The following is a 55,899-nucleotide window of genomic DNA, read 5'->3' as shown; positions in this document are numbered from 1 at the left end:
ACTGGACGAGTTCGCGGAACGCCTTGTAGAGCGCGGAGGTGTTGCCCGCGTTGCCGACGGGGAGGACGATGCGGTCCGGGTAGGTGCCGTAGTCCTCGTGGAACTCTTCGAGGATTTCGAGGCCGATGGTCTTCTGGCCCTCCAGTCGGAAGGGGTTCAGCGAGTTGAGGAGGTACGCCTCGCCGCGGGCGGCGAGGTCCTGTACGATGTCGAGACAGGAGTCGAAGTTGCCGTCGACTTCGAGGATGCGCGCGTCGTGGAGCGACGCCTGCGCGATTTTCCCGGCGGCGACCTTGCCGGCGGGGAGCAACACGAGCGTCTCCATCCCGCCGCGCGCGCCGTAGGCGGCGAGCGCCGCGGAGGTGTTCCCGGTCGAGGCGCAGGCGAGGCGGCCGACGCCGAGTTCCTTCGCCACGCGGACGCCGACGGTCATGCCGCGGTCCTTGAACGAGCCGGTGGGGTTCATCCCCTCGTGTTTGACGCGGAGGGTCTCGACGCCCACGTCGGCTTCGAGGCGCGGGACCTCGTGGAGCGGCGTCGCGCCCTCGGGGAGCGAGACGCCCTCCTCGAAGGGGAGCGCGGCGTTGTAGCGCCAGACGCCGCGGCCCTCGAAGTCGTCCCACGTCGGCGGGGACGCGTAGCGGACTTCGAGGAGGCCGTCGCAGTCGTCGCAGGTGTACCGAACGTCCTCGAACGGCGCGAACTGCGCGCCGCACGCGATACATTCGAGCCAGGTGCCGTCGTCGGCGACGGATGGCTCCTCGGGGGCGGGTGCCGTGAGTTCGAGGCTCATTGCTCGGGCGGTGGCACCAGAGGGACAAAAGCGGGCGGGTTTGGGCGGCACCTGCCGGGCGACGGACTCGCCGGGAGCGCGGTCGACCGGGGGCCTACGACTCGCCGAACGCGTCGATACGGGCGTGCACGTCTTCGGCCCACTCGTCGAGTGCGGCGTGCATCATCTCCTTGGCCTCCGGGAGCGGCGTCGCCGTGTACTGGTAGACGTAGCCGCCGGGGTCGAGCAGGCGGCGCTTGCGCTCGGTGAGACCCTTGTCGAGGAGCGTCGTCAGAGAGCGGTTGACGTTGCTCCGGTCGCGGTCGAGCACCTCCGCCAGTTCGGCGACGGTGCTTCCGGGGTTGTCGAGTAGTGCGAGATACGTCCGGCTCTCGTGGCTCTGGATGCCGAAGACGCACGCGAGGACCTGTCCGAAGTTCGGGTCCTCGCTCTCCATCAGTTCGCCCATGTCCGGTGCGTCGGCCATGCACACCTGTTCGCCGTGCGTCGGATTAAACCCTCACCTACAGGCGAGCGGGCGGCCGCCGCGGCCGGGACGCCGCACCGACGCTACTCCGCTTTCGCGTAGCCCATCTTCAGCACGCAGGCTCGCATCCCGTCTTCGTCCTCGTGTTTGTGGAGCGTCGTCGGCGTGTCGCAGTAGAATACCGTCCCGTCGTGGCGGAGCGTCACCTCGTGGACGCCGCCGAGCAGTTCCGCTCGAACGACGACGCGGCGGCCATCGCGGAGCGCGTCGAGGATTTCGTCTGCGGTCAGTTCGCCGGACTCGACTCGGAGCGGCTCGGGCATACCGGAGGGTCGCGGGCGAGCGCCATCAGTATTGTCGATGGCGGTGGGTGCCGTCAAAAGCGCGTTCCGGCGGCGGGCGACGAGCCGAGCCGAAACAGAAGCCGGCTCAGTTCGTCGTCCAGTTAGACCGGTGTTCCTCGTCCGTCGTCGGCACCTCCACGCCCTCTACGGCCTCCGCGACCTCGGTCTCCTTCGGCGTGTCGATGTGCCAGCGGTCGATTTCGTCCTCGAAGCCCCGCAACGTCTCCGACACCATCGACTTCAGCTCGTCGTCGTTGACGTTCACCTCGAAGACGAACCGCTCGTCGCCGGTGCCGCGGCCGACCCGCTGGATGTTCGCGCTCACGAGTTCGTTGTCGAAGTAGTACGGGGCCAACTGGGTCATCACGTTGCGGTAGACCGTGTCCTCGACCTTCCGGAGCGCCTTCCGGCCGGCGGAGTCGGCCGCGCGAGCGACGTAGTTGATGGAGTCCTGCCATGACTCGACGGCCCCCTCGTTGTCGCCCTCCTCGACCCGCTCGTAGGAGCGAGAGAGCTTCTCTCCCGCCGTCTTGAGGTCGTCGTTGGGGGTCTTGCCCGCCTTCTCGCCTTCGCCCTCGCCGACGCTGGCCTGCTGGGCCGTCTTCTCGTTTACGTCCTCGCCGAGCCGCTCGTGGGACTTCGGCCGCCACTCGTCCCAGTCGTCGAAGGCGGTGCCGTCGACGTCGGCGTCGCGGAGCGCTCGGGTGATTCGCTCCCCGTGTTCGACGACCTCGTCCCAGGTGCCGCGGCGTTTGAACCCGGAGATGCTCTCTTCCATTGTCGTTGACGGGAATACGCGCCAGACGGTATAAACTCTACGAGGGGACAGGTTCGCACACGGGTGAGAACGTCTAGCGCTCCCCGTAGACGAAGCGCTCGGCGGCCGCGTCGAGGCGGGCCGACACCCGGCCGAGCCACGCCGCCGGCGACGCGGCCCGGAGCGCCGACGCGTCGAGCTCGATTCGGTCGTCGCCGAACGGGTCGCGGTCCTCGCTCGCGGCGGCGTCCACGACGGTCGTCATCGAACACCGGCCGCACGCCTCGCGGGGCGAGTCTGCCATGCGCCGCGCTTCGGAACCATCACGAATAAACCTTGGTTTCCGGGCGGGTCGCGACGGTCTTATACGCTCGAACGTGTTGCTCCGTCTCATGGGATATCGCGTCGTGGACGCCACCGCCGTCGAACCCGCCGAGGACCGCCCGTGCGAACTCCGCCGCATCGGCGGGGAGAGGGGCTTAGAGACCGTCGCGCTCAACCGCTTCCGGGCCGCACCCGGCGAGCAGGTGCCGCTTTCCTATCACTACCACACCGAACAGGAAGAGGCGTTCTACGTCCTCTCGGGCACGCTGTTCGTCGAGACGCCGGACGAGACGTTCGAAGTCGGCGCCGACGGCCTGTTCGTCGCCGACCCCGAGAGCCCACACCGGGCGTACAACCCCGAGGACGCGGACGAGGCCGTCGAACTGCTCGCGCTCGGCTCGCCGGCCGTGTCGGGCGACGCCGTGCCCTACGACCCCGACGAGGAATGAGGAGCGTCGAACCCGAGGACGCTGGGGGAGCAGGAGACCCGGACGGGGCGGACGGGGCGAGCGACCCGGACGCATCGACAGCCAGTCCCGCCCTCGACCGCCCCGAGTGGGACGACGAGTACCTCGACCGAGCGGCCGAGCGGCTCATGTACAACTACGACTTGGAGCGGGAGTACGCCGTCCGCGGCGAGCGGTTCGACCTGTTCGGCTCGATGCGGATGGAGAGCCAAAAGCAGTTCCTCCACCGGTCTATCAACTACGCCAACCACCACGCGATGGAGTACATGTTCGCGCGGCGGGTCGAGTCGGCGACGGTCGCCGAACTCGAACGGCTCGTCGAACTGGGCCACGCGCTCGCCGACGAGTGGATAGCACCCGACGAGAAGCACTACGGGACTGACTTCACCTTCGTGCTCGTCGCCGACGCGGTACCGGAGGAAGTCCGGGCGTTCGTGTCCGACTTCTCCGACCGGACGCTCCTGAAGTTCGGCTACTACGGCCACTACGAGGTGAACCTCGCCGTCGTCGCGCCGGCCGACGAGGACGCCGTGGCGAGCCGCAACGCCGACTCGGTCGCCGCGTTCACGCTCTGGAGCGACGGCTCGCCGGCGGTCTCAGACGGGCTGTTAGACCGGCTCCTCGGGAAGTTGCGTCGGTGAGAAAAAACGGAGGTCGGAGGTCGAACGGCGAACGACCGCGCGTCAGTCGTCGCTCGGTCGCGGGCGACCGCCGCTACCGCCGCCGCCCGAACTCCGGGCGTCTCTGATGTTGCCGTAGCCGATTTTCGCCAGTGACAGCGCCAGATAGACGAGCACCAGCGCGAGGACGATTTGGACGACCGCCGACACCATCGCGAAGGTGCCCGCCGAGTCCAGCCAGTCGGGGTTCATGAACTTCGCGTAGATGTTGTCGTGGAACGCGAGCCAAAGCAGGCCCAGCGAGGTGATGGTCGTCATGAGCGCCATCGGCAGGCCCGTGCTGAGAAGCTGTTTGGAGTCGTCCCAGTTGGCCAGCCAGACGGTCGCGGTCAGGAGCGCCAGCGCGGCGAGAAGCTGGTTCGCGCCGCCGAACAACTGCCAGAGCGTCAGCCACGAGCCGCTGGTGATGAGGATGTACGCCGGGAGCGACTGCACGAACGCGTTGCCGTAGCGGTTGGTCGCGAACTCCTCGACCGGCGTCTCGGGCGTCCCGACGATTTCCTCCATCATGTAGCGACCGAGGCGAACCGCGGTGTCGGTCGACGTGAGGAGGAAGCTGACCAGCACGAGGGCCATGAACGGCCCGCCGAAGGAGGTCGGGATACCGAAGCTCGACAGGATGACGCCGCCGCCCGCCGCGAACGTCGGCAGGGCGAGGCCGATACCGCCGCCCACGTCGGGCGCGATGATGGCGACCGTCGCCAGCGCGACGGTGGCGAGGAGGCCCTCGCCGAGCATGCCGCCGTAGCCGATGACGCGCGCGTCGGACTCCTTGTTCAACTGCTTCGAGGTCGTGCCCGACGAGACGAGCGAGTGGAACCCGCTGATGGTCCCGCAGGCGATGGTGATGAACAGAAGCGGGAACAGCGGCGCGCCGGAGCGGCCGATAAAGCCGTAGTACGGTTCGAGGTTCGTCACGAGCGGCTGAGACGGGGTCGTGAAGAGCGTGCCCACGACGATGGCGACGAGCGCGCCGCCGACGCCCGCGTACAGCAGGAACGACGAGAGGTAGTCGCGCGGTTGCAGGAGCACCCACACCGGGAGGGCGCTCGCAATCGCCCCGTAGACGAGGATGAGCGGCACCCACGCCGCGGTGTTCCCGTTGAACGAACTCGCGCCGGGGAGCCACGCGCCGGAGCCGGAGAACAGGACGAACGTCTCGGCGGGCGCGCGGGCCGCGGGTTCGAACAGCGCAACCGGGAACTGAATCCCCGCGTAGACGCCGACGAACATCGCGATGACGAACGCGGCGGTCCCCGGCAGGAACGGGAGGTTCAGCTGGTAGAGGTAGACGCCGAACAGCACCGCGAGGACGATGTACACCAGACTCGCCGTGGCCGCCTCGGGATAGGCGTTGAACACGATGGCCACCACGAGGGCGAACACCGCGACGACGAGGACGATGGTGAGAAACGCGAACCACAACAGCATGTTTTTGCCGCGCTCGCCGACGTACTCGCCGATGATGTAGCCGATGGACTTCCCGTCGTGTCGCAGACTGCTCGACAGCGACACGAAGTCGTGGACGCTCCCGAGAAGCGGATTCCCGATTGCAATCCACGCGAGCGCGGGGGCCCAGCCCCACACCACGCCCGCCGTAATCGGCCCGACAATCGGCGCGCCGCCCGCGATGCTCGAATAGTGATGCCCCAGTAACACCGGCTTTTTCGCCGGAACGTATTCTTGACCGTCTTCGTACTTGTGCGCTGGCGTCTCACGACTGTCGTCGAGTTCGACGAACTGCGCGAGATATCGGGAGTAACCGAGATACCCGATCGTAAACAACGCAAATACCGTGACGACCATCCAAATGACTTGTACCATGGTACGCTGCCCCATTGGAAGACACGAAAATGCCTACCTTAACGGTAACGATAGATAGGTATCTATCGTGTTCGAACGACAGGTTCGTTCGGAGGGTACGTCGAAAACTCCCGCCGTACGGCTCGTTGTGACAGCTTACTGGGTATTCGGCGCGGTGTCGATGTCGAGTTCGGACGCGACCTCGCCGAGGAAGTCGCCTTTGACCTCGGAGACCCGCGTCTCGACGGCGGCGACGAGCGGCGGTGAAAAATCCTCGCGGAGGTCGGCGAGTCGCTCGCGCTCTGTCTTGACCCGCTCGCGCAAGAACGTCGCGCCCCGCCCCGACTCGTCGGGGTCGGGTTCGGGCGTGAGGCGGTTGACCGCGAGGCCGCGCACGTCGAGGCCGTAGGAGTCGAGTTGGTCGATGGCGCGCTCCGTCTCGCGGAGCGACAGTTCGTCGGGGTTCACGACGAGGAAGAAGGCGGCGTCGTCCCGAAGCGTCGCCTTGGCGAACGAGAAGTCGTCGCGGCGCTGTTCGAGGCGGGCGATGATGGGGTCGCCGTCCATCATGCGCCGGGGTTCGTTGTTGCCGATGGCGGCGCGTTCGAACAGTTTGACCGACTCCTTTCGCTTGTGAAGGAGCCGCTGAATCCAGCCGTCGAGGTACTCCGGCAGGGAGAGCAGTCGGAGCGTCCCGCCGGTCGGCGAGGTGTCGAAGACGACGCGGTCGTACTCGTCAGCGGAGCGCATCACGTCGATAAAGCGGTCGAACAGCGCCGACTCGTACGCGCCGGGCGTCTGGTGGGCCATCTCTATCTGCCGGTCTATCTCGTTGACCATCGCGGGGCTGACCTGGTCGCCCATCGCCCGCTTGGTCTCCATGAGATGGTCGCGCACCTCGGTCTCGGGGTCGATCTCCATCGCGTCGAGGTTCGGTTCGTCCGCGACGGCCGCCGGCTCGTCGGTAAAGGACTGGTCGAACACGTCGCTCGTGCTGTGAGCCGGGTCGGTCGAGACGAGGAGCGTCCGGACGCCGTCGCGGGCGCACTTGACCGCGTAAGCGCTGGACATCGTGGTCTTGCCGACGCCGCCTTTGCCGCCGAAGAAAACGAATTTGCGCATGTTAGAAGTGATACTGGTGGCCCTTGCGTTCGAGGAGCGACCCGCGGTCCCACATCCGCCGCTCCCACGCCTCGAACTCGTCTTCGAGGTACGGGAGCAGTTCGGCGGTGTAGTACGAGATGGGCGAGGGGATGCCGAACGCGTCGGGGAAGCACGCGAGCATGAACGCGTCCTCGTCGTCCTCGGCCTGCTTTTCTATCTTCTCGTAGGCGGGGTGCGAAATCATCCCGTGGTAGAGACCGCGGAGCCACTCTTCGACGAGTTCGCGGAAGGATTCGATGCGCGCGGCGAGCGTCATCAGTTTACACACTCACCCGTTTTCGGACAAAAGGGTATCGTTCACGAACGTCCGCGCTGGATACCTGCGATTTCATATGTGCGGACCCGGTAGGCCCGCTCATGAACGCGGGGGAGACGATTCCGGTGACGGTGCTCGGCGGGAGTCTCGGGGCGGGCAAGACGACGCTTCTCAACCACCTGTTGACGAACGCCGGCGACCGCGACATCGCCGTGCTCGTCAACGACATGGGCTCCGTGAACGTCGACGCCGAACTCGTCGCCGAGGAGTCCGACCTCGCGGTCGGCGACGGCGTGACCGAGCTCTCGAACGGCTGTATCTGCTGTGAGCTACAGGACGATCTCGAAACCGCGGTCGTCCGCCTCGCGCGCGAGCGGTCGTTCGACCACCTCGTCGTGGAGGCGTCGGGCGTCTCGGAGCCGGGTCCGGTCGCCCGGCTGTTCGTCACCTCGCGGGCGGCCGCCCGCTACGACGTGGCCGGTCTCGTCACGGTCGTCGACGCCAGACTCTTCGCCGACACCTTCGGCGGCGGCGACCCCGACCGAACCGTCGCCGAGGAGGGAGACGGATCGGTGCGCCCCCTCTCTGACCTCCTCGTCGAGCAGGTCGAGAGCGCCGACCTCGTCGTCCTCAACAAGCGCGACCTCGTCTCCGACGCGGAGCTCGCGGCAGTCCGCGACGCGGTCGAGGCGCTCCGCCCCGGCGCGACCGTGGTGGAGACGACCCACGGCGACGTGGACGTTGACCTGCTCCTGTCTGACCTCCACGACCCCGACGCGCCCGTCGGCTGGCGGGCCGCGTTGGAGAGTGACGCGGACGGAAGCGAGGGCGACCGAGACGGCCACGGCGACCACGAGCAGGACCACGGCCACGACCACGGCGACGCAGACCACGACCACAGCCGCGGCGACACCCCCCACGCCGAGGCGACCTACGGCGTCACCTCGTTCGTCTACCGCCGCCGGGCACCGCTCGACCCCGACGGCGCGGCGGCGGTGCTGGGCGACCTCCCGGACTCGGTCGTCCGCGCGAAAGGGTCGCTGTGGGTCGCCGGAGCCGAGGACGTCCACTACACCTACAGTCAGGCCGGCCCGTCGGCGTACGTCGCCGCCGCCGGCCCGTGGGTCGCCTCCCGGCCCGAGTTCGAACAGGACACCTACCGCCGCAACCACCCCGAACTCGACTGGCACGACGACCACGGCGACCGGCGGACCGAACTGGTGTTCATCGGCCGCGGGATGGACGAAGCCGCGCTCGCGGGCGCGCTCGACGCCCACCTGCTCGACCCCGGCGCGTCCGCGGACGCCGGCGGCTACCCGACCGAACCCGGCGCGGAAGTCGCGCTCGCGGAGCCGACCCGGGAGCGCGAGTCGGTCCCGACCGCGGGCGCGGCCTCGGAGAGCGGACGATGAGCGGCGAGTCTGAGCGGGCCGGCGACGACAGGGGCCGCGGAAGCGACGACGAGGAACGGGGAGAGGAGATAGAGTGGGGCGAGGGCGACCCGCGGGTGCTTTTCGCGATGAACCTCGTCCTCTCGACGGCGTTCGCGGCGGTGGTCGTCTACGGCCTGTCGTACCTCGACCTCGCGGCCTTCTCGGTCGTCAACGTCGCGTCGGCGGCGCTGGTGCTCACGGCGATTACGTACCTCGTGACGAACTGAAACCGCCGGATGAGTCACCGACCCATTCTACGCGTGAACTACCCGCAGGGCACCGCTTGCGGCCGATAGCCGCATTTATGTCCTTCGGGAAACCGCCTTCTCAGTAAGATGCCCATCGAAGACCGAGACGACGCGTACCTCATCACGCACGCGCTGGCGAAGGACACGCTCTCGCGCCTCCGGGACGTGGAGACGACGCAGGTCGCCTTCCGGAAAGGCCTCGTCAAACTCGGCCGCATCTGTGGCTACGAGATAATCGACGGCGCGATGGAGACCGAGTACGTCACCATCCAGACCCCGCTGGCCGAGACGACCGGCGAGCGCGTGAAGGGCCTCGACAACGTCGTCATCATCAACGTGCTCCGCGCCGCGACGCCGTTCGTGGAGGGACTGCTCAAGGCGTTCCCGCGGGCGAAACAGGGCGTCATCTCCGCCGGCCGCGACGAGGAGGCGGGGATGGACGACGACGGCGGCTTCCCCATCACCATCGACTACGTGAAGCTCCCCGAAATCACGGAGAAGGACACCGTCATCGTGGCCGACCCGATGCTCGCCACCGGCTCGACGATGTGTTCGGTCCTCGACCACATCCTCGAAAACGCGGGCGTCGACCCCGAGAAGCTGTTCGTCCTCTCGGCGGTCTCCGCGCCCGACGGCCTGCTCCGCGTCGACAACGAGTTCCCCGAGGTCGACCTGCTGACGGTCGCCATCGACGACTACCTCGACGACGACGGCTACATCGTCCCCGGACTGGGCGACGCCGGCGACCGCGCGTTCCGCACGACGTAACTCGGTCTCGTCCCGTCGCGCCTCGCCTCGCTTCGACGCGCGGGAGTCGCCGACGGCCGCCTCGGCCGCCGACCCGGATTCGGGTAACGACTAAGTTACCGCCCGCGCACCTCCGACGCATGGACGAACCTCGCGCCGCCGGAGGGTGCCGACGATGAGCGATCCGTGCGACGGCTGTGGGCGGGCGGTCGAAGACGCCCTCGCCCGCGCGGTCCAGTTGCAGGTCGACGGCTCGACCGTGGACGACCAGCGGCTCTGTCCGACCTGTTTCGCCGACTGGATAACCAAGTACGAAGACCAGATGTCGCCCAAGCAGTCGTCGGGCGACTCGACGGACTCCGAGATAATCGTCGACTGACGGCACCGATTCGGGGTCGCGTCCCCGACGCCCGACGGCCGGGGACCGACGAACCGCCGTCCGAACCCCCTCCCTTCGGGTCGAAAACAGGCTTCCGGCGGCCGGTTTTTCGTTCGAGTCGAACGTCCCGAACCGCACCCCCGTAGACTACTGTGAGAGGCTGTTACAAGGGGTGCGGCGGGGTCGACACCCGACTCGCCGAACCCCTTCGTTTCGGGTCGAATCCCCCGAGAACGGGGCGAATTCGAAGGCGAACGCGGAGAGACCGTCGCGTCGAGACCCGACCGAATCGGACCGACAGCCCGAGACTTCGGTTCCCTTTCGACCGACCGGTTCAGGGATGCACCCCGTTATCGAATTACTATTCAAAAACCGGTAATCATCTGGCAGTATCGACGGAAAATTCGGGATATACTGGCCGTTGACATGAACAGCCATAAGTACGTATCGCCTCGAATGGGACTGTATGACTCGGAAGCTTGACCGCCGACAGTTTATCGCCGCGACAGGTGCCGTTGGCCTCGCCGGCCTCGCCGGCTGTTCCGGCGGCGGCGGCGAAGAGACGACGACAACGACCGAATCCGGTGGCGAGGAGACGACCACCGCCGCCGAGGAGACGACGACCGAATCCGGCGGTAACGGTGGCACGGAGACCCGGCTCTCGTGGCACGCCGGCGGTACGGGCGGCACGTACTACCCCCTCTCGAACGAGTTCAAGTCGGTCGTCGAGGCGCAGACCGACTTCACGCTTCAGGTGCAGTCCACCGGCGCGTCCGTCGAGAACGTCGGGAGCCTCGCCCGCGGCGACGCGGACTTCGCGCTGATTCAGAACGACGTGGCCTACTTCGCCCGCAACGGCGAGGGCATCGAAGCGTTCCAGGGCAACGCCGTCGAGAACCTCCGCGGCGTCGCCACGCTCTACCCCGAGACGATTCACCTCGTCACGCTCGCCGACACGGGCATCGAGACGCCGTCGGACCTCTCCGGTGCGACCATCAACACCGGTGACCTCGGCTCCGGGACGCAGGTCAACGCCAACCAGATTCTGGAGGCGCTCGGCGTCTCCGACTACAGCGAGCAGAACACCGGCTTCTCGCAGGCCTCCGACCAGCTGAAGAACGGCGACATCGACGCCGCGTTCGTCGTCGGCGGCTGGCCGGTCGGCGCTATCGAGGAACTCGCCGCGACCGAGGACGTCCGCATCGTCCCCATCGAGGGCGACAACCGGCAGGCCGTCAAGGACGCCGCGCCGTTCTACGCCGACGACGAGGTCCCGTCGGGCACCTACGGTCTGGAGAACCCCGCCCCGACCGTCTCGGTCAAGGCCATGATTGCGACGAACGCCGAACAGCCCGAGTCGACCGTCGAAGCGGTCACGAGCGCCATCTTCGAGAACGTCGACGACCTCACCATCAAGACGGACTTCATCTCCAAGGAGAGCGCGCAAGAGGGCATGTCCATCGAGCTTCACCCCGGCGCGCAGGCCTACTTCGGCTAAGCCCGGGCGCTTCGCTTCACTTTCGAACAGCGGATTCCTACCCACCTTTCGATGCTTAATTCGACTCCCACACGTCTCCTCGTCGTAGTCGCGGTGCTGGCGGTCGCCGTCGGCGGGAGCGCCGCCGTCCCGGCCGGACAGGCGCTCGTCGTCGAAGACGCCGAGACCGGCGAGCGACTACAGACGATTCCGGTCGAAGAGAACACGACCGTCGCGCTCGAATACACCCACAGCGTCGAGAAGACGCGCGTCCTCGACGCCTACGCTGTGCAGGACGGCGAACTCGTCATGACCAGAATGGAGTTCAAGTCCTACGGCGCGGGCCTCCCCGCTCGGGCGAACGTGACGACCGAGAACGGCTCGTTCGTCTTCGACCCCGAGGGGAGCTACGAGGACCTGTACGTCAAACCCGGCCGCATCGCCGGCCACAAGCTACACGTCGGTGACCAGACCTACGACCTCGTGGCGCTGTCCGACGCGCGCTCGGTCCGCCTGTACGTCACGCACCGCTCCGTCCTCGACGCCGCCCTCCACTGACCAACGATGAACCGAACACACGACGAGGGTCGACCCGACGGCCCCGACGACGAAGACGCCTCCCGGTCCGCACCGGAGTCCGACGCGGCACCGGCCGACCAGCCGGTTCGAACCGACGGCGGCGAGCCGCCCGCGGACGACGACCGCGAGGCCGCGAGTACCGACGAAGAACTATCCGAAGAAGAGGCACAGGAGATGCTGGAGGGCATCGACCGGAAGCGGACGCTCTCGGGGTGGGCGGCGATTCTCACGTCGTTCGTGGCCATCGCGTTTTCCGTCTTCCAGTCGTGGCTGGCCGCCCGCGGCTTCGAGTTCGCCGCGACGCTCCCGCTCGTCGGCGAGGTGTCGCTCGGCGCGCTCCAACTCCTGCAGGTGAACTCGATTCACGTCGCCTTCGCGCTCGTGTTGGCGTTCGTCCTCTTCCCGCCGACGACCGGCCACGGCAGGTTCGCCACGGCGCTCGGTCGCGTGGTCCCGAGCCTCGCGTCGAGCCTCGGCGAGGACCACCCGCTCACCCGCGGTGCCGCGGGGGTCCGCCGGTTCGTCCGGTGGCTCGCGGTCGACCCCGGCCGCGAGCGCGTGACGCCGCTCGACGCGTTCTGCATCGTGCTCGCCGTCGCCACGGCGGCCTACATGGTGTTCGAGTGGGGCGAGATTCAGCAACTCCGCGTGTTCGGCCTCGAAGCCGGTCGGACGGTCGCCGAGTACCTCGGCGCACCGTTCGTCTGGTTGGGCGACGTGCTCGGCCCGCTCGGCTTCCTCGCCGACGCGGTCGTCGCGGTCATCGGCGTGCTCCCCTTCGCGGACGTGTCCTACCCGTTCTTCCTCGGCGCGGTCGGCGTCCTCCTCGTCCTGGAGGCGACCCGCCGCTCTCTCGGGTTCTACCTGATGGTCATCGTCGCCTCGTTCATCGTCTACGCGAAGTTCGGCTACCTCATCTCGCCGTCGACGCCGCTGGTCGGCGTCCTCTCTATCCCCGAGGGGTCGTGGGCGAACATCATCCAGAACCTCTGGTACAACACCGAAAACGGCGTCTTCGGCATTCCGGTCACCGTCTCCGTGCAGTTCATCTACATCTTCATCCTGTTCGGGGCGTTCCTGGAGATGTCCGGGGCCGGCCAGTGGTTCATCGACCTCGCGTACGCCGCGACCGGGACCCGAAAGGGCGGCCCGGCGAAGGCGTCCATCCTCGCGTCCGGCTTCATGGGGACCATCTCCGGCTCCTCCATCGCCAACACGGTGACGACCGGCGCGTTCACCATCCCGCTGATGAAGCGCTCTGGCTACCGCTCGGAGTTCGCCGGGGCCGTCGAGGCCTCCGCCTCCTCCGGCGGGCAGATTCTCCCGCCGGTGATGGGCGCGGCGGCGTTCCTCATGATCGAGTTCATCGGCGTCCCCTTCTCCGACATCATCATCGCGGCGGCCATCCCCGCCGTGGTGTTCTTCTTCGGCGTGTGGGTGATGGTCCACCTCGAAGCGACCCGGGCCGGCATCGGCGGCCTCGACCGCTCCGAGGTCGTCGACCTCGGCAAGCACCTCACCCGCGGGTGGTTCTACCTCATCCCGCTCGTGTTGCTCATGTACTACCTGCTCGTCGAGCGCCTGACCGTCGCGCGCTCGGCGTGGTTCACGCTCATCGCCATCATGGCGCTTCTGTCCGTCGTCGCGGCGTACAGCGAACGGACCCGCGTCCCCCTCTTGGGCGCTATCGCGGCGGCGTTCGTCGCGCAACTCGGCTCGTACGTCACCACCGGCGTCGGCGTCGTCGACGCGGTCACTGGCGGGAGCGGCGAACCGCTCGGCGCGACCGCCGCGCTCTTCGCCGCGGCCGGCGACCTCGGCATCATCGCCATCTTCGTCAGCCTCGTCGTGATGCTCGTCCGGCCGGCGCTCGACTCGCCGCTTTTGGAGTTCGACGACGCGGTCGACGAGGCGGCCGACAACGTCGCCACCGCGGTCTCGCGGCCGTCGCTGTCGGACCTGAACGTCTTCCGCTACGTGACGTTCATCGGGAAGTCGATGGACTCCGGCGCGCGCACCTCGACCGAGGTCGTCGTCGCCGTCGCCGCCGCGGGCATCATCCCCGGCGTCGTCAGCGCGACCGGCCTCGGCCCGAACCTGACCGCGCTCATCAAGGCGGTCGCAGGCGGCTCTATCGTCCTCTTACTGCTTTTCACCGCCATCGCCTCCATCATCCTCGGGATGGGGATGCCGACGACGGTGACGTACATCATCCTCGTCTCACTGCTCGGCCCCGCCATCGCGCAGTCCTCGGACATCCCACTGCTCGCGGCCCACCTGTTCATCCTCTACTTCGGGGTGATAGCGGACATCACACCGCCGGTGGCGGTCGCGGCGTACGCCGCCTCCGGCATCGCCCGGTCCAATCCGTTCCGGACCGGGACGAAGGCGTTCTCGCTGTCGCTCAACAAGGCAATCGTGCCGTTCGCGTTCGCCCTCACGCCGGGCATCCTGCTCCTCCGCGGGCGCGGTGAGTCCGCCGCAGTCATCACCCTCGCCGACGTGGCCGACATCGGCTACTTCGTCCCCGAGGTGGTCATCCCGGTCGCGGGCGTCTTCGTCGGCGTCATCGGACTCGGCGCGACCGTCATCGGCTACCTCTACAGCCGCGTGTCGAAGACCGAACGCGCCCTGTTCGCCCTCTCGGCGTTCCTCCTCATGGCCCCGATGTTGCTTTTGAACGCCGCGTTCGACTTCGGGGGCTTCCTCGGGCTCGTCGGCGAGGTTCCCAACACGGTCGCCGTCGACCTCGCCATGCGCGCGGTCGGCGGGGCGCTGTTCGGCGCGCTGGCCGTGAAGAACCGCCGCGAGGCGGGCGACAGGGCCGCGCCGACCGTCGCGGAACAGGCCGAACCGACCGACTGACCGCCGACTGGCCGTCGAAAACAGAACTTCGCGGCCGCGCTACTCGATGTCCGCGCGGCCGCTTGTCGCGCTCCGGATGCGGTCGCGGAGGTCCGGGCCGTCCTCGACGGGGACGCGGACCTCGAAGGACACGTCGGCCTCGTAGGCGGCGTCGAACTCGACGCCCGCGCTCTCTAAGAGCCCGCGGACGCTCCCCGAGTCGTCGTACTCGACGGTCGCGGTGAACCACTCGTGGGGTATCTCCTCGACGACGCCCGCCGCGTCGAGCGCCTCCTTGACGGCCCGGGAGTACGCGCGGGCGAGGCCGCCGACGCCGAGGTTGGTGCCGCCGTAGTAGCGCGTCACGACGGCGGCGACGTTGCGCACGTCCTGCTGAACGAGGACGTTGAGCGCCGGTTTGCCCGACGAGCCGCTCGGCTCGCCGTCGTCGCTCTGGTACTCGCGGAGCATGACGCTCCCCCCGCCGGGGACCGACGACGAGGCCGACCCCGCGGGCACCCGGTAGGCGGGGACGTTGTGGGTGGCGTCGGGGTGGCGCTCCTCGATTTCGGCGACGAACGCCTCCGCCTCCTCGACCGTCTCCGCGGGGGAGACGTAGCCGATGAACTCCGATCCGTTCACCTCGAAGCGGGTGTCGGCCCGGCCGGCGACGGTTCGATAGGCGTCGGTCATGCTCCCGAGTTGGCGGCGCGGCGTGGAAAAGCGTTCGCACCGTGTCGGCGGCGCGCCGACGAGGGAAACAGGCGGTATGGAGTCGCCGGGGGACGGCGGCGGACGGCGAAGGAACGGGGACGCAGACCGAACGGCGACGCGCTACTGACCGCAGGCGTCCGCGTACGAGGTACACCCGTTTTGGATGCAGACGCCGCAGAGGTGGCGCGTCTCGGAAATCGGCTCACCACAGCACATGCAACTGCGCATGGAACCCATGCGAACACCTACCGCAGGAGGTGACAAGAATCTTATTGCCCCGTTGACAGAATATTCGCGGAGCCGACGGGCCGGCTCAGGCGATGGTGATGCGGCGGACGAAATCGAGGTTCGACAGGTCGTTGAGCAGGTCGCCGGGAATCGGCTCGTCGGTGATGATGTAGAGCTTCGGGTCGTCGGTGAACTCGGGGTCTTCGCTTATCGTCTGGCGAATCGAGATGTCCGCGTCGGCGAGTTTCGAGGTGACGGTGGCGACGATGCCGGGCTCGTCGGCGTCGGCGACCTCGACGGTGAGCACGGAGAGGTCGAGGACGGGCGCGAGGTCCATCAGGCTCGGAATCGACGAGATGTTCTGGAAGATTCGCCGAAGCTCCTCGTCGTCGAGGATGGCGTCGGTCGTCGAGTCGACGACCCGCCGGTCGACGTCGGCCTCGCGGGCGATGCCGGTGTTCGGTATCTCGATGCCGCCCGAGACGACCCGTCCCTGGTCGTTGACGGAAAAGCCCCGTTCCAAGAGGAGCCGAATGACAGCCTGCTGGCTCGGACTGCCCTCGAACTTCTCCATAATCTCGTCGAACATTCGTTGGTCGGGGGATTTGCGGGCGGGTACATTAAGTGGTCCGTCACCGGCGACGCCGCGGCGGAGGGGTTCGGAGGCGACCCCGCGAGCAGGCCACCGACCCCGCGACCGGGGAGTGGGTTTAACCGTCGGCGCGGAGACCCGTCGTCCATGCGCGAACTACGCACCTGCGACTTCTGTGGGGCCGACGCCGTCGGCGTGTTCGAGGTACTGCCACCGGCGTTGACGCCGGCCGACGACCAGCGCCGCGTCGTCCTCTGCGAGCACTGCGAAGAGACGCTGAGCGAGGTCATCGCGCCGCTTCTCTCCCGGCTCGGCGTCGACGCCGACGTGGACGTGGCCGACGACGCGCGGGCCGAGACGGGCGCGTCCGCGGCACCGGAACGGACCGCGAGCGGGTCGGTCGGCGAGGCCGCCTCGGTCGACGTGAACGCGGTCGAGCCCGCGCCGACGCCGCCGGAGCCGGCGAATCACGACTCGCCGGACGAGACCGACGACTCCGACGAAACAGAACAGACCGACGAAACAGAGCCCACCGACGAAACAGAACAGACCGACGAAGCCGACGACGAAGCGGAGCCGATCGACGACGACTCCGCGTCGGCCGCCGCCGAGGAGACGCAATCGACCGCCGGGTCGTCCGGCCGGGGCGGAGAGCCGCCGAAGTTCCGGAAGGTCATCCGCATCCTCCAGAACCGGGAGTTCCCCGTCGAGCGGGCTGAGGTCGAGGCGCTGGCGTCCGGCGCGTACGACCTCGACGACGACGAGGTCGCCGACATCTTCGACTACGCTATCGAACGCGGCCTACTCGTCGACGACTCGGGGACGCTCCGGCGGCCCTGAGCGGTCGAACGTGCGGAAACAGGGGAGAAAAAGCGGGCTACAGTTTCCCTTTCGTGCTCGGCGTGTCGGAGCGCCGCGGGTCAACGCGGGTCGCGTCGTCGAGCGAGCGCGCGAGCGCCTTGAACAGCGCCTCGACCTCGTGGTGGGCGTTGTCGCCCTCGACGCCCGCGTGGAGCGTGAGGCCGGCGTTCATGGCGAGCGACATGGCGAAGTGCTCGGCCATGTGGCTGGTGAACTGGCCGATAGAGGGCTGGGAGAAGTCGCCCGAGAACTCGAAGAAGGGCCGGCCCGACACGTCCACGACGACCGAGGCGACGGCCTCGTCGAGCGGGACCTTCCGGTCGGCGTAGCGGACGATGCCGCGCTTGTCGCCGAGCGCCTCGGTGAACGCCTCGCCGAGGACGATGGCCACGTCCTCGACGGTGTGGTGGTCGTCGATGTGGAGGTCGCCGTCGCACTGGACGGTCAGGTCGAACAGGCCGTGTTTGGCGAAGGCCTCCAGCATGTGGTCGAAGAATCCGATACCGGTGTCGACGACCGCGTCGCCGTCGCCGTCGATTGACAGCGTCACGTCGATGGTCGTCTCGGACGTCTCGCGGGAGACGGCCGCGCGTCGGTCGGCGTCGCTCATGTCGCGTTCGAGGCGGGCCGCGCATATAGGGATTCTCGTCGCCGCGCGGGGCGATTCTCGATGCCGACGCGTCAGACGCTCGTCTGACGGACGTTCATGGTTTTGGACGCGTAGGGTGGGGTATGCATCGAAAGGGAGCGCTGGTGGTGGGGTACACTATCTGCGTCGGGGGGCTCCTGCTTACCGCGCGGTCCGGGGTCGCTGTCGCGCTCGGCGTCGCGCTGGTGACGCTCGCGGTCGCGGCGGCGGTGATCGGCGGGGGCGTCTGAAATGACGGGGAGCGAATCGACGCGGTGGGAGCCGAGCCGTCCGGGGGCGAGCGAATGATGCGTCGCGGAGCGACCGCCAGCCCGAAGCGGGACGTCGTGACGGTCAGCATGCTCGTCCTCGCCGGTCCCTTCCTCGCGACCTCGCGCCCCGTGACCGTGGTAATCGGCGCGCTGTTCGTCGCCGTCGGCGTCTACGGAACCGTCGAGAGCCTCGTTGCCGCCGCGAGCGCGTATCTCGACGCGTAGCGGTCGCGGCGTCTCGGACTATCTCGACGCGTAGCGGTCGCGGCGTCTCGGACTGTCTCGGCGCGCCGGCGACGCGGCTACGCCTCCATGGCTTCTTCGAGCGTGAACCGACCCTCGTAGAGCGCGGTCCCGACGACGGTCGCCGCCGCGCCCGCCTCGCGGAGCGCGCGGACGTCGTCGAGCGAGGCGACGCCGCCGGAGGCGACGACCGGGATGTCGACCGCGTCGACGACCGCCGAGGTCGTCTCGAGGTGGACGCCTTCGAGCTGTCCCTCCACGTCGACGTCGGTAAAGAGGATGGCCGCCGCGCCGAGTTCCTCGTACCGGGCGGCCGCCTCGGCGGGGTCGAGGCCGGTGCCCTCGGTCCAGCCGGAGACGACGACCTCGCCGTCTTTCGCGTCGAGGCTGACCATCACGCCGTCGGGGTAGTCGGCGGCGAGTTCGGCGACGATGTCGGGGTTCTCGACGGCCGCGGTGCCGAGGATAACGCGGTCGACGCCGCGGTCCAAGAGGTCGCGGGCGTCGTCTGCGGTGCGGATGCCGCCGCCGAGTTGGAGCGGCACGTCGACCGCGTCGAGGACGGCGTCGACCGCCGGGGCGTTCTTCCGCTCGCCCTCGAACGCGCCGTCGAGGTCGACGAGGTGGAGCGTCTCCGCGCCGGCGTCGACCCAGCGGCGGGCGGCCTCGACCGGGTCGCCGTAGGTCTTCTCGGTGCCGCGTTCGCCCTGCACCAGCTGGACGACTTCGCCGTCTTGCATATCGACCGCGGGGACGACTTCGAACTCCGGGAACATACGTCACCGTGGGCGAGCGGCGTGCGTAAACGCACCGGATACGGCGACAGGGTGGCCGGATACAGCGCCCCGAGACCGGAGACGGCGACTCGGATGCGACACCCCGAATACGGCACCCCGGAGTGGGCGACGCCAATCGGGCGACGAACGTAACAAGCGAACCAACAGTTCGGAACGGCTTTGTCGCGCCGGGGTTCACACACACTCAATGAAACTCTTCGGTTCCAGCGGCACCCGCGGCGTGGTGGGTGAGAGCCTCACCCCGGAGTTCGTCCTCCGCGTCGCCAAGGCCGCCGGCACGGTCTGGAACGCGGACCGGGTCGCCATCGCACGGGACACCCGAACGACGGGCGAGATGTTCGTCAACGCCGCCGAGTCCGGGCTGGCGAGCGTCGGCGTCGACGTGGACGACCTCGGCGTCGTCCCCACCCCCGCGGCGGTCCGCTACTGCGAGAACCAGTCCGTTCCGGGCGTCGTCATCACGGCCTCGCACAACCCGCCGGAGTTCAACGGCGTCAAGCTCGTCGGCGACGACGGCGTCGAACTCGCCGTCGAGGAGCTAGAGCGCATCGAAGACCACATCCTCGCCGAGGAGTTCGACGTGGCCGAGTGGGACGGCGTCGGGAGCGTCCGGTCGGTCGGGACCGCGAACGACGACTACCGCGAGGACCTCCTCGCCAACGTCGACCGCGAGAAAATCGCCGCCGCGAACCTCACGGTCGCGCTCGACCCCGGCCACGGCGCCGGGTCGCTCGTCACGCCCGACTTCCTCCGCGAACTCGGCTGTGAGGTCCGCACCGTCAACGCCCAGCCCGACGGCCACTTCCCCGGTCGCCAGTCCGAACCGGTGTCCGAGAACCTCCGCGACCTCGAACGCCTCGTCCGCGCGACCGACGCCGACGTGGGAATCGCCCACGACGGCGACGCCGACCGGGCCGTCTTCGTGAACGAGCGCGGCGAGTGCATCTCCGGCGAGGCGTCGCTTGCCGCCCTCGCGGCCGCCGCCCTCGAACCGGGCGACGCGACCGTCTCCGCGGTGAACGTCTCCCAGCGCCTCGTCGACGTCTGCGAGGAGGTCGGCGCCGACCTCGAACTCACGCCCATCGGCGCGACGAACCTCATCACCCGCGTCCGCGAACTCTGGCGCGAGGGCCGGAACGTCCCCGTCGCCGGCGAGGGCAACGGAGGCGTGTTCTACCCCAACTACCGCCTCGTCCGCGACGGCGCGTACATCGCGGCGAAGTTCCTCGAACTCGTCGCCGAGCGCCCGCCGAGCGAGCTCGTCGCGCCCTACGAGGACTACTACAACGTCCGCATCAACCTCGAATACGACGAGGAAGCCGAGCTGACGGCGATGCTCAACGCCGCCGCCGACTACGCCGAATCGGCCGACGCGACGCCGAACACGACCGACGGCTACCGCCTCGACTACGGCGACGCGTGGGTGCTCGTCCGCCCCTCCGGGACCGAGCCGAAAGTCCGCGTCTACGCCGAGGCTCGCTCCGAGGAGCGCGCGACCGAACTCGCCGAGGACGCCGCCGACGCGCTCCGAAGCGCGGTCGCGACGCTGTAACTCGACCGCAGAACCGACCGGAAAGAACCTCTTTTCACGCGCCGCTCACAGGCTAATCGCCGCGAACAAGAGCGCCAGCGCGCCGAACACCAGAAGCATGAAGCCGCGTTCGAGGTCGTCGCCGTCGAGTTCGTCGTCCGGCGGGTCCTCGCGGGTCGGGTCGAGGACGAACTCCGGGTCGTCCGAGCGGGCGACCCGGCGGGCGGCCGCGGCGCTCTTGAGCAGTCGGCCGCCGAGGGCGAAACAGCCCAGCCCCACGACGATGGCGACCAGCGAAATCGGACTGACGTTCACCATCGCTCCGGGAACTCGGTCATCGGTGTGTCGCCGCGGCGGTCGCGGCGGTGGTCACCCCGGCCGCCCCGCCGGTCGGTGTCGTCATCGGTCGGCTCGCATCGGTCACTCGTCGTCGTAGACCGCGTCGGGGTCGAAGACGCGCTCGCCGACGTGCTCGCCCTCGACGGTGCGGTAGAAACACGACCGGTGACCGGTGTGGCACGCGCCGACGTTCTGGTCGACGAGGTACAGCAGGGTGTCGGCGTCGCAGTCGACGCGGACCTCCCGAATCTCCTGTGTGTGGCCGCTCGAAGCGCCCTTCTCCCAGAGTTCGTCGCGACTCCGCGAGTAGTAGTGCGCCCGGCCCGTCTCGATGGTCCGGTCGAGCGCCTCCGGCGAGACGTACGCCAGCATGAGCACCTCTCCGGAGTCGGCGTCCTGCGCCACGGCGGGGACGAGGCCGTCCTCGCCGAAGTCGACATCGACGGTCATGATTCGGGCCACGCGGTGGCGGGGGTTATCTCTTGTGCGTCGCCGCGGGGAAGGCGCGCCCGCCCGGCGCTCCACGACGACTCAGACGATGCCGAGCGCGCCGAGGACGCCGAAGAGGACGTCGCCGTAGACGAACGCGACGACGAGGCCGACGAACATCGGGACGAGAAACGGGATGCCCGGCGAGATCCACACCGACTCGCGGGACGTCACGAGGTCCAGTCCGCCGCGGAGTTTCTCCGGCGACGTGCCGTAGGCGGTGCCCTCGATGCTGTCGAGGAACCGGGCCGCGCCCCACGGGTCGTCGAGCGACGCGTCAGGGTCGGCTTCGCGGCCGTCGTCTCCGGGAGCGTCTCCGCCGGCGGCGTCCACGGTCTCGCCGTCGCCGTCGAAATCGGCCGACGTGCCGCCGTCGGTGGCCGCGCGGTGGACCGCGCCGTCGGTCGGGTCGAACGTCTCGTCGATGCTCGCGGGGTCGCGGAGGGCCTCGGGGTCCGCCAGCAGGTCCGCGAACGTGAGGCCGCGCCAGCGGAGGTACATCCGGAGCGCGTCGAGGTCGAGGCCGTTCCGCGTGATTCCCTCGGGCGACTCGAACAGGCGGCCGTGGGCCGTCGAGAGCGACGCCACGGAGACGCGGCGGCCGACGAACGAGATGGGGAACTCGAACTCGCCGTCGGCGAGGTTCCGGACGGCGAGGAAAAGCGGGTACGCGAGGCCGACGATGACGGTGTTCGTGAGAATCGTCATCGAGAACACGCCGAGGCGGGTGGCGGCGAGCGGGAACTCCGTCCCGGCGAGGGTGTAACTGGGGAACGTCGGGAGCAGGATAGCGAACACCATGAGCGCCTTCGCGTCCGCGCCGCCGAAGCCGCCGAGCCGCCAGAACAGGTACGAAAGCGGGACGACGAGACAGACGCTCACGCCGACGCGAATCAGATAGAGTCGGTCGAAGACGGTCTCGGGCGGGAGGTGGCCGACCAGTTCCCACGCGAGCAGGACGAGGCCCAGCGCGGCCAGCGGATACCAGACGACGTTGGGGACGCGGCGCGTGCGAACGTCGCGTACCGCGGTCCACGCGAGGACGGGGAGCACCGCCAACCGCAGGAGGTCGGGGAGCGTGCCGATACCGAACATACCCGCAGACTGGGGGCAGGGGAGTTAGGTGTTCGGGACGGGTATCAATCCTGAAACCGACCCCGACGACGGGTCAGAACGCCGCGAGTTCGACGAACGCGACGAGTCGAATCGAAAGCGAGAACAGCGCCATCGCGGCCGCGGGAACCCACACCGACGCCGAGCGGTGGTAGCCGAGGGCGGCGATCCCGAACGCGAGCGCCCGCAAGGCGTGTTCGACGCCGCCGGGAACGTCGGCGAAGGCGGTTCCGAGCGCGACCACGCCGAGCAGTCCGAAGGCGAACACGGGAGCGAGCGCCGGCCGCGAGAGCGGGCGAAGCGACCGCTCGACCGCGCTTCGGTACGTCACGCCGGCGGCGACGCAACCGCAGACGGCGGCGACGAGGAGGAGGGAAACGATGGTGACCCGCCACGGTTTCGGGAAGACGACGAGCGTGAAGGCGGCGTCGCGAAGCACCGAGCGAAAGAGCGTCGCGAGCGCGGCCGTCGCGGCGACCGCGCGAGCGGGCGAGAGGCCGACCCGCGACGAGACGAGGTCGAACACGACCGCGACGAGGAGTCCGAACCCGAGCCCCGCGAGCGCCACGTCTTCGGCGGCCTGAACTGCCGCCGTTACGACCGACGCCTCGGGGTGGTACGTCCACCCGACGAGCGCGGCGAACGAGGCGTCGAAGCCGACCGCGAAGAGGGCGCTCGCCGCGACGACGGCGAGTCCCGGCGCGAGGGCCGTCGCCAGCGCGTCGGCGATTCGGGAGCGCTCGGGGAGTCCGAACGAAATCGAGACGCCGCGATAGTGCGCGTAGACCAGCGTCGGAACCGCGAGTCCGGCGACGTTCGGCGACGAGAGCGCGCCGACTACCGGGACGCCGAGGAGCCTGAGCGCCACCCAGTAGCTGACCGCGCTCGCCACCGTGAGACAGGCGAGAAACAGTCCGATTCGGCCGAGTTCGGTCGCTTCGGTCGGGAGGTGCAGGTCGGCGCGGAGCTCGCGGGCGGCGGTCGTGAACCTCGACACGAGAAAAGCGACTGCATCGCGGGACAAATCGCTGTCGGCCTCGCGGTTCGCGGGGCGGACAAACGGCGTACCCGCGGGTCACGGGTCGGCGCGTCGAAAGAAATGTGCGGGTGGGCGCCTCAGATGACGCGGTTCTGGAGGTAGTCGAGGTGCTTCGCGTTGTAGACGATCTTGACCTCGTCCTCGATGGGCGAACCGATGCAGGTGAGACGGACGTTCTTGTCGTTGACCTCCTCGTCGGAGAGGATCTGCTGCATGTCCATGTCGATTTCGCCCTCTTTCAGAATGGCCGCGCAGTTCGCACAGGCACCTGCGCGACAGCTGAAGGGCCAGTCGTAGCCCTGAGCCTCGGCGGCTTCCAGGATGTACTCGCCCTGGTTGACTTCCATCTCACCGTAGTCTTCAGCGTCGAGACCGGCGTCGGCCGCCTCTTCGAAGAGGTCGTCGTCGTCGAGGTCCCAGCCGTTGTCGTCGAGAACTTCGTAGTTGAGGTAGGTTACCGTGGGCATCGACAGAGGATTCGAAGGCCACCCCATTAGACTTTGCTGTTCCGTGCGGCGAATTCGATTCGCACCGCGGCGATGGCCGCCCGTTTGTTTCATTGTTGACCGTGATGGTTCCGAATCGGCCGACGCGACGGGCGAGCGCGTCAGATAATGTCAGCCGAGAACAACGCGTACGACGCGATGGCCGAAAGCGAGGGCGTGAGCATCCAGAAGAAGATGACGCGACCGGTCGTGCCGGGGTCGAACAGGTCCTGTGCGGAGAGTTCGTCCGGCGCTTCCTCGCCCATCTTCGGGACCTCGTCCTCTCGCTCGGCGGCGAGCGCGTTGACAGACACTTTCGGGGCCTCGCCGCCGCTCAGGGCCTCGCCGATGGTGACGGTGCGGGTCGCCCGGCCCCAGCCGAGGCCGACGATGCACATCGTCGCGCTCACGGCGAGGCTGGCGGGGATGCCGATGGCCGACAGGAAGGAGATGAGCGACGCGCTCACCGTCTCGACGATGAGCGCCGCGAGGATGGGCAGTTGCGTGAGGTCGTTGCCGACGGTGTCGAGCGTCCGGCGGGCGATGGTGAACGCGCCGAGGCCGATTGCGCCGCCGGCGATGAGGATGCCCGTGTTCATTTCGAGCGCCCCGTTGCCGACGAGCGGGGCGACCGCGTTGGCGACGTTCGACGCGCCCGCCGAAAACGCCATGTAACAGGCGACGACGACGACGAGGACGGTGCTGCCGAACTCGCGGTAGGTCGTGTTCGGCCCGAGTCGCGGCCGCGGAACGCCGCCGTCGCGGTCGAGCGCGACCAGCGCGCCGGGACTCCGGTCGAGTTTGAGCCACGCGTCGAGGTAGGGGTAGACGTACCGCCCGATGACCGCGCAGACCCAGAAGGCGATGACGGGCGCGACGATCCACCACGAGATGATTTCGAGCATCACGCCGGCGTCGAGCGACCCGTGGGCGAGGCCGAGACCCGCGATGGCCCCGACCGCCGTCATCGACGTGGAGGCGGGGACGCCGAAGGTGTTGGAGACCAACAGCGCGAAGCCGACGAAAAAGAGGACGGCGACGCTCGCCGCGAGCGTGAACTCGTTTTGCGGGACGATTTCGCCGCCCATCTTGGCGACGACCTCCCTCCCGAGGGTCCACCCGCCGAGGAGCGCGAACCCGGTCATCAGGGCCGCGGCGGCGAGTTTCCCGAGCACGTCGCTCCCGACCGCGGGGCCGAAGGCGACCCCCGTGGACGAGCCGCCGATGTTGAACCCGACGAACACTGCCACCAGGAGACCGACGAAGAGGAGTGCTTCTACCACGCAGTCACCTACTGGCGCGGGAATAAAAGGAACGGCGGTCGGTCGCCGGTCAGTTCGCCGCCACCGCCGACGCCGCCGCCGATGCCAATGTCGATGCCGACGACGACGCCGATGCGGCGACCGGGAACGACTCGCCCGCGTCGGGCGCGTTCAGTTCGACGCGGCGCGAATTGCCTGGTCGAGGTCGTCGATGATGTCGTCGACGTCCTCGATACCGACCGACAGGCGGACCATGTCGGGCGTGACGCCCGCGGCGGCCTGCTCGTCTTCGGTGAGTTGCTGGTGGGTCGTCGACGACGGGTGGATGACGAGCGTCTTCGCGTCGCCGACGTTGGCGAGGAGCGACGCGAGTTCGACGTTGTTGACGGTGCCCTTGGCGGCCTCGTAGCCGTCGGTGAGGCCGAAGGTAATCATGCCGCCGTAGCCCCCGTCGAGGTACTTCGAGGCCTCCTCGTGGGTCTCGTGGGATTCGAGGCCCGGGTAGTTCACCCACGACACCTTCTCGTGGTCGTCTAAGAACTCCGCGACGGCCTGGGCGTTCTCGCAGTGCGCGCGCATCCGAAGCGGGAGCGATTCGAGCTTTTCGAGCGTCTGCCACGCGTCGAACGGCGACTGGGCGTTGCCGAGGTCGCGCAGGCCGCGGGCGATGGCGGCGTAGGTGAAGCCGGCGGGACCGAACGTCTCGTCGAAGTTGACGCCGTGGTACGCCGGGTTCGGCTTGGCGATTTCGGGGTAGTCGTCGGCGTACTCGTCCCACGGGAAGGTGCCGCCGTCGACGAGGATGCCGCCGATGGTCGTGCCGGCCCCGTGAATCCACTTCGTCGTGGACTGCCAGACGAGGTCCGCGCCGTGTTCGATGGGGTTGCAGAGGTAGGGCGTCGCGAACGTGTTGTCCACGAAAAGCGGGGTTCCGTGGTCGTGGGCGACCTCGGCGATGGCCTCGATGTCGGGCGTCACGAGCGCCGGATTGCCGATGGTTTCGAGGTGGACGAACGCGGTGTCGTCGTCGATGGCCTCCTCGTAGGCGTCCACGTCGAGGGTGTCGACGAACCGGGTCGTGACGCCGCGGCGCTCGACGGTGTGGGTGAGGTAGGTGTAGGTCCCGCCGTACAGCGACGACGCGGAGACGATGTTGTCGCCGGCCGAGGCGAGCAGGAAGGTGGCGAGGTCGAACGCGGCCATCCCGGACGACGTGGCGACCGCGCCCACGCCGCCTTCGAGCGAGGCGAGGCGCTCCTGCAACATCCCGACGGTCGGGTTCATCAGCCGCGAGTAGATGTGGCCCGGCTTTTCGAGGGCGAACTGCGCGGCCGCGTCGGCGGCGTCCTCGAAGACGTACGAGGTGGTCTGGTACAGCGGCGGGGCGCGCGCGCCCGTCGCTGAGTCGGGGCTCTGTCCGGCGTGGAGGCTCCGCGTGTGGAAGCCCGGGCTGTCGTCGTCGCTCATACCTCGACCGTCGAATCGAACGGGGGTAAAGCGGGGTGTCGGTCGCAATTCCCGCCGGCTTCTGCGACGCGGGACCGACGCGCAAGCCGAAGAGCGCCGGGCAGAAGCCGGGACGACACCCGCGCCTCAGCGCGAAAACAGCGAGGAGTGGACCGGCGCGAAGTCCTTCTCGTCGTCGGGTTCGCCGCCGTCGGGTGCGGTGTCGGTCACCGCGCGGCCCGCGACGCCCTCGTCGACGAAGTCGCCGAGCGGCGGCCCGACTTTCTCGGGTTCGACGAGGAAGGCGTCGTGGCCGTGGTCGGACTCGACGACGTGGTGGGCGACCGGCGCGTCGACGCGGCGGAACGCGCCCGCGAGCGACTCCGACTGCTCGGTCGTGAAGTGCCAGTCGCCGGTGAAAGAGACGAGGAGCGCCTCGCCCTCGAAGGCGGCGAGCGCGGCCGCGTCGGACTCGTAGCCCTCCGAGAGGTCGAAGTCGTCCATGGCGCGCGTGAGGTACAGGTACGCGTTGGCGTCGAAGCGCTCGGCGAACTTCTCGGCCTGATAGTCGAGGTAGGACTCGACCTCGCGGTACGGGAAAAACGAGGCCGCGGGGTCCGAGGGGAAGGCGTCGCCGCGGTCGCCGCGGCCCGCGGAGCGCCGGCCGAACTTGCGCTCCATCGAGTCCTTCGAGAGATACATCAGGTGGCCGAGTTGGCGGGCGAGGCCGAGGCCCGCGTCGGGCGAGGGGCGCTCTTCGCCGTAGTAGTCGCCGCCGTTCCAGTTCGGGTCCGAGGTGATGGCGCGGCGGGCGACGGCGTCGATGCCGAGACACTGCGAGTCGAGGCGGGCCGCCGAGGCGACGACCGCGAGGCGCTCCACGTCGTCGGGGAACTGCACGGCCCAATCGAGGGCGTTCATGCCGCCGACGGAGCCGCCGACGACGGCGTGTAAGCGACCGACGCCGAGGTGGTCGAGCAGGCGGCGCTGGGCGCGGGTCCAGTCGTGGACGGTGACCGGCGGGAAGTCCGTCCCCCACGGCTCGCCGTCCGGGCCCTCGCTCGCCGGGCCGCTCGTGCCGTAACACGACCCCGGGACGTTCACGCAGATGACGTAGTAGTCGTTCGTGTCGAGCGCCTTGCCCGGCCCGACGATGTCGCCCCACCACGCGCGGGCCTGTCCGGAGACGCCCGAGTCGGTGCCGTGGCCGGCGACGTGCTGGCTCCCGGTGAGGCCGTGACAGACGAGGACCGCGTTCTGCCCGTCGAACTCGCCGTAGGCCTCGTAGGCGACTTTCAGGTCCGGCAGTATCTCGCCCGACTCGAACTCGTGTTCGCCGATGTCGACGACGTCGGATTCAACCCGGCGACCGGGCGTGGTTCGCGTTCGGCTCATTTCTCCTCCGAGTCCCCGTTGGCCTGCTGACCCAAGGCGCGTTCGATTGCCTGGTCGAGGTCGGCGATGATGTCGTCGGCGTCCTCGATGCCGACAGACAGCCGGAGCATGTCGGGTGCGACGCCCGCGGCGCGCTGTTCGTCCATCGAGAGCTGGGCGTGCGTGGTCGACGCGGGGTGGATGAGAAGCGACTTCGCGTCGCCGATGTTGGCGAGGAAGCTCACGAGGTCGACCGACTCGCAGACGGTTTTTGCGGCCCCGTAGGCCGCCTCGTCGTCCTCGCCGTCGAGGCCGAAGGTGACCATGCCGGCGTAGCCGCCCTGCAGGTACTCCGAGGCGAGGTCGTGGGTCTCGTGGTCCTCGAAGCCGGGGTAGGTGACCCACGCGACGCCGTCGCGGTCGCGGAGGAACTCGGCGACTCGGCGGGCGTTGTCGCAGTGGGCGCGCATCCGGAGCGCGAGCGTCTCGACGCCCTGAAGCGTCTGCCACGCGTCGAACGGCGACTGGCAACTACCGGTGCTCCTGACGGCGCGCTGGCGGACGGCCTCCGCGAAGGCGCGCTCGCCGAACCGCTCGACGAAGTCGACGCCGAACGCGGGGTTCTCGCCGGAGAGTTCGTCGTAGTCGGCCGCGTCCCACGGGAAGGTGCCGCCGTCGACGACGACGCCGCCGACGGTCGTGCCGGAGCCGTGGAGCCACTTCGTCGTCGACTCCCAGACGATGTCCGCGCCGTGTTCGATGGGCCGACAGAGCGCGGGCGTGGCGAACGTGTTGTCGACGACGAGCGGGACGCGGTGCTCGTGAGCGACCTCGGCGATGGCCTCGAAGTCAGGCGTCTTCAGCGAGGGGTTCGCCACCGTCTCGACGTGGACGAAGGCGGTGTCCTCGTCGATGGCCGCCTCGTAGGCGTCGACGTCGAGGGTGTCGACGGTCCGGGATTCGATGCCGCGCCTGACGGCAGTCTTCGAGAAGTACGAGGCTGTGCCGCCGTACATGTCCTCCGAGAGCACGACGTTGTCGCCGACGGACGCGAGGACGGTCGTGAGCGCGTCGAGCGCGCCCATGCCCGAGGCGGTGGCGACCGCGTCGACGCCCGCTTCGAGGGCGGCGAGGCGGCGTTCGAGGATGCGAGTCGTCGGGTTGGAGATGCGGGAGTAGACGTCGCCGTCGGCTTCGAGGGCGTACAGGTCCGCGGCGTGGTCCGCGTCGTCGAAGACGTACGACGTGGTCTGATAGAGCGGCGGGGCGCGGGCCCCTGTCGCCGGGTCCGGGTCCTGTCCGGCGTGGAGGCCGAGCGTGCGGAAGCCTCGATTCATGTATCAGGTGCATAATCTTCGACGAACGAATAACCGTCAGTTACGGCAAGCGTTGCCCGTGGTTGGCGGCGGGGAGCGGTGCGGAGCGGCAGGGACCGACGGCCAACGACCGACGACCGACGGAGAGGGACAAACGGGGACCGCGTCGGAGAGTAACTTGCATACCTCGGCGGCGCGAGAGGGGAACTAACGCATGAAGTGTCTCCGGGCCCACTTCGACGCCGAGGAAAACCCGTTCGGGAGCCCGTACGACGTGTTCGCGGTCGACGGCCGCCACCCGTGCGGGGAGCTTCGTGACCTCCGGCTCCGGCCCGACGGAACCGTGGTCGAACTCTGCGTCCTCGAAGACGCGCCGCCGGACATCGAGGCCCGGCTGGCCGACCACCCCGATATCGTCGACTTCGACGCCGACGAGACGGCCGACGGCGGCGTCGTCTGTCACGTCCACCTCGTCCCCGACGACGCCGTGCGACGGTTGCTCGAACTCGTCGACGAACACGACCTGCTTTTGGACATGCCGATTCGGCTCACCCGCGAGGGCGTCGTCGTCAACGTCCTCGGGAGCCACGCGCAACTCACGGGCGCGGTCACATCGCTCCCCGATTCGCTCACAGACGCGTTCTGCGTGGACGGCCTCTCGGACTACGAGCCGGTCCGCGGCGGCGTCCGTCTCACTGCCCGCCAGCGCGAAGTGCTCGACACAGCCGTCGAGCGCGGCTACTACGACATCCCGCGTCGGGTGTCGGTCGAGGAACTCGCCGCGGAACTCGACTGCTCGCAGAGCACCGCCTCCGAACACCTTCGGAAGGTCGAATCGCGCGTGATGAACCGCCTCGGGTGACCACCGCCGTCTCGTCGCCGACTTGGTGGGCCACTATATAAAGGACCGGTCGGCATCGGCAGTAGCACCATCTCGGTTCCGGTCGTCTCTCTATCCATGTCAGAAGCGACGCAAGGCAGTCGAGAACGGCCGCCGAGTCCGCCGTCGAAGCCCGTGGTTCACCACACCCTCCGGTACGCGGACGACCCGCTGACGTTCGTCACCGAGGTCGCCCGCGAGTACGGCCCGGTCGCGGAGTACGACATCGGGGGCATCTCGTTTTACCAGCTGAGCGACCCCGAACTCGTCGAGCACGTCCTCGTGCAGGAGAACCAGCGGTACGTCAAGGGCGAGCTGTTTCAGGAATCGCTCGGGACGGTCCTCGGCGACGGCCTGCTCACGAGCGAAGGCGAGTTCTGGCGACAGCAACGCCACCTGATGCAACCGGCGTTCCTCCCGCAGATGCTCCGGCGATACAGCGAGGTGATGGTCGAGTACACGGAGCGCATGCTGTCGTCGTGGGAGGACGGCGAGACGCGCGACATCCACGCGGACATGATGAGCCTCACCGTCGAAATCGCCGCGAAGACGCTGTTCGACGTGGACATCCGCGAGGAGGAGTCCGCCGTCGGCGACGCTCTCGAAACCGTCATGGACTACTCGTCCACCTCGATGAAGCGCCCGGTTGACGTGCCGCGGTGGCTCCCCACCCCGCGTAACCGCCGGTATCAGCGGGCGCTGGACGACCTCACCGAGGTCGTCGGCCGCATCGTGACGGAACACCGCGACGGGGACCCCGACCCCGAGGCCAACGACGTCGTCTCGCTCCTGTTGACGTTCCGCGACGACGACGGCGAGCCCCTGTCGGACGAGCAGATACGCGACGAACTCGTGACCGTCCTCCTCGCCGGCCACGAGACGACCGCGCTGGCGCTCACCTACACGCTCCACCTCCTCGGGACGAACCCCGAACAGGCGGCGACGCTCCGCGGGGAACTCGACGCCGCCCTCGACGGCGAGCGCCCCGGCTTCGGCGACCTCGACGACCTGAGCTACACCGAGCAGGTCGTCAAGGAGGGGATGCGCGTCTACCCGCCGGTGTGGGAACTCATCCGCGAGGCCGCCGAACCCGACACGGTCGGCGGCTACCGCGTCGAACCCGGACAGACCGTCGCGGTCCAGCAGTGGGTCCTCCACCGTGACCCGCGGTTCTACGACGACCCCCTCGACTTCCGGCCGAGTCGGTGGACGAAGGACTTCGAACGCGACCTCCCGAAGTACGCCTACTTCCCGTTCGGCGGCGGCCCGCGGCGGTGTATCGGCGACCGCTTCGCCATGCTGGAAGCGCGCCTCGCGTTGGCGACGATTGCTCAGTCGTGGACGGTCGACCCGACCCACGACCTCTCGTTCGACCCCTCGATTACCCTCCGGCCCGAGGGGTCGGTCGAGATGGTCGTGAACCGGCGGTAAGCGTCGGCGGGGCCGCGTCGGTCTGTTCCCCGCAGTCTCAACGCGCTTCGACCGTCGCCAACACCCTTATTCTCCGAGGCCGTGGACCGGTTCCATGGCCGGAGACTTCCTCCTCGTCGCCGCCCTCTTCCTCGCCGTCGGCCTCCCCGCGGCGGCGTTCCCCTACCGCGTGTCGAAACTCGGCGAGCGGGTCGATGCCATCGGGAGCAAGACCCCGAAAGACGAGGTCGAACCCGCCGAGTGGAACGTGACGCTCACGCGGTTCGTCGGCGTCTTCATGTCCGCGCTCGGGGTCGCCTACCTGTTCGCGTGACGCGGGTCGGCACGAGCCGTCGCCGCCGGCCGCACCGGCCGACCCGCCACCACCCCAGAGCGTTTACCCGCCGTCCGGCCGACACCCGAACCAATGAGCGACGCCGATGTCGACGCCGAGTCGAACCCCTATCTCCGCGACCCGCCGACCGAGTTCGAGCCCGCCGAGTCGCTCTCGCGCGAGGCGGCCGAGGAGCAGGCCGCGCTCCTCCGCGAGGCCGTCAGCGAGCACGACCACCGCTACTACGTCGCGGCCGACCCGCTCGTCTCCGACGCGGCCTACGACGCGCTGTTCTCCCGGCTGGTCGCGCTCGAAGGCGCGTTCGACCTCGACACGACCAACAGCCCGACGAACCGCGTCGGCGGCGAACCCATCGACGCGCTGGAGACGGTCGAGCACGTCGCGCCCATGCTCTCTATCGACCAGAGCACCGAGGCCGCCGACCTCCGGGAGTTCGACGAGCGCGTCCGCCGCGAGGCCGGCGACGTCGACTACGTCTGCGAACCCAAGTTCGACGGCCTCTCGGTCGAAGTCGTCTACGAGGACGGCGAGTTCGTCCGTGCGGCCACCCGCGGCGACGGCCGACGCGGCGACGACGTGAGCGCGCAGGTGAAGACGATTCCGACCGTGCCGCTGTCGCTCCGCGGCGACCACCCCGACCGACTCGCCGTCCGCGGCGAGGTGTACATGCCGAAGTCCGACTTCAGCGACCTCAACGCCCGGCGCGTCGAGGCCGGCGAGGACGCCTTCGCCAACCCCCGGAACGCGGCCGCCGGGACGCTCCGCAACCTCGACCCCTCGGTCGTCGCCGACCGCCCGCTCGCGGTGTTCTTCTACGACATCCTCGACGCGAGCGCGCGCCCCGACAGCCAGTGGGCGGCGCTCGACCGCCTGCGCGAGTGGGGCCTCCGCGTCGCCGACCGGGTCGAGCGCGCCGCGGACGTTGAGGGGGCCATCGACTACCGAAACCGGATGCAGGCCGCCCGCGACGACCTCGACTACGAAATCGACGGGACGGTCATCAAGGTGGACTCGCGGGAGGCCCGCGAGCAGTTGGGCGAAAAGAGCCGCTCGGTCCGCTGGGCGTTCGCCTACAAGTTCCCCGCGCGCCACGAGGTGACGACCGTCCGCGACATCGTCGTGCAGGTCGGACGAACGGGCCGACTCACGCCGGTCGCCATCCTCGACCCCGTCGACGTGGGCGGCGTGACGGTCTCGCGGGCGACGCTCCACAACCCCGACGAGATAGCCGCCCTCGGCGTCGCGGTCGGCGACCGCGTCCGCGTCAAGCGCGCCGGCGACGTGATTCCGCAGGTGGTCGAGGTCACCGAAGACGGCGGCGGGAGCTACGAGTTCCCCGACGAGTGTCCCGTCTGCGGGAGCGCGGTCGACCGCGACGGCCCGCTGGCGTTCTGCTCGGGCGGGCTGTCGTGTCCGGCCCAGCGGGAGGCCTCCATCGGCCACTTCGCGGTCAAGGGCGCGATGGACATCGACGGCCTCGGCGAGGAGCGCGTCGCCCAACTCGTCGACGCGGGCCTCGTCGAGACGGTCGCCGACCTCTACGACCTGACGGACGACGACCTCGCCGAGTTGGAGGGGTGGGGCGAGACGAGCGCCGAGAACCTCGTGGCCGCCGTCGAGAACGCCAAGCATCCCTCTCTCGACGCGTTTCTCGTCGGCCTGAGCATCCCCGAAGTGGGCGAGGCGACCGCCCGCGGCCTCGCCCGCGAGTTCGGGGCAATCGAGGCGTTCCCCATCGATGCCGACGCCGAGGACGGCGAGTTCGACGCGTTCGAAGAACGCCTGACGACGGTCCCCGACGTGGGCGAGACGGTGGCGCGTCGCGTCCGCGACTTCTTCGAGAACGAGGACAACCGCGCCGTGATTCGCGCGCTCCTCGACCGCGGGGTCGACCCCGAACCCGTCGAGTCCGGCGGCGACGAACTCGACGGCCTGACGTTCGTCGTGACCGGAACGCTCGCCGCCAGCAGAGGTGACGTGAAGGAACTCGTCGAATCGCACGGCGGCAACGTCACCGGCTCGGTCTCGGGCAACACCGACTACCTCGTCGTCGGCGACAAGCCCGGCCAGTCGAAGCGCGACGACGCCGAGGCGAACGACGTGCCGACGCTCGCGGAAGCCGAGTTCGAAGAACTGCTCGCGGAGCGCGGCGTGGCGTATCCGCCGGAATAGAACAGTCGGAAGTCGGCGTCACCGAGACGGGCGCTGGCGCGACCGCCTCGGGGGCAGTACGTCGGCCTCAGAGGTCAGCCTTCTCGAACGCCCAGTAGCCGAGGAGCGGCGGGACGACGACCCACGCGAGGAGGATGGCGAGGATGAACGGCCCGGTGAAGTAGAACGGAAGCGACTCCGAGAACGCCGACTGAACGGTGAGTCGCTCGGCGAGACCGGCCTTGAACAGGCGGGCGGCGACCGCGGGGCCGTACAGTTCCGCGACCAGCGTCTCGTAGGCCCGAAGCGGGTTCAGATACTTGATGAACAGTCTCATCTGGACGATTTGCGGCGCGGTCAGCGCGGTGAGACCGAGCTGTTCGACGACCCAGTTGACGAGCCGCGGGACGCCCGTGGCGACCGTCGACCAGAGGACGGCGAAGATGAAGTACAGCCCGACGGTGCCGAACAGCGCCTGCCGCTGGGAGGCCGAGGTCGCCGAGAGCCAGACGCCGATGGAGACGAACGCCGTGGCGAGGAGTCCCGAGAGGGCCACCTGTCCCGCGTAGGAGACGAACATGACCTGCCCGCCGGTGAACAGCATCGCAAAGAGGGCGACGACGAAGCCGACGAGCATCGAGATGATGACGACGAGCGTGCGGCCGACGAGCTTTCCGAACACCACGTCGCGCCGGGAGTTCGGAAGCGACAGCAGGAGCTTGATGGTGCCCGACTCGCGCTCGTCGATGAGCGAGCCGTGGGCCGTCACGAGCGCGATGAGCGCGAGGACGAACCCGAGCATGCCCGCGTACGAGAAGTTGAACAGCCCGCCCGGCGCGGTGGTGAGGCCGAACAGCGTCTCGGAGTTCGCGCCCGCGCCGGAGAGCAGGACGCCGTAGAACAGCGCCGTCGACCCGCCGATGAGGAGGGCGAAAAACAGCGTCAGGCCGAGGAGCCACCGCGACCGGAGGGCGTCGCGGAAGTCCTTGCGCGCGACGGATTCGAGCGTCACGCCGCCACCTCCGGTTCGTCGGCCGAGTCGTCGCCCTCGGTGTACGCGAGGAAGATGTCTTCGAGCGACGCCGAGTCGGTCTCGAAGTCGGCGACGGTCGCGCCGCCGGCCTCGACGGCCTCGATGACGCGGGTCTTGGCGTCGTCGGTACAGCCGACGACGAGGCGGTCGCCGTCGGTCTCGACCGACGAGACGCCGTCGAGCGCTCGGACCGCGTCGAGGTCGGCGTCGCCGTCGACGTCGATGCGGAGAATCGCCTCGGCGTCGACGCGGTCGCGGAGGCCCTCGATGGTGTCCTCGGCGATGAGTCGGCCCTCGCGCATGATGCCGACGCGGTCACAGACCGCTTCGACCTGTCCGAGCACGTGGCTGGAGAAGAACACCGTCGCGCCGCGGTCGGCCTCGGCGCGGACGATGTCGCGCATCTCGCGCGCGCCGGCGGGGTCGAGACCGGAGGAGGGCTCGTCGAGGACGAGGAGGTCGGGACTGCCGGCGAGCGCCATCGCGAGCGCGAGGCGCTGGGACATCCCCTTGGAGTAGCCGCCGGCGCGGCGGGCGGCCTCGTCGGCGTCTAAGCCGACGCGGGAGAGCAGTTCGTCGGGGTCGTCGTCGGCTTCCTTGGACTCGATGGCGAACTCGACGTGTTCGCGCCCGGTGAGTCGGTCGTACACCTCGTAGCCCTCGGGGAGCACGCCGGTCCGACGCCGGACGGCCACGCTCTCGGCCTGCGCGTCGTGTCCGAGCACGCGGACGGACCCGCTCGTCGGGCGGGCGAAGTCGAGAAGCATGTTGATCGTCGTCGATTTTCCGGCACCGTTGGGACCGAGGAACCCGAAGACCTCCCCCTCAGCGACGGAAAACGAGAGGTCGTCGACGGCGGTGACGGTGTCGGGTTCGGACGACGGGAGGAGGGAATCGAACAGTCCCTCGTCGTCTTCGAACCGTTTCGTCACCCCGTTCAGTTCGATGGCGGCCATGGGCGGGCCTGCGTCGCACTGCCTTAAAGTGTTTTAGGTGCGAAAATCACGGGCGATAACATTCCGGGTCGAAATCGGCGGTCGCCGGACGCTCACCTCGCCGCCGTCGGGCGGCTCGGACCCCTCGTCGGCTCAGACCTCGTCGTCGGGCTCGTGGGAGTCGGCCATCTTCGTCGCCTCCGTCGCGTACCGCTCGCGCAGGTCGTCGTCGGCCACGGGTTCGAGGTTCTCGGTCGGCGCGTCGATGGCGGCGGTCACGGTCATCCGGCGCTGGTGCATCACGGCCGCGGCGAGCTCCTTCCGGAGTTCGTACTCGCCGTCGGGCGTCGCGTAGATGAGGATGATGAGGTCCCGGTCGTCGTAGGACCGCTCGACCAACCAGAGCCGCGTCGTGTCGTCGTCGCTCATGGGCCGTGGTTCGGCCGGGGTTCCCTTACGCGTGCCGGCATCGAACCACGGAGCGTGCCGCGACGCCCCCGCCGTTTATTCACTCCGCAAGCGTAGGGTTCCGCCATGTTGGAGACGTTGCTCGGCGACGACGTGGAGTCGTCGGGCCGATACTTGCCCGAACTCATCTACGGCGCGAACGACGGCATCGTCACGACGTTCGCCGTCGTCGCCGGCGTCGCGGGCGCGTCTTTGAGCCCGGGCATCGTCATCGTCCTCGGGTTCGCCAACCTGTTCGCCGACGGCTTCTCGATGGGGATGAGCAACTACCTCGCCGAGCGCTCGGAGGAGGACTACCACGACGCTCGCGGCGACGGCCACGCCCGGACCGACGGGAAGACGCCCGTCAGGACCGCCGCCACGACGTTCGCCGCCTTCATCGTCGCCGGGTGGGCGCCGCTTTTTCCGTACGTGTTCCGGGTCGAGCCGCTGTTTCCCGTCTCTATCGCCGTCACCGCCGCGGCGTTCTTCGCCGTCGGCGCGAGTCGGAGCCTCGTGACGAACCGCTCGTGGCTCGCTAACGGCGTCGAGATGTTCGTCGTCGGAATGGCGGCCGCCACGGTCGCCTACGTGGTCGGGAACCTCCTCGCCGGCGTCGCCTGAGCGGACCCCCGTCCACGTCAGGCAGACCGGCTCCCGGTCAGTTCCTCGACCTCGGTTGCGAGCGACGACAGCGCCTGGGTGCTCTCGTCGGTCGCGGTGACGATGCTGTCGACCGCGCCCTCGGTCTCGACGGTCCGGTCGCGCACGTCCTCGATGGTCGCGGTCAGTTCCTCGACGGCCTCGGCCTGCTCGTCGGTCGCGCGGGAGACCTCCGCGACGCCGTCCGCGGCGGTGTCGATGGAGGAGGCGATCTCCTCGAAGGCCGCCAACATCTCGGAGATGCGGTCGTCCGCGTGCTCGATGCGGTCGTTGGACTCCGTCGCCGCGTGGACCGCCTCGTCGGTCTGCGACTGGATGTCCTCTATCTGCGTGGTGATGTCCTCGGTGTGCTGGCGCGTCTCGTCGGCGAGCGACTTGACCTCCTCCGCGACGACGGCGAACCCGTCGCCGTCCTCGCCGGCGCGGGCGGCCTCGATGTTCGCGTTGAGCGCGAGCAGGTTCGTCTGTTCGGCCACCTCGGAGATGACCTCCACGACCGCCTCGATGTCGTCCATGCGGCCGCCGAGTTCGGTCACGCGCTCGACGAGTTCGTCGCCCATCGTGACGACGCTCTCGGTCGCCTCTCGCGCCTCGCTGTTGGCCTCGCGGCCCGCGGCGGTCGCTTCCCGCGCCTCCGAGGCCGCCGTGTCGACCTCGTCTGCGGTCGCGGCGACTTCCTCCATCGTCGCGCTGAACTGTTGCATCTGGGTCGCGCCCTCGTCGAGGAGGTCGCGCTGTTCCTCGACGTTCTCGACGATGGCGTCGGCCGCCGACGCCGCCCGCGTGACCGCCGCGGTCGCCGTCTCCGTCTCGTCTTCGACGTTCGACGCCAGCGTCGAGAGGTTCCGCGCCGTCTCGTTGACCGCGTCGACGACGAGATACAGTTGGTCGTCGACCGTGCCGCGCTCCGCTATCGTCGCCCGCGCGTCGAGGTTGCCCCGGCTCAGTTGGGTCAGCGTCGACTCGACCTCGGAGACGAGCGCGGCGACCTCGCGGTGGCGCTCGACCTCCGCCGTCCGGTTGCGGACGGTCTGGAGGACGCCGACGAGCTCGTCGCCCTCGTAGAGCGGCATCGCGGTGTGCCGGGCGTGGCAGTCGTCGCCGCTCGCGTCCGTGAACGTCTCTTCTGCGGCGTAGAGCAGGCGGTCCGGGTCGTCGAGTTCCACGCCGTCGAGCGACGCGGCGTCGCGGGGGCTGTCGAGGACCTGCCCCGCGAGCACGCGGGCCGCGGCGTTGCCGTAGAAGGTCTCACCGAGGTCGCGGCGGCCGAGCGCGGCGTCCGCGGACGTGCCGGTCAGCGACTCGACGCCCGAGTTCCACGCCGCGATGCGGCCCTGTTCGTCGAGGACGAACGCCGGAAGCCCGACGCCGTCGAGGAGCACGTCGTCGTCGACGTTCAGGTCGGGCGCGTCGGCGGCGGAGCCGGCGACGATTCCGCCGTCCGGTACCGGAGCCTGCCCGCCGAACCACGAGCGGACGCGAGAGAGTATACCAAGTGACATTAGAGGCCACGTTTCAGAGCATCACAGGAGTATCTTTCGAGTATTTTATCAAAACAGATAATTAGAAGACACCAGGGCGGCGACGCGCCCGACGCGTCAGCCTCAAGCCTCTCGCGCGGTAAGCCACCCCAGATGGACCCTGCCGCGGTCAGCGAACGAGCCAGCGCACTTCCGGAAGACCCCGGCGTGTACCAGTTCGTCGCCGGCGACGCGGTGCTCTACGTCGGGAAGGCGGTCGACATCCGCGCGCGGGTTCGCTCGTACGCGGACCCCCGCTCGGAACGCATCTCCCGGATGGTCGCCCGCGCGGAGCACATCGACTTCGCCGTTACCGACACTGAGACGCAGGCGCTCCTCCTCGAAGCCAACCTCATCAAGCGCCACCAGCCGCGCTACAACGTCCGCCTGAAAGACGACAAGTCCTACCCGCTGGTCCAGCTGACGGCCCACGCGGTCCCGCGCATCGAGGTCACGCGCGACCCCGAGGACTCGGCGACCGTCTTCGGGCCGTACACCGACAAGGGCCGCGTCGAGACGGTCGTGAAGGCGGTTCGAGAGACCTACGGTCTCCGCGGCTGTTCGGACCACAAGTACGCGAACCGCTCGCGGCCGTGTCTCGACTACGAGATGGACCTGTGTACGGCCCCCTGTACCGGCGAAATCGCGGAGCGCGACTACCGCGGGGACGTCGAGTCGGCGGTCCGCTTCTTCGAGGGCGAGACGGGCGTCCTCGCCGACCCGCTCCGCCGGGAGATGGAAGCCGCCGCGCAGGACGCGGAGTTCGAGCGCGCCGCCAATCTCCGCGACCGACTGGAGGCCGTCGAGTCGTTCCACGGCGCGGGCGAAGACGCCGTCTCGTCGCAGTCCGACGAGCGCGCCATCGACGTGCTCGGCGTCTCGCTCCGCGGCGACTCGGCGACCGTCGCCCGACTCCACGCCGAACGCGGCCAGTTAGTCGACCGGACCCGTCACCACCTCGACGCGCCCGAGGGCGAAGACCGCACGGCGGCCGTCCTCTCGGCGTTCCTCGCGCAGTTCTACGCCGAGCGCGACCTCCCCGACGCGGTCGTCCTCTCGGAGCGCCCCGACGACGAGGACGTGGTGGCGTGGCTCGAAGCCGAGGGCGTGGGCGTCCGCGTCCCCGGCGCGGGCCGCGAGGCGAAACTGGTCGAACTCGCGCTGAAGAACGCCCGCCGGCGCGCCGGCCGCGACGACGGCCTCGCCACGCTCGCCCACGAACTCGACCTCGACGTGCGCCGCGTCGCCCGCATCGAGGGCTTCGACGTGAGCCACGCGCAGGGCAAGGCCGTCGTCGGAAGCGACGTCTGCTTCGTCGAGGGGAGCGCCGAGACCGCGGACTACCGCCGGCGGCGACTCCCCGAGCGCAACGACGACTACGCGAACATGCGCGAACTCGTCCGCTGGCGGGCGACCCGCGCGCTGGAGGGCCGCGACGACCGCCCGGACCCCGATTTGCTCCTCATCGACGGCGGCAAAGGGCAGTTGAACGCCGCGCTCGACGCCCTCGAGGAGACCGGCTGGGACGTGCCCGCCGTCGGCATCGCCAAGGACCGCGAACTGGTCGTCACGCCCGACCGGACGTTCGACTGGCCGGACGACGCGCCGCACCTGCACGTCCTCCAGCGCGTCCGCGACGAGGCCCACCGCTTCGCCGTCCAGTACCACCAGACGCTCCGCGACGAGGTGAAGACCGTCCTCGACGACGTGCCCGGGGTAGGTCCGAAGACGCGACGGGCGTTGCTGACGCGGTTCGGGAGCGTCGAGGGGGTGCGCGAGGCGTCGGTCGAGGACCTGACGGACGTGCCCGGCGTCGGCGAGAAGACGGCCGCGGAGTTGAAACGGCGGCTCTGAAGCGGCGGCTGTGACGGGGCTTACGCCTCGAACGCCGGCGAGCGAACCACGAGCACCGCGGCGACGACCGCCCACGGAACGACGGCGACTGCGCCGACGGCAGTCGGGCCGAGTAACGACGGCGCGCCGGCCGTCGCAAAGAGAGTTCCGAGGCCCGCGAAGGCGTTGAACATCCCGTGACCGAGCGCCGCGGGCCACACCGAGTCGGCGCGGAGCGCGACCCACGCGAGGAAGACACCGACCGCCGTCGTCATCCAGACCATCGCCAGAAATCCCGTCCACGGCGCGCCGGGGTAGCCGAAGCCGTAGTTGTAGCCGAGCGCGATGAGCGGCCAGTGCCACGCGCCCCAGACGACGCCCAAGAGGAGGACCGCCCGGCGGGGACCGAGCGGCAGGAGCTTCTGCAGGAGGTACGCCCGCCAGCCGAACTCCTCGCCGAAGGCGAAGGCGGTGTTCACCGTCGCACCGAGGACGAGCCCCTGTGCGACCTGTGCGACCAAGACGAGTTCGAGTGACGCGCCCGGCGGGAGCACCCCGCGGAGCGCCGTCGCGTCGGGGTCGAAATACGCCGGAAAGAGCGCGAAAAACAGCGCCGCGCCGACGGCGATGAACAGACCGGGGACGAGCCACGCGAGGAGGTGGGTGCCGAGGTTCGACCGGAGCGCGGGGCGAATCCGTAGGTCGGTCCATCCCTCGCCGGTGACGAGCCGGGTGACGACGTTCGCGACCGACGGCGAGAACATGTAGCACGTGCTGACGAGCACGAGCCACAGCGGGAGTCCGAACGCGACCGGCGGTGAGTTCGTCAGGCCGCCGGTGAGAGACACGGCGAGCGCGGTCGCGCCCGCGAGTCCGAAGGCGACGAGGAGGAAGACGAAGACGCGACGAGACTCGAACGACTCGGCGCCCGCGTCCGGGTCCGTCCGGCCGTCCCCAACTGTAGACATACGAGAACTATCGACCGGCGACGAGATAACGGTTGACGCCGGGGAGACACGGATGTCAGCGGGAGGAGACGCGGAACCGCAAAAAGTCGGTGTGTCGAGAGCCGGACGGTATGTCGAGAACCGGACCGAGTTACGCGATTTTGTTGTACTGGTCGCGGAGCTTCTCGGCCGCGTCGTCCATGAGGTCGGCCTCGTAGTCGTCGAGGTCCCACTCGACGACCTCCTCGATGCCGTTCGAGCCGAGCTTGACGGGGACGCCGAAGGCGGTGTCCTCGTAGCCGAACTCGCCGTCGAGGACGAGCGAGCCGGGGAGCACTTCGCCGGTGTCGTGCAGGACGGCCTCGACCATGTGGGCGACGCCGGTCGCCGGGCCCCACTGGGTCGCGCCCTTGCGCTCGATGACGTCCATGGCGGACTCCTGGAGGTCGCCGAGAATCTCCTCTTTCTCGTCGGCGGAGAAGGAGGGGTCGTTGCCGTCGACGCGGACCTTCGAGAAGACCGGCACCTGCGCGTCGCCGTGCTCGCCGAGGATGGTCGCGTCGACGTTCTTGACGGGCACGTCGAAGCGCTGGCTCAGCACGTAGCGGAAGCGGGCGGAGTCGAGGCGGCCGCCGAAGCCGATGACTTTGTGGCGGTCGCGGTCGCCCGTCTCGTAGAGGTGGCGGTTGAGCAGGTCGACGGGGTTCGACGTGGTGATGGAGACGAAGTCGTCGTTGTGCTCCGCGAGCGAGGAGCCGATGTCGTCCATGATGGGGGCGTTGTCGCCCGCGAGGTCGATACGGGTCTGTCCCGGCTGGCGCGGGATGCCCGCCGTGATGACGACCACGTCGGAGCCGGCGGTGTCCTCGTAGCCGCCCTGCGTCACGACCGTGTTGGAGTCGTAGGCGATGCCGTGGTTCGTGTCCGCCGCCTGTCCGACCGTCTTGTCTTCCATCTTCGGGATGTCAACGAACACGAGTTCGTCGCAGACATCGCGAAGCGCGAGGTTGTACCCAGCCGCGGCACCGACCGTGCCGGCCGCACCAATCACGCTAACTTTCGTCATGCCACATTAACGACGCTGTGGATTCCGAGTAAACGTTTCGGAACGGGCACCGTCGCGCGGTCTGTCGATTCTGCGTACGTCAGTCGTCGAACTTCGGGCGACTGCGGCGGGGTACCGTCGGTGGCGAGAGCCGGTGAGACCGTCGGTGACGAAACCGACCGAGCGACGCCGTGGGGTTTTTCGACGCACGTCGCGTCCACACCCACATGAGCGACTTCGACAAGGAAGCAGAGCGCCAGCGACTTCGCGAGAAGTACGAGCGAGACGAGACGAAGCGCCGGTCGACCCAGCGGATGAGCGAGTTGCTCCTCAAGGGCGCGACGATGACGAACAAGCACTGCGACAACTGCGGCGACCCGCTGTTCCGCTACGAGGGGCAGGTGTTCTGTCCAACCTGTCAGGCCGAGGGACAGGCCGCGGCGAACGCCGACCAAGACGCGGAGCGGGCCGCCGAGGCGGCCGTCGAAGCCGACGCCAACGAGGGCGAGGCCGCGTCCGGCGGGGCGACCGCGTCCGCAGAGAGCGTCGATGCGGCGGCCGGTTCTGCGACCCCCAATGCCGAAACAGCGGGAACTGAGCGACCGCAGGCCGGAGCCCGACAGCCCGAGCAGGCCGGAGGAAACCGCGTCGCCGACGAGGCGCGCCGCGACACTGCCGGCTCGAACGGGCGGGTCCCGTCGGCGACACAGTCCCGAACCGCGGGCGAGCAGGGGACGACCGAGCGACGCGCGCCCCGCGAGGTCGCCGGCGACGTGACCGCCGCGCGCGAGTCGCTCGTGCGGACGCTGACGTGGGCCGCCGAGCGCGCCGAGGCGACCGACGACCCCCGGCGGGCGACGGAGTTCCTGACCGCCGCGCGCGAGGCCGCCGAGGCCATCTCGGCGCTCGACCGATAACCGACCGACGCGTCGTCGCGTCCTCGCGTCGGCCGTCGCTCCCGGCGGTAGAACTTACCGCCCCGCGGACCCTCTGTTTCGTATGGACGTACTCATCCCCATCGACGGTACCGACGCCAGCAAACGCGCGCTCGACTTCGCCATCGAGATGGTCGTCGGGATGGGCGGGAGCCTCCACGTCGTCCACTACACGAACAACCAGACCGACGCGACGGAGGCCATCCTCGACGACGCGCGCGGCAGGCTCGAAGCGAGCGATGTCGGCGGCGAGCCGGAACTCTCGACCCTCACGGTCGACGTGTGGACCGCCGACCGCGTCGGCGAGGAGATTCTCGACACCGTCGAGCGCGGCGGCTTCGACCACGTCGTCATGGGCCACCACGAGGACGGCATCGTCGAGCGAACCGTCTTCGGGAGCGCCGCCGAGACGGTGCTTCGGGCCGAGGCCGTTCCGGTGACCATCGTTCCCTGACGCGCTCCGGGCGGTGAACGCGGCTCAGCGGTACTCCGAGCCGACGACCTCGCGGATTCGCTCGGCGGTGACCTGGCCGACGCCGCGGACCTCTCTGAGGTCGTCCTCGTTTGCGGTCATGACCGCCTCGACGCTCCCGAACGCTTCGAGCAGGGTCCGCGCCGTGACCGGGCCGATGTCGGCGATGGCGGAGACGACGTACTCCTGTTGTTCGTCGAGCGTCTTCGCGCTCTTGCCGCCGTGGACGCTCACGGTACGCTCGCGGTCCGTCTGCTCGCGGGTGGCGATGGTCGCCAGCATCTCCGCGGTGTCGTCTTCGTCCTCGGTGAACAGCACGCTCACGTTGAAGTCGACCGCGACCGACGACAGCGCCCCGCGAATCGCGCCGGGGTGGATGTTGCGCTCCTCGTAGAGGCCGCGCCCCTCGATGACGAGAAGCGGCCGGGCGTAGTGGCGCGTGAGGTCCGCGACCTGCTCGAATATCGACCGGTCGCCGCCCGTGAGCGTGTCGAGGAAGTCCGAGACGCTCTTTCGCTCGACCGCGACGCGGTCCGAGAGGACGTAGTCGCCGACCGCGAGCGTCTCCAGTCGGGTCGTCAGGTCCTCGCGCTTCGAGAGGGTGCGGGCGATGTTGGAGTCGAGTTCGCGCTGGTCGACGACGATTTCGACGGTCTCCTCGTCGTCGGTTCCCGCCGCGGCGACGGCGGCCGGGTCGTCCGCCTCGTCGCGCTCGGGGGAATCGCCGTCGCTGTCGTCGCGGTCGTTGCCCTCATCGCCCCCGTCGCCGTCGTCCGCCCGCGCCAACTCCTCGTCCGAGGGACCGAAGTCGGCGAGTCCGGACTGCCCGTCGGAGTCGGTTGCGGCGGCGGCCGCGGTCTCTCCGTTCGAGGCGGACGACCCGGCGGCCGACACCTCGTTCGCACCGCCCTCGCTCGCGGCGTCAACCCCCTCGTTTCCGGTGGAACTCCCCGTGTTACCGGCGGAACCGCCGTCGTCTCCGGCGAACGCCGAGAGGTCGCGCTGTGAGGGGTCGAGTTCCGCTTCGAGGTCGTCGGCCGCGCCCTTGAGGTCTCGAAGCTCGTTTTGCATCGTCTTCTCGCGGCGGCGCGATATCCAGAAGTACGCCTCGTCGCGGGTGTCCTCGGCGAGGAGGACGACCACGCGGCCGTCGGCCTGCCGGCCGGTCCGGCCCTTCCGCTGGATGGACCGGATGGCCGTCGGCACGGGTTCGAAAAAGAGCACGAGGTCGACCTCGGGCACGTCGAGGCCCTCCTCCGCGACGGACGTCGAGACGAGCACCTCGAACTCGCCGCTTCGGAACTTGTCGAGGGTCTCCTGCTGTTCGTTCTGCGTCATCCCGTCGGAGCCCTCGCGGTCGCCCTGTCCGACGAACCGCCGGACCGAGAAGCTCTCCGAGAGGAACTCCGTGAGCGCCTCGGCCGTGTCGCGGGACTCGGTGAAGACGATGACGCGCTCGCCGTCCTGGATGCCGAGCGTCTCGGCGAGGAGGATGCGCGTCTTCCTGAACTTCGGGTGGAGGCCGTCGAACGACTCGGCTTTCTGCATCGCCTCGCGGACCTTCGGTTCGGCGACGAGTCGCTGGCTCGCCTTCGACGCGCCCGACGACCGGGCGGCGTTGCGCTGGCGCTCGAAGTACCGCCGGACCGACTCGACCGACTGGGTCTCGACGAGTTCGACCGCCCGGCGGAGCTTCATCACCTCCGCGTGCGTGGACATCCCCTTGTAGCCCTCCGACTTGTCGGCGTTCATCAGCCGCTGGAGCTCCGCGCGCATCCGGTTGAGCTTCTTCTGGGAGATATCGGGCTTCGTCGACTTGGTGACGCCCAACTGCTTGAGCTTCTCCAGCCGGTCGGTGATGACCTCGTTGAGGGCGTCGCGTATCTCCAGGATCTCGTCGGGGAGCTGGATGCGGTTCCACTCCACGTCGGTGTCGTGGGTGTACTCCGACACGTCGGCGTCCTCCTCGGTCATCACCTCCACGTCGACGATACCGAGGTTCTCACAGACTTCGAGGATGGCTTCCTCGTCGCCGCCGGGCGAGGCGCTCATCCCCGTGACGAGCGGGTTCTCGGCGTCGGCGTGGTAGCGCTCGGCGATGTAGACGTAGGCGTAGTCGCCGCTCGCGCGGTGGCACTCGTCGAAGGTGAGGTGCGTCACGTCCCGAAGCGAGATGCGGTTGCCGATGAGGTCGTTTTCGATGACCTGCGGCGTGGCGATGACGATTTGGGCGTCCTGCCAGAGGGCGGCCCGGTCGTCGGGCCGCACGTCGCCGGTGAAGACGACGATTTCGTCGTCCGGAACGGTCAGCGCCTCGCGGTAGAAGTCGGCGTGCTGTTGGACGAGCGGCTTCGTCGGCGCGAGAAACAGCGACTTCCCACCCACGTCGTAGAGCCGCTGGGCTGTGACGAGCAGGCTGACGGTCGTCTTCCCGAGGCCGGTGGGGAGACAGACCAGCGTGTGGCCGTTGCGCGCGGTACCGGCGAGGCGAATCTGATAGAGCCGCCGCTCGATGAACGACGGCGCGAGTAGCGGGTGGTCCACGTACGCAACGTCCTCAGAGGCCGACATCGGTGACGATTGCTCGCCCTCGCCGATAAGGGTTCGCAGAGCAGGGTGAAACTAAAGGAGTCCGCCGGAAGCGACCGCGGCGGTCGTTACCCAGCGCTGTCGGCGGTATCGAGGTCGGGGTCGTCTGGTCGCGCGGTCGGGAGCGACGCTCCGAGGAGCGACGCCCACTCGGCGACCTTCTCGTTGTGCGGATTGGACATAGCGCTTCCCCAAGGAGATATACTCTCAACTATCGTATATAACGGTTGTGCCGATTCGACGGATGGACTCGTACGAACGAGACCGGGAGACCGTCGCTCCACCGGAAACAGTGGGGTCGAGCGCCGGTCCGCCGCGGGAGACGCGGTCAGTCCTCGCTGTTGCCGGGACCCCACGAGTCCGGGACTTCGATGACGTACCGGCCGTCCTCGCGGAGCGAGATGATGTACTCGCTTCGGTCGTACAGCTCCATGAGGTTGAGCTCGTACTGACCCGGATTGACGATTTTGATGCTCTCGAACTGGTCGTTGAGCTCCTCGCGAAGCTGGTCGAGGTCGGGTCGCTCGTCGGACGACGGCTCGATGACCGTGCCGTCGGCGTCCGTGGGCGCGGCGCCCGCGGGCTGGCCGGCCGCCGCGTCGGGGGCAGGAGACACGTCGGGGTCGGAAGGCGCTTCCGACGGCGTCTCCGCCGCCGAACCGCGCCGGTTCGCATCGGCCGCGGCGAGTTCTTCCGGCGTGACGATGTCGCTCCGGGCGCTCTTCTGGGAGTTGTCCTCGTCCGTCTCGCGCGCGTTGATTGTACCGGGGTCTCGATTCGGGGGCGATGCCGAACTCGGCGAACCATCGGACTGACCCGCCGCGGGCTCGCCTCGGGGTTCGTTCCGCGACGCCGGTGGCTCTTGGGGGTCTGCCCCCGGCGACTCGCCGGGCGCTGACGGCCACTCACCCCACCCGCGGGGGTCGGGTTCGGGTCCGCTCCCCGTGTCGGCCGCGTCACCCGCGTCGCTCGACCCGGTCGCCTCGGTCGGCGACGGCTCGCTTCGGGTCGAACCCGCGGCGTCGCCGGTCTCGGTTCGCTGTGGGGCGTCGGCGTTCGCGTTCGCCCAGTCGCTGACGGTCATCGACTCCTCGTCGGTCGAGTCGGGATGGGACTGTTGCTGTGCGCGGTCTCGGACGGCGTCGGCCGCCGAGGAGGCCAGGTCCCGCGTTCCGGCGCCGCCCGCCGACGGCGTGTCACCGCTTGCGCTCGCGGGAGCGCTCCCGCTCGACGCGGGCTTGAACTGAAACTTGTTGCCGCCGCAGTTCGGGCACCCCGAAAGCATCTCCTTCGAGCCGTCGGGGAACACCTTACCGCACGTGGTGCATTGATGTGGCATTGGTGGATGGTAGCGCCGGATGGCGCGTGAGGGCGTTCGTGGGACCCCCTATTTTCGGGAGACGAGCGCGCTGATGAGGTTCTCGTCCTTGTGGAGCGTCTGAATCTGGTTCGCCGGACCGATGACCGTGAGCTTCTGGGTCGACTGTCGGCCCATGAGCCGGTCGAGGAAGCTCTGGTCTGCGGTCTGCGAGCGCGGATACGTCTCGATTTCGATACCGTTGAACTCGTCGGGGCTTATCTCGGCCATCGTGACCTCGATGAGCTTCGACTCCTCGTCGGGCGAGAGGCCCTCTTCGAGGATGACGATGTTGCCGTCGCGGACGCCGTCGAGGATGAGCCGAATCTTCTCCATGCTCGTGAGGTTTGCCATCCGATTCCCGCTGAAGAGGTCTATCTGGACCCCGTCGGTGCCGTTGTCGGAGGCGGTTGCTTCAGGCATGGTGAATCACGCGAAGTACTCCGCGATTTTGGCGTACACTTCGTCCATGTTCTCCCCTTCGAGCGCTGACAACTCGACTGTTTCGTGCTGGGGGTACGCGTTCGCGATGCGCTCGACGTTCGCCTCTTCGAGGTCGATCTTGTTCGCGAAGATGAGCACGGGCAGGTCCTGGCTCTCGATGATGCCGATGAGCATCGTGTTGACCTGCGAAATCGGGTCTTTCGTACTGTCGAGCACGTAGATGACGCCGTCGACGTCCTCGCGGAGCCAGTGCATGGCCTCGGCGACGCCCTCGGTCGCCTCGCGGGACCGGCGGACGGCGTCGTCCTTCTCCATGTCGTGTTCGAGGAACTCCTTGTAATCGACTTTCGTCGTGACACCCGGCGTGTCGACGATATCGATGGTGACTTTCTTGCCGTTCCGCTCGATTTCGACGTTCTCCTTCCGCCTGGCGCGGCGAGTCTCGTGAGGGATGTGGCTCTCGGGACCGATGGCGTCACCGGTCCAGTCACGGGCGATACGGTTTGCGAGAGTCGTCTTCCCGGCGTTGGGCGGGCCATATATACCGATCCGCTTCGGCTCGCTCTCCGAAAAGAGCCGGTCGACGACTCGTGAGATGCTGTCTCTTAAATCTGTGAGCAGTCCCATCCTGGGCCTCCCGCACCTCCCGAACGCGTCGTGGAGGGCGTATGGAGGTATCACCCAACCGGACTCACTTAAGCACTACGTCAGACACCAGTCACGTGGGAGACAAGACGACAGAAAGGGCCGGCAAAGTCGGTGGCCGACTCGGTGAGCCGGCGTCGAGCGAGAATATTCGGCCTGTCAACGACCGGTCATGGCGTATCGAACGGACGAGACGAGACGAAACCGAGTTGGGCCGACTCCGCGGTCGTCGCCCGAATAACTGTTACTTCGAGCGTACGCGTGCGAATCTCGAACGCCTGCCGAGCGGTGGCTCTCACGCAGTGCCGGTCGGTGCTCGTGAAACTCGGAGAACGGTCCGATACCACTGAACCGGGTTCGACACGGCCCGACATCACGTCAGCAGTCGCGTCGAGACGGAGTGGGTTGTTCCCACGGACGCGAAACGGTCGGGGCGCTAAGCAGTCGGGTTCGAAACAGTCGTCGGGTGACACCCCCACCCCTTCGTTTCGGGTGGAACGGGCCGAAGGGGTGGGTGGGGGGAGACCGCTAGACGGCGGTCGAGTGTTAATTGAATATAGAAAGGATGTAATAATATCTACTTTTCCTTCACTACGGGTTTGGTTGGCGAATATGCGTAATAAAACCACCGCTATACAAAGACCAACGAGACCCCCCACCCACCTGTTCACGGCTCCACCTGAAACGAAGGGGTGTGGGGCTATCGACACCCAGGCGTTTCCCGTCGAACTGGAGAACCACCACTTAATTGCACAGGAAACCGAGGGGTTAGACAGCGACGAGAACCGTTCTATCTCCCGATTTTTCGAAAAGCGTGTTTTCGCCGTCTCCACTCGAAACAGGGGGGTTCGGCCCACCGATTTTTCTCGTCGGACGCCACCCACACGCTGAGTTCCACTCTAACTGCCTCCGATTGTCGGTTCGCGTGAACCGCAGACTCGACTCGGAACCGTCGGTCGTCAGAGCCGAGTACAACTCTGACGGCCCGACCCGTCTCGACTTGGTGCGACTCGGCGCGTCTTCGTCCGACTCGCCGTGGTTCGTTCGACCTAGTGCGTCTTTCGTTCGTCTCGTTCGACTCGCCGTGGTTCGAGAAGGTTCTCGATTCGATGACCAACCTCGCCCACATGTCTTCTTCGTCCGGTCGCTCGGCGACTCCGCAACTGAGCGTTCGTCTATTCGCTTCTCGGTCGACCGACGAGCGCCCACTTACTACAGCCGTCGCCTCCGACGATATCGCGACTGTTCGTGTTGAAACGGTCCCGACCCCCCGAGTTCTGGTCGAACGACGGCAGACGAGTCGGAGAAGTAAGATTTTTGTACCGACTGTTCGTTTGGTTCCTTTGCATCATCTGGAATCGCCTTCTTCGGCGTGATGTGAAAATGCCGACTATCTCCGGCTTCACACACCCTATGCGCCGATTTGGGGCGACAATTCCACTTGAAACAAAGGGGTATTCACGATGGACGAGGAAGAGAATCCGAGAGGCGGCACACGAGAGGGAGCCGGGGACAGCAGGTCGGACGACATCGTCGCGGACGCCGACCCCGGCGCACCGAGTACCGACGCGTCCGACGGCGACGCGCCTGCCGACGGCTCTTCCGCCGCGGACGACGTATCCTCCGAAGAGAGCGTCTCCCCCGAGGACGACGAGGACGTGTCCCCCGAAGACATCGACATTCAGGCGAGCATCGGCCCCGACGCCGACGCGCCCGACGGGGACCTCGACCAGCACAAAGACCCCGACGTCGGCCTCGACAAGGTCGTGCTCAACGACGACGAGGGGTCGAAAGGGCTGTTCGACGACCTCCTCGCCGGCGAGCCGATTTTCGAGAACAAGGAGGTCCTCCGCCCGTCGTACACCCCGCACGAACTCCCCCACCGGACCGACCAGATAAACCAGATGGCGACGATTCTCGTCTCCGCCCTGCGCGGGGAGACGCCGTCGAACATCCTCATCTACGGGAAGACCGGGACCGGCAAGACCGCGAGCGCGAAGTTCGTCAGTCAGGAGCTCGAATCCACCTCCCAGAAGTACGACGTGCCCTGCGAGGTCGAGTACATCAACTGCGAGGTGACCGACACGCAGTACCGCGTGCTCGCCCAGCTCGCCAACAAGTTCATCGAGAAGAACGTCGAGCGCATCGAGGCCGAACAGGAGCGCCTCGACGAGATGCGCACGCGGGCGACCGAAGACCCCAACGCTCTCGCGGACACGCCGTACGACTCCATCGCCGAAATCGACGAGCGCGCGGCGGAACTCGACGACGACGCCGACGAGATGGAGACGGTGCCGATGACCGGGTGGCCGACCGACCGCGTCTACACGACGTTCTTCGACGCCGTCGACTACAAGGAGCGGGTGGTCGTCATCATGCTCGACGAAATCGACAAACTGGTCGAGAAGTCGGGCGACGACACGCTCTACAACCTCTCGCGGATGAACTCCGAACTCGACAACTCCCGCATCTCCATCATGGGCATCTCGAACGACCTGAAGTTCACCGACTTCCTCGACCCCCGTGTCAAGTCGAGCCTCGGCGAGGAGGAAATCGTCTTCCCGCCGTACGACGCCAACCAGCTCCGCGACATCCTCCAGCACCGCGCCGACGTGGCGTTCAAGCCCGGCGCGCTCACCGACGACGTGATTCCGCTGTGCGCCGCGTTCGCCGCGCAGGAACACGGCGACGCCCGGCGCGCGCTCGACCTGCTCCGCACGGCCGGCGAACTCGCGGAGCGCGGGCAGGCCGACACCGTCGAGGAGGCCCACGTCCGACAGGCGCAGGACAAAATCGAACTCGACCGCGTTGTCGAGGTCGTCCGCACCCTGCCCACGCAGTCGAAAATCGTCCTCTTCGCCATCATCCTCCTGGAGAAAAACGGCGTTCGCAACATCAACACCGGCGAGGTGTTCAACATCTACAAGCGCCTCTGCGAGGAGATCGACGCCGACGTGCTGACCCAGCGCCGCGTCACCGACCTCATCTCGGAACTCGACATGCTCGGCATCGTCAACGCCGTCGTCGTCTCGAAGGGTCGCTACGGCCGAACCAAGGAAATCAGCCTTTCTGTCCCCATCGACGAGACCGAGGCCGTTTTGCTGACGGACTCCCGTCTCGGCGACATCGAGAGCGCACAGCCGTTCGTGCAGGCGCGGTTCGACAACTGAGACTGAAAAACGAAGTCCGCGAAGTCCGACGCCGACTCTGTTACTTTTCCCGCGTCACGCCGCGAGCGCGTCGGCTCGCGCCGATGTCGCCGATGGTTCCGATAGCTCCGGCGGCTCGACCTGAAGCGGTGCCGTCGTCGCCGGCGCGTCGCCTCCCGCCGCGTTCGTCGTCGACACGTCGGGAGCCGCCGTCTCCATCGTCGTCACGTCGACGAGTTCGACAGGGGCCGGCGCGACCGGCGTCGTCGTCGCCATCGAGTTGGCGAGCGTCAGTCGAACCCACCCGAGAAGCGGGATGCGGATTCGCGCGACGCCTTGGACCCACTCGGGGCGGACCGGGTCGGCGATGCCGCTCACCTGGTCGTACCGCGGGTTGTTGTCGCCTTTCGTGATGAAGCCGCTGTACTCGGCGGGGCAGTTGGCGAGTTCCCGGCAGTTGTCGGCGGCCATGTACTCGGGGTTCGCCCTGTCGTACCAGTTCTCGCCGTCCTCGACCCAGAGCATCGCCCGGTGGATAATCGGGGGGCCGCGGGCGCCGGGGTCGTCGTAGACGATGACGCTTCCGGGCCCGCCGAACTTCCGGTAGTCGACTTCGGCACCTGTCTCGGCCGTGACGACGGCGGTCCCCTCGACCGCCGAGTCGGGGGCGTATCGCTCCGGCCCCGTGATGAACACGAGGTCGCCTTTGTACATGTGCGGTTCCATGCTCCCGCTTTCGACGGCGACCATCGGCGGCCACACGCCGCTCACCGCGAACAGGAGCAACCCGACGGCCAACACGGCGAGCGCGCTCGTCAGGATTTCGCGGACGAACAGAAGCGGCCCCTCCTCTGCCGTCCGAAGCCGAGTTAGCACGCCTTCGTCGGAGGCGGGACCGAGCCGCGGGTCGGGGGAGGGGGGGCGGCCGTCGTCGTCACTCATCACTCCCAGTTTACCCGGACCGGGTTTCAACGTTCTGGGTTTCGGCATCCTTTTTGCCGCGTGTCGCACACTCCGGGTGTGCCACTGGAGACGCCGGCGCGCATCGTCCGGGCGCTCGTCGGTCGCGGCTACAACGCCGAACGCGAGGCCGTGACACTCATCGCCGGCTCCGACGACCCCGGCCGAACCCTCGCCCGCGTCGTCGAAGCCGCCCCGGACGACGCGCTTCGCATCACCGCCGACCACGTCCGCGAGGTGCTCGCCTCCGCCCCCGCCGCGGACCCGCCGGGAACCGAACCGACGGTTCCGACCGCCGCGGACGCCGCCGCATCCGACGCCGCCGCGTCCCACACCGCCGCGTCAGACCCCTCTGTTTCTGATGCAACATCGCACGACAACGCGGCTCACACCTCTCAATCGACTCCAGCCGAAGCGAAGGTGAGCTCGGGCGGTCGGAACGTCGACCCGGCGCTTCGCTCCCTCGAAATCGCCAACGACATGACCGGGCAGTCGACGGGGACCGGCGAGTACGACGACTTCGTGAAGGTGTTCCGCGACCGCTACGAGAAGCTCTCGAAGATGCTCCGCGGGCGCGTCAACCACCGTCCCGCGAAGGCCATCTCGAACATGTCCGGCGGCGAGGACGCGGAACTCATCGGCCTCGTCGACGACGTTCGGTCCACGAAGAGCGGTCACTGGATTATCGACCTCGAAGACACGACGGGGACGTTCCCCTGTCTCGTGATGAAGGACAAGGACATCGCGGGCTACGTCGACGAACTCCTCATGGACGAGTGCATCGCGGTGCAGGGGACGCTGTCGGGCGACGCGGGCATCCTCTTCGTGGACTCGATGCACTTCCCCGACGTGCCGCGGAGCCACCGCCCCAACACCGCCGACAGGGACGTGCAGGCGGCGCTCATCTCGGACGTACACGTCGGCAGTCAGGAGTTCATGGCCGGCGCGTGGAACCGCTTCGCCGACTGGCTCCACACCGAGGAGGCAGAGCGCATCGAGTATCTCCTCATCGCCGGCGACATGGTCGAGGGCGTCGGCGTCTACCCGAATCAGGACGAGGAACTCGACGTCATCGACATCTACGAGCAGTACGAGGCGTTCTCCGAGCACCTCAAATCGGTGCCCGGCGACCTCGACATCGTGATGATTCCGGGCAACCACGACGCGGTCCGACTCGCGGAGCCCCAACCCGGCTTCGACGACGAACTCCGCGACATCATGTCGGCCCACGACGCCCGCATCACGAGCAACCCCTCGATGGTCACGCTCGAAGGCGTCAACGTGCTCATGTACCACGGCGTCTCGCTCGACGAGGTCATCGCCGAACTGCCGGCGGACAAGGCGAGCTACGACGAGCCGCACAAGGCGATGTACCAACTCCTGAAAAAGCGCCACGTCGCGCCGCAGTTCGGGGGTCACACCCGCCTCGCGCCGGAGGAACTCGACTATCTCGTCATGGAGGACGTCCCCGATATCTTCCACACCGGCCACGTCCACAAGCTCGGCTGGGGCAAGTACCACAACGTCCTCGCGGTCAACTCCGGTTGCTGGCAGGCCCAGACCGACTTCCAGAAGTCCGTCAACATCGACCCCGACGCCGGTTACGCGCCCATCGTCGACCTCGACACGCTGAACATGACGGTTCGGAAGTTCTCCTGAGGCGGCGGCCCGTCTCAGACTCGAATGCGCCCCGTTAGCACGCCGGATGTGCGGCGACCGGGACCATTCCGCCGTCGCTTTTTATGGGCGACGCGCACAGAGTCGGTGATGACCGACGACGCGCTGTTCGACGCGACGAGCCTGAACGACCTGTCGCTTTCCAACCGAGTCGGGTTGGCTCCGATGACGCGCATCAGCGCCACCGACGAGGGGCTGGCGACCAACGAGATGGCCCACTACTACCGGAAGTTCGCCGACGGCGGCTTCGGCTTTCTCGTCACCGAGGGCGTCTACACGGACGACGCGTACAGTCAGGGTTACCTGAACCAGCCGGGGCTCGTCACCGGCGACCACGTCGAGGCGTGGACGAACGTCACGGACGCCGTCCACGAGGTCGACACGCCGATTTTCGCGCAGTTGATGCACGCCGGGGCGCAGTCGCAGGGGAACACCCACCTCGATGGCGACCGGACGCTCGCGCCCTCCGCGGTCCAGCCCGACGGCCAGAAGGCCGAAGCCTACGGCGGGAGCGGGGAGTTCGCGGTCCCGAAGGCGGCCGACGAGACCGACCTCGAAACCGTCCGCGAAGGATTCGTTCGGGCGGCGCGGAACGCGGTCGAAGCCGGCTTCGACGGCGTGGAACTCCACGGCGCGAACGGCTACCTGCTCAACGAGTTCCTCGCGGCCGACGCGAACCGGCGCGACGACGAGTACGGTGGCGGTCCCGAGTCCCGAGTCAAATTCCCGGCCGAGGTCCTTTCGGCGGTCGCCGACGCGGTCCCCGAGGAGTTCGTCGTCGGCGTCCGCGTCTCGCAGGAGAAAGTGACCGACGGCGACTACGAGTGGCCCGAGGGCGAAGAGGCGGCCGCGGTCTTCTTCGAGGCGCTGTCGGCCGCCGGAGCCGACTACGTCCACGCGACCGAGACCGACGCGACGAGCCCGACCTTCGGGGCGGGCGGCCCGTCGCTCGCGGAGGCCGC

At 68.3% G+C, this 55,899-nt stretch carries 56 protein-coding genes (1 of these 56 only partly in view); 24 read left to right on the top strand and 32 right to left on the bottom strand.

What is annotated here, in order from left to right; translation table 11 throughout:
- The 5 genes from thrC to C441_RS08255 all read right to left on the bottom strand — a co-directional run.
- A protein-coding gene (thrC, locus tag C441_RS08275; RefSeq protein ID WP_007274696.1) for a threonine synthase crosses the window boundary here: on the bottom strand, positions 1–793 show its 5' portion. Its footprint begins 467 nt before the window's first position; the window shows 793 of its 1,260 coding nt (coding positions 1–793); the start codon lies at positions 791–793; its stop codon lies beyond the left edge, outside the window.
- A 94-nt stretch (positions 794–887) separates the two neighbouring features.
- Positions 888–1,259 (bottom strand): helix-turn-helix domain-containing protein, encoded by a 372-nt coding sequence (locus tag C441_RS08270; protein ID WP_007274695.1) that lies wholly within the window; start codon positions 1,257–1,259, stop codon positions 888–890.
- Positions 1,260–1,342: 83 nt separating this feature from the next.
- Positions 1,343–1,582, bottom strand: a complete 240-nt coding sequence (locus C441_RS08265) for a hypothetical protein (protein WP_004968693.1) — start codon at positions 1,580–1,582, stop codon at positions 1,343–1,345.
- Between the two features lie 106 nt (positions 1,583–1,688).
- Complete coding sequence (locus tag C441_RS08260) at positions 1,689–2,381, bottom strand: DUF5828 family protein (RefSeq protein ID WP_007274694.1); 693 nt, start codon at positions 2,379–2,381, stop codon at positions 1,689–1,691.
- Positions 2,382–2,454: 73 nt separating this feature from the next.
- A complete protein-coding gene (locus C441_RS08255; protein ID WP_007274693.1) occupies positions 2,455–2,664 on the bottom strand; it encodes a hypothetical protein in 210 nt (69 codons plus the stop codon).
- Positions 2,665–2,752: 88 nt separating this feature from the next.
- Here C441_RS08255 and C441_RS08250 point away from each other — a divergent pair, with 88 nt between their 5' ends.
- The gene (locus C441_RS08250) at positions 2,753–3,133 is read left to right on the top strand and encodes a cupin domain-containing protein (RefSeq protein ID WP_007274692.1); all 381 of its coding nucleotides are present in this window, start codon (positions 2,753–2,755) and stop codon (positions 3,131–3,133) included.
- Entirely contained in the window at positions 3,130–3,792 is a 663-nt protein-coding gene (locus C441_RS08245; RefSeq protein WP_007274691.1) for a hypothetical protein, read from the top strand. The genes C441_RS08250 and C441_RS08245 overlap by 4 nt, the downstream gene beginning before the upstream one ends.
- A gap of 42 nt (positions 3,793–3,834) precedes the next feature.
- On the opposite strand, the gene C441_RS08240 is transcribed toward C441_RS08245, so the two are convergent.
- The 3 genes from C441_RS08240 to C441_RS08230 form a co-directional block, all read right to left on the bottom strand.
- Positions 3,835–5,655 carry a carbon starvation CstA family protein gene (locus C441_RS08240; RefSeq protein WP_007274690.1) on the bottom strand — a complete coding sequence of 607 codons (1,821 nt, stop codon included), beginning with the start codon at positions 5,653–5,655 and terminating at the stop codon, positions 3,835–3,837.
- Positions 5,656–5,790: 135 nt separating this feature from the next.
- The gene (locus C441_RS08235) at positions 5,791–6,756 is read right to left on the bottom strand and encodes an ArsA family ATPase (RefSeq protein ID WP_007274689.1); all 966 of its coding nucleotides are present in this window, start codon (positions 6,754–6,756) and stop codon (positions 5,791–5,793) included.
- Between the two features lies 1 nt (position 6,757).
- A complete protein-coding gene (locus C441_RS08230) occupies positions 6,758–7,054 on the bottom strand; it encodes a hypothetical protein (protein WP_004968702.1) in 297 nt (98 codons plus the stop codon).
- 101 nt (positions 7,055–7,155) lie between these two features.
- Between C441_RS08230 and C441_RS08225 the strand changes: the two genes are divergently transcribed.
- The 7 genes from C441_RS08225 to C441_RS08195 all read left to right on the top strand — a co-directional run bounded on the left by C441_RS08225 (position 7,156) and on the right by C441_RS08195 (position 14,782).
- Positions 7,156–8,466, top strand: a complete 1,311-nt coding sequence (locus C441_RS08225) for a CobW family GTP-binding protein (protein WP_007274688.1) — start codon at positions 7,156–7,158, stop codon at positions 8,464–8,466.
- Entirely contained in the window at positions 8,463–8,714 is a 252-nt protein-coding gene (locus C441_RS08220) for a hypothetical protein (protein WP_007274687.1), read from the top strand. Before C441_RS08225 ends, C441_RS08220 begins: the two co-directional genes overlap by 4 nt.
- A gap of 108 nt (positions 8,715–8,822) precedes the next feature.
- On the top strand, positions 8,823–9,503 hold the full coding sequence (upp, locus tag C441_RS08215; protein ID WP_004044864.1) for a uracil phosphoribosyltransferase: 681 nt from the start codon (positions 8,823–8,825) through the stop codon (positions 9,501–9,503).
- Between the two features lie 154 nt (positions 9,504–9,657).
- A complete protein-coding gene (locus C441_RS08210; RefSeq protein WP_049920507.1) occupies positions 9,658–9,861 on the top strand; it encodes a DUF7569 family protein in 204 nt (67 codons plus the stop codon).
- A 466-nt stretch (positions 9,862–10,327) separates the two neighbouring features.
- Positions 10,328–11,359 (top strand): TAXI family TRAP transporter solute-binding subunit, encoded by a 1,032-nt coding sequence (locus tag C441_RS08205; RefSeq protein ID WP_004968707.1) that lies wholly within the window; start codon positions 10,328–10,330, stop codon positions 11,357–11,359.
- Positions 11,360–11,410: 51 nt separating this feature from the next.
- The gene (locus tag C441_RS08200) at positions 11,411–11,896 is read left to right on the top strand and encodes a DUF1850 domain-containing protein (RefSeq protein ID WP_049920506.1); all 486 of its coding nucleotides are present in this window, start codon (positions 11,411–11,413) and stop codon (positions 11,894–11,896) included.
- Positions 11,897–11,902: 6 nt separating this feature from the next.
- Positions 11,903–14,782, top strand: a complete 2,880-nt coding sequence (locus C441_RS08195) for a TRAP transporter permease (RefSeq protein ID WP_007274684.1) — start codon at positions 11,903–11,905, stop codon at positions 14,780–14,782.
- Positions 14,783–14,821: 39 nt separating this feature from the next.
- Here C441_RS08195 and C441_RS08190 read toward each other — a convergent pair whose 3' ends face one another.
- Entirely contained in the window at positions 14,822–15,454 is a 633-nt protein-coding gene (locus tag C441_RS08190; RefSeq protein ID WP_007274683.1) for an IMPACT family protein, read from the bottom strand.
- 334 nt (positions 15,455–15,788) lie between these two features.
- Positions 15,789–16,292 (bottom strand): ACT domain-containing protein, encoded by a 504-nt coding sequence (locus C441_RS08185; RefSeq protein WP_007274682.1) that lies wholly within the window; start codon positions 16,290–16,292, stop codon positions 15,789–15,791.
- Positions 16,293–16,442: 150 nt separating this feature from the next.
- Here C441_RS08185 and C441_RS08180 point away from each other — a divergent pair, with 150 nt between their 5' ends.
- Positions 16,443–17,135, top strand: a complete 693-nt coding sequence (locus C441_RS08180; RefSeq protein WP_007274681.1) for a hypothetical protein — start codon at positions 16,443–16,445, stop codon at positions 17,133–17,135.
- Positions 17,136–17,172: 37 nt separating this feature from the next.
- Here C441_RS08180 and hisB read toward each other — a convergent pair whose 3' ends face one another.
- Positions 17,173–17,766 (bottom strand): imidazoleglycerol-phosphate dehydratase HisB, encoded by a 594-nt coding sequence (gene hisB / locus C441_RS08175; RefSeq protein ID WP_007274680.1) that lies wholly within the window; start codon positions 17,764–17,766, stop codon positions 17,173–17,175.
- A gap of 122 nt (positions 17,767–17,888) precedes the next feature.
- On the opposite strand from hisB, the gene C441_RS20270 reads away from it, so the two are divergent.
- Together C441_RS20270 and C441_RS08165 are read left to right on the top strand one after the other, a co-directional pair.
- Positions 17,889–18,035, top strand: coding sequence for a hypothetical protein (locus C441_RS20270; RefSeq protein WP_229722502.1), 147 nt, complete (start codon positions 17,889–17,891; stop codon positions 18,033–18,035).
- Between the two features lie 57 nt (positions 18,036–18,092).
- Complete coding sequence (locus tag C441_RS08165; RefSeq protein WP_049920511.1) at positions 18,093–18,281, top strand: hypothetical protein; 189 nt, start codon at positions 18,093–18,095, stop codon at positions 18,279–18,281.
- A gap of 77 nt (positions 18,282–18,358) precedes the next feature.
- On the opposite strand, the gene hisA is transcribed toward C441_RS08165, so the two are convergent.
- Positions 18,359–19,075 (bottom strand): 1-(5-phosphoribosyl)-5-[(5-phosphoribosylamino)methylideneamino]imidazole-4-carboxamide isomerase, encoded by a 717-nt coding sequence (gene hisA / locus C441_RS08160; RefSeq protein ID WP_004968715.1) that lies wholly within the window; start codon positions 19,073–19,075, stop codon positions 18,359–18,361.
- 208 nt (positions 19,076–19,283) lie between these two features.
- Between hisA and glmM the strand changes: the two genes are divergently transcribed.
- A complete protein-coding gene (gene glmM, locus C441_RS08155; RefSeq protein WP_007274678.1) occupies positions 19,284–20,648 on the top strand; it encodes a phosphoglucosamine mutase in 1,365 nt (454 codons plus the stop codon).
- A gap of 45 nt (positions 20,649–20,693) precedes the next feature.
- Here glmM and C441_RS08150 read toward each other — a convergent pair whose 3' ends face one another.
- From C441_RS08150 to C441_RS08110, 9 genes are all read right to left on the bottom strand, one after another.
- The gene (locus C441_RS08150; protein WP_004065948.1) at positions 20,694–20,945 is read right to left on the bottom strand and encodes a hypothetical protein; all 252 of its coding nucleotides are present in this window, start codon (positions 20,943–20,945) and stop codon (positions 20,694–20,696) included.
- 102 nt (positions 20,946–21,047) lie between these two features.
- Complete coding sequence (gene hisI / locus C441_RS08145) at positions 21,048–21,416, bottom strand: phosphoribosyl-AMP cyclohydrolase (protein ID WP_004065947.1); 369 nt, start codon at positions 21,414–21,416, stop codon at positions 21,048–21,050.
- Between the two features lie 81 nt (positions 21,417–21,497).
- A complete protein-coding gene (locus C441_RS08140; protein WP_007274677.1) occupies positions 21,498–22,550 on the bottom strand; it encodes an A24 family peptidase in 1,053 nt (350 codons plus the stop codon).
- A 73-nt stretch (positions 22,551–22,623) separates the two neighbouring features.
- Positions 22,624–23,565, bottom strand: coding sequence for a hypothetical protein (locus tag C441_RS08135; RefSeq protein WP_007274676.1), 942 nt, complete (start codon positions 23,563–23,565; stop codon positions 22,624–22,626).
- A gap of 119 nt (positions 23,566–23,684) precedes the next feature.
- The gene (gene fer / locus C441_RS08130) at positions 23,685–24,074 is read right to left on the bottom strand and encodes a ferredoxin Fer (RefSeq protein ID WP_004968720.1); all 390 of its coding nucleotides are present in this window, start codon (positions 24,072–24,074) and stop codon (positions 23,685–23,687) included.
- Positions 24,075–24,214: 140 nt separating this feature from the next.
- A complete protein-coding gene (locus tag C441_RS08125; RefSeq protein ID WP_007274675.1) occupies positions 24,215–25,336 on the bottom strand; it encodes an inorganic phosphate transporter in 1,122 nt (373 codons plus the stop codon).
- A 189-nt stretch (positions 25,337–25,525) separates the two neighbouring features.
- Positions 25,526–26,821, bottom strand: coding sequence for an O-acetylhomoserine aminocarboxypropyltransferase/cysteine synthase family protein (locus tag C441_RS08120; RefSeq protein WP_007274674.1), 1,296 nt, complete (start codon positions 26,819–26,821; stop codon positions 25,526–25,528).
- 126 nt (positions 26,822–26,947) lie between these two features.
- Positions 26,948–28,195, bottom strand: coding sequence for a homoserine O-acetyltransferase MetX (metX, locus tag C441_RS08115; protein WP_007274673.1), 1,248 nt, complete (start codon positions 28,193–28,195; stop codon positions 26,948–26,950).
- Positions 28,192–29,511 carry an O-acetylhomoserine aminocarboxypropyltransferase/cysteine synthase family protein gene (locus C441_RS08110; protein WP_007274672.1) on the bottom strand — a complete coding sequence of 440 codons (1,320 nt, stop codon included), beginning with the start codon at positions 29,509–29,511 and terminating at the stop codon, positions 28,192–28,194. The genes metX and C441_RS08110 overlap by 4 nt, the downstream gene beginning before the upstream one ends.
- 193 nt (positions 29,512–29,704) lie before the next feature.
- Here C441_RS08110 and C441_RS08105 point away from each other — a divergent pair, with 193 nt between their 5' ends.
- The 4 genes from C441_RS08105 (at position 29,705) to ligA (ending at position 34,307) form a co-directional block, all read left to right on the top strand.
- Positions 29,705–30,352 carry a helix-turn-helix domain-containing protein gene (locus tag C441_RS08105; protein WP_007274671.1) on the top strand — a complete coding sequence of 216 codons (648 nt, stop codon included), beginning with the start codon at positions 29,705–29,707 and terminating at the stop codon, positions 30,350–30,352.
- Between the two features lie 96 nt (positions 30,353–30,448).
- Entirely contained in the window at positions 30,449–31,801 is a 1,353-nt protein-coding gene (locus C441_RS08100; protein ID WP_049920504.1) for a cytochrome P450, read from the top strand.
- A 94-nt stretch (positions 31,802–31,895) separates the two neighbouring features.
- Complete coding sequence (locus C441_RS08095; protein ID WP_007274669.1) at positions 31,896–32,114, top strand: hypothetical protein; 219 nt, start codon at positions 31,896–31,898, stop codon at positions 32,112–32,114.
- 93 nt (positions 32,115–32,207) lie between these two features.
- Positions 32,208–34,307 carry an NAD-dependent DNA ligase LigA gene (gene ligA, locus C441_RS08090; RefSeq protein WP_007274668.1) on the top strand — a complete coding sequence of 700 codons (2,100 nt, stop codon included), beginning with the start codon at positions 32,208–32,210 and terminating at the stop codon, positions 34,305–34,307.
- Between the two features lie 67 nt (positions 34,308–34,374).
- Here the strand turns inward: ligA and C441_RS08085 are convergent, their stop codons facing one another.
- The 3 genes from C441_RS08085 to C441_RS08075 all read right to left on the bottom strand — a co-directional run bounded on the left by C441_RS08085 (position 34,375) and on the right by C441_RS08075 (position 36,683).
- A complete protein-coding gene (locus C441_RS08085) occupies positions 34,375–35,298 on the bottom strand; it encodes an ABC transporter permease (RefSeq protein WP_007274667.1) in 924 nt (307 codons plus the stop codon).
- The gene (locus tag C441_RS08080; RefSeq protein ID WP_007274666.1) at positions 35,295–36,275 is read right to left on the bottom strand and encodes an ABC transporter ATP-binding protein; all 981 of its coding nucleotides are present in this window, start codon (positions 36,273–36,275) and stop codon (positions 35,295–35,297) included. Before C441_RS08080 ends, C441_RS08085 begins: the two co-directional genes overlap by 4 nt.
- A gap of 132 nt (positions 36,276–36,407) precedes the next feature.
- Complete coding sequence (locus C441_RS08075) at positions 36,408–36,683, bottom strand: hypothetical protein (protein ID WP_007274665.1); 276 nt, start codon at positions 36,681–36,683, stop codon at positions 36,408–36,410.
- Positions 36,684–36,788: 105 nt separating this feature from the next.
- On the opposite strand from C441_RS08075, the gene C441_RS08070 reads away from it, so the two are divergent.
- Positions 36,789–37,325 carry a VIT1/CCC1 transporter family protein gene (locus C441_RS08070; RefSeq protein ID WP_007274664.1) on the top strand — a complete coding sequence of 179 codons (537 nt, stop codon included), beginning with the start codon at positions 36,789–36,791 and terminating at the stop codon, positions 37,323–37,325.
- Between the two features lie 17 nt (positions 37,326–37,342).
- Here C441_RS08070 and C441_RS08065 read toward each other — a convergent pair whose 3' ends face one another.
- Entirely contained in the window at positions 37,343–38,866 is a 1,524-nt protein-coding gene (locus tag C441_RS08065) for a methyl-accepting chemotaxis protein (RefSeq protein WP_007274663.1), read from the bottom strand.
- A gap of 132 nt (positions 38,867–38,998) precedes the next feature.
- On the opposite strand from C441_RS08065, the gene C441_RS08060 reads away from it, so the two are divergent.
- Positions 38,999–40,738: an excinuclease ABC subunit C gene (locus C441_RS08060; RefSeq protein ID WP_007274662.1), complete on the top strand. Its 1,740-nt coding sequence runs from the start codon at positions 38,999–39,001 to the stop codon at positions 40,736–40,738.
- 20 nt (positions 40,739–40,758) lie between these two features.
- On the opposite strand, the gene C441_RS08055 is transcribed toward C441_RS08060, so the two are convergent.
- Positions 40,759–41,685, bottom strand: a complete 927-nt coding sequence (locus C441_RS08055) for a CPBP family intramembrane glutamic endopeptidase (protein WP_007274661.1) — start codon at positions 41,683–41,685, stop codon at positions 40,759–40,761.
- Positions 41,686–41,815: 130 nt separating this feature from the next.
- Positions 41,816–42,730 carry a malate dehydrogenase gene (mdh, locus tag C441_RS08050; RefSeq protein WP_007274660.1) on the bottom strand — a complete coding sequence of 305 codons (915 nt, stop codon included), beginning with the start codon at positions 42,728–42,730 and terminating at the stop codon, positions 41,816–41,818.
- 206 nt (positions 42,731–42,936) lie between these two features.
- Here mdh and C441_RS08045 point away from each other — a divergent pair, with 206 nt between their 5' ends.
- Together C441_RS08045 and C441_RS08040 are read left to right on the top strand one after the other, a co-directional pair.
- Complete coding sequence (locus C441_RS08045; protein ID WP_007274659.1) at positions 42,937–43,626, top strand: Sjogren's syndrome/scleroderma autoantigen 1 family protein; 690 nt, start codon at positions 42,937–42,939, stop codon at positions 43,624–43,626.
- Between the two features lie 82 nt (positions 43,627–43,708).
- Complete coding sequence (locus C441_RS08040; protein ID WP_004968735.1) at positions 43,709–44,098, top strand: universal stress protein; 390 nt, start codon at positions 43,709–43,711, stop codon at positions 44,096–44,098.
- Between the two features lie 24 nt (positions 44,099–44,122).
- Here C441_RS08040 and C441_RS08035 read toward each other — a convergent pair whose 3' ends face one another.
- The 4 genes from C441_RS08035 to C441_RS08020 form a co-directional block, all read right to left on the bottom strand.
- Positions 44,123–46,687 (bottom strand): DEAD/DEAH box helicase, encoded by a 2,565-nt coding sequence (locus C441_RS08035; RefSeq protein WP_007274658.1) that lies wholly within the window; start codon positions 46,685–46,687, stop codon positions 44,123–44,125.
- A gap of 346 nt (positions 46,688–47,033) precedes the next feature.
- Entirely contained in the window at positions 47,034–48,044 is a 1,011-nt protein-coding gene (locus C441_RS08030) for an OapC/ArvC family zinc-ribbon domain-containing protein (RefSeq protein ID WP_083874906.1), read from the bottom strand.
- A 48-nt stretch (positions 48,045–48,092) separates the two neighbouring features.
- Positions 48,093–48,485 carry a DUF2073 domain-containing protein gene (locus tag C441_RS08025; protein ID WP_049917862.1) on the bottom strand — a complete coding sequence of 131 codons (393 nt, stop codon included), beginning with the start codon at positions 48,483–48,485 and terminating at the stop codon, positions 48,093–48,095.
- Positions 48,486–48,491: 6 nt separating this feature from the next.
- Entirely contained in the window at positions 48,492–49,133 is a 642-nt protein-coding gene (locus C441_RS08020; protein WP_004968740.1) for an Era-like GTP-binding protein, read from the bottom strand.
- Between the two features lie 1,481 nt (positions 49,134–50,614).
- Here C441_RS08020 and C441_RS08015 point away from each other — a divergent pair.
- The gene (locus tag C441_RS08015) at positions 50,615–52,321 is read left to right on the top strand and encodes a Cdc6/Cdc18 family protein (protein WP_004968741.1); all 1,707 of its coding nucleotides are present in this window, start codon (positions 50,615–50,617) and stop codon (positions 52,319–52,321) included.
- Between the two features lie 54 nt (positions 52,322–52,375).
- Here the strand turns inward: C441_RS08015 and C441_RS08010 are convergent, their stop codons facing one another.
- Positions 52,376–53,176, bottom strand: coding sequence for a S26 family signal peptidase (locus tag C441_RS08010; protein ID WP_049920510.1), 801 nt, complete (start codon positions 53,174–53,176; stop codon positions 52,376–52,378).
- Between the two features lie 144 nt (positions 53,177–53,320).
- Between C441_RS08010 and C441_RS08005 the strand changes: the two genes are divergently transcribed.
- Together C441_RS08005 and C441_RS08000 are read left to right on the top strand one after the other, a co-directional pair.
- Positions 53,321–54,919, top strand: a complete 1,599-nt coding sequence (locus C441_RS08005; RefSeq protein WP_007274654.1) for a DNA-directed DNA polymerase II small subunit — start codon at positions 53,321–53,323, stop codon at positions 54,917–54,919.
- A 108-nt stretch (positions 54,920–55,027) separates the two neighbouring features.
- Positions 55,028–55,899 (top strand): oxidoreductase (locus C441_RS08000; RefSeq protein WP_007274653.1); only part of this gene is annotated, 872 nt, incomplete at its 3' end.

This window comes from Haloferax sulfurifontis ATCC BAA-897, assembly GCF_000337835.1.
Lineage (GTDB): Archaea > Halobacteriota > Halobacteria > Halobacteriales > Haloferacaceae > Haloferax > Haloferax denitrificans.
This window is presented reverse-complemented; position numbering and strand designations above follow the sequence as displayed.

Bases quoted from the DNA above. Each gene is read 5' to 3' on its own strand.
- hisA (WP_004968715.1), bottom strand. From the start codon at position 19,075: ATGTTCCCGGAGTTCGAAGTCGTCCCCGCGGTCGATATGCAAGACGGC.
- C441_RS08255 (WP_007274693.1), bottom strand. From the start codon at position 2,664: ATGGCAGACTCGCCCCGCGAGGCGTGCGGCCGGTGTTCGATGACGACC.
- glmM (WP_007274678.1), top strand. From the start codon at position 19,284: ATGAAACTCTTCGGTTCCAGCGGCACCCGCGGCGTGGTGGGTGAGAGC.
- C441_RS08110 (WP_007274672.1), bottom strand. From the start codon at position 29,511: ATGAATCGAGGCTTCCGCACGCTCGGCCTCCACGCCGGACAGGACCCG.
- C441_RS08105 (WP_007274671.1), top strand. From the start codon at position 29,705: ATGAAGTGTCTCCGGGCCCACTTCGACGCCGAGGAAAACCCGTTCGGG.
- ligA (WP_007274668.1), top strand. From the start codon at position 32,208: ATGAGCGACGCCGATGTCGACGCCGAGTCGAACCCCTATCTCCGCGAC.
- C441_RS08200 (WP_049920506.1), top strand. From the start codon at position 11,411: ATGCTTAATTCGACTCCCACACGTCTCCTCGTCGTAGTCGCGGTGCTG.
- C441_RS08245 (WP_007274691.1), top strand. From the start codon at position 3,130: ATGAGGAGCGTCGAACCCGAGGACGCTGGGGGAGCAGGAGACCCGGAC.
- C441_RS08100 (WP_049920504.1), top strand. From the start codon at position 30,449: ATGTCAGAAGCGACGCAAGGCAGTCGAGAACGGCCGCCGAGTCCGCCG.
- C441_RS08260 (WP_007274694.1), bottom strand. From the start codon at position 2,381: ATGGAAGAGAGCATCTCCGGGTTCAAACGCCGCGGCACCTGGGACGAG.
- C441_RS08220 (WP_007274687.1), top strand. From the start codon at position 8,463: ATGAGCGGCGAGTCTGAGCGGGCCGGCGACGACAGGGGCCGCGGAAGC.
- C441_RS08250 (WP_007274692.1), top strand. From the start codon at position 2,753: ATGGGATATCGCGTCGTGGACGCCACCGCCGTCGAACCCGCCGAGGAC.
- C441_RS08270 (WP_007274695.1), bottom strand. From the start codon at position 1,259: ATGGCCGACGCACCGGACATGGGCGAACTGATGGAGAGCGAGGACCCG.
- C441_RS08060 (WP_007274662.1), top strand. From the start codon at position 38,999: ATGGACCCTGCCGCGGTCAGCGAACGAGCCAGCGCACTTCCGGAAGAC.
- C441_RS08030 (WP_083874906.1), bottom strand. From the start codon at position 48,044: ATGCCACATCAATGCACCACGTGCGGTAAGGTGTTCCCCGACGGCTCG.
- C441_RS08180 (WP_007274681.1), top strand. From the start codon at position 16,443: ATGCGCGAACTACGCACCTGCGACTTCTGTGGGGCCGACGCCGTCGGC.
- C441_RS08040 (WP_004968735.1), top strand. From the start codon at position 43,709: ATGGACGTACTCATCCCCATCGACGGTACCGACGCCAGCAAACGCGCG.
- C441_RS08165 (WP_049920511.1), top strand. From the start codon at position 18,093: ATGCGTCGCGGAGCGACCGCCAGCCCGAAGCGGGACGTCGTGACGGTC.
- C441_RS08070 (WP_007274664.1), top strand. From the start codon at position 36,789: ATGTTGGAGACGTTGCTCGGCGACGACGTGGAGTCGTCGGGCCGATAC.
- C441_RS08020 (WP_004968740.1), bottom strand. From the start codon at position 49,133: ATGGGACTGCTCACAGATTTAAGAGACAGCATCTCACGAGTCGTCGAC.
- C441_RS08265 (WP_004968693.1), bottom strand. From the start codon at position 1,582: ATGCCCGAGCCGCTCCGAGTCGAGTCCGGCGAACTGACCGCAGACGAA.
- C441_RS08185 (WP_007274682.1), bottom strand. From the start codon at position 16,292: ATGTTCGACGAGATTATGGAGAAGTTCGAGGGCAGTCCGAGCCAGCAG.
- C441_RS08235 (WP_007274689.1), bottom strand. From the start codon at position 6,756: ATGCGCAAATTCGTTTTCTTCGGCGGCAAAGGCGGCGTCGGCAAGACC.
- C441_RS08095 (WP_007274669.1), top strand. From the start codon at position 31,896: ATGGCCGGAGACTTCCTCCTCGTCGCCGCCCTCTTCCTCGCCGTCGGC.
- C441_RS08065 (WP_007274663.1), bottom strand. From the start codon at position 38,866: ATGTCACTTGGTATACTCTCTCGCGTCCGCTCGTGGTTCGGCGGGCAG.
- C441_RS08055 (WP_007274661.1), bottom strand. From the start codon at position 41,685: ATGTCTACAGTTGGGGACGGCCGGACGGACCCGGACGCGGGCGCCGAG.
- C441_RS08210 (WP_049920507.1), top strand. From the start codon at position 9,658: ATGAGCGATCCGTGCGACGGCTGTGGGCGGGCGGTCGAAGACGCCCTC.
- fer (WP_004968720.1), bottom strand. From the start codon at position 24,074: ATGCCCACGGTAACCTACCTCAACTACGAAGTTCTCGACGACAACGGC.
- upp (WP_004044864.1), top strand. From the start codon at position 8,823: ATGCCCATCGAAGACCGAGACGACGCGTACCTCATCACGCACGCGCTG.
- hisB (WP_007274680.1), bottom strand. From the start codon at position 17,766: ATGAGCGACGCCGACCGACGCGCGGCCGTCTCCCGCGAGACGTCCGAG.
- C441_RS08140 (WP_007274677.1), bottom strand. From the start codon at position 22,550: ATGTTCGGTATCGGCACGCTCCCCGACCTCCTGCGGTTGGCGGTGCTC.
- C441_RS08240 (WP_007274690.1), bottom strand. From the start codon at position 5,655: ATGGTACAAGTCATTTGGATGGTCGTCACGGTATTTGCGTTGTTTACG.
- C441_RS08015 (WP_004968741.1), top strand. From the start codon at position 50,615: ATGGACGAGGAAGAGAATCCGAGAGGCGGCACACGAGAGGGAGCCGGG.
- C441_RS08225 (WP_007274688.1), top strand. From the start codon at position 7,156: ATGAACGCGGGGGAGACGATTCCGGTGACGGTGCTCGGCGGGAGTCTC.
- C441_RS08230 (WP_004968702.1), bottom strand. From the start codon at position 7,054: ATGACGCTCGCCGCGCGCATCGAATCCTTCCGCGAACTCGTCGAAGAG.
- C441_RS08190 (WP_007274683.1), bottom strand. From the start codon at position 15,454: ATGACCGACGCCTATCGAACCGTCGCCGGCCGGGCCGACACCCGCTTC.
- C441_RS08195 (WP_007274684.1), top strand. From the start codon at position 11,903: ATGAACCGAACACACGACGAGGGTCGACCCGACGGCCCCGACGACGAA.
- C441_RS08120 (WP_007274674.1), bottom strand. From the start codon at position 26,821: ATGAGCGACGACGACAGCCCGGGCTTCCACACGCGGAGCCTCCACGCC.
- C441_RS08150 (WP_004065948.1), bottom strand. From the start codon at position 20,945: ATGGTGAACGTCAGTCCGATTTCGCTGGTCGCCATCGTCGTGGGGCTG.
- mdh (WP_007274660.1), bottom strand. From the start codon at position 42,730: ATGACGAAAGTTAGCGTGATTGGTGCGGCCGGCACGGTCGGTGCCGCG.
- C441_RS08045 (WP_007274659.1), top strand. From the start codon at position 42,937: ATGAGCGACTTCGACAAGGAAGCAGAGCGCCAGCGACTTCGCGAGAAG.
- C441_RS08075 (WP_007274665.1), bottom strand. From the start codon at position 36,683: ATGAGCGACGACGACACGACGCGGCTCTGGTTGGTCGAGCGGTCCTAC.
- metX (WP_007274673.1), bottom strand. From the start codon at position 28,195: ATGAGCCGAACGCGAACCACGCCCGGTCGCCGGGTTGAATCCGACGTC.
- C441_RS20270 (WP_229722502.1), top strand. From the start codon at position 17,889: ATGCATCGAAAGGGAGCGCTGGTGGTGGGGTACACTATCTGCGTCGGG.
- C441_RS08035 (WP_007274658.1), bottom strand. From the start codon at position 46,687: ATGTCGGCCTCTGAGGACGTTGCGTACGTGGACCACCCGCTACTCGCG.
- hisI (WP_004065947.1), bottom strand. From the start codon at position 21,416: ATGACCGTCGATGTCGACTTCGGCGAGGACGGCCTCGTCCCCGCCGTG.
- C441_RS08080 (WP_007274666.1), bottom strand. From the start codon at position 36,275: ATGGCCGCCATCGAACTGAACGGGGTGACGAAACGGTTCGAAGACGAC.
- C441_RS08025 (WP_049917862.1), bottom strand. From the start codon at position 48,485: ATGCCTGAAGCAACCGCCTCCGACAACGGCACCGACGGGGTCCAGATA.
- C441_RS08205 (WP_004968707.1), top strand. From the start codon at position 10,328: ATGACTCGGAAGCTTGACCGCCGACAGTTTATCGCCGCGACAGGTGCC.